At 40.9% G+C, this 57,671-nt stretch carries 49 protein-coding genes, 1 tRNA gene and 1 pseudogene (1 of these 51 running past the window's edge); 29 read left to right on the top strand and 22 right to left on the bottom strand.

The genetic code is table 11. The annotated features are described in order from the left end of the window. Window positions 1-1,411: the 5' portion of a proteobacterial dedicated sortase system histidine kinase gene (gene pdsS, locus H5158_RS08330; RefSeq protein WP_182717163.1), read on the bottom strand. 722 nt of this gene lie to the left of the window's left edge; only the first 1,411 of its 2,133 coding nucleotides appear in the window; it begins with the start codon at window positions 1,409-1,411; the stop codon falls past the left edge of the window. Beyond that, complete coding sequence (pdsR, locus tag H5158_RS08325) at window positions 1,411-2,100, bottom strand: proteobacterial dedicated sortase system response regulator (protein ID WP_145235419.1); 690 nt, start codon at window positions 2,098-2,100, stop codon at window positions 1,411-1,413. The genes pdsS and pdsR overlap by 1 nt, the downstream gene beginning before the upstream one ends. Window positions 2,101-2,324: 224 nt before the next feature. On the opposite strand from pdsR, the gene pdsO reads away from it, so the two are divergent. Genes pdsO through H5158_RS08310 form a run of 3 tightly spaced genes read left to right on the top strand, consistent with a single transcriptional unit; the run spans window position 2,325 to window position 5,716 of the window. Continuing rightward, window positions 2,325-3,062 (top strand): sortase-associated OmpA-like protein PdsO, encoded by a 738-nt coding sequence (pdsO, locus tag H5158_RS08320; protein WP_182739823.1) that lies wholly within the window; start codon window positions 2,325-2,327, stop codon window positions 3,060-3,062. Between the two features lie 39 nt (window positions 3,063-3,101). Beyond that, on the top strand, window positions 3,102-5,123 hold the full coding sequence (locus H5158_RS08315; RefSeq protein WP_182739822.1) for a marine proteobacterial sortase target protein: 2,022 nt from the start codon (window positions 3,102-3,104) through the stop codon (window positions 5,121-5,123). Next, entirely contained in the window at window positions 5,120-5,716 is a 597-nt protein-coding gene (locus H5158_RS08310) for a class GN sortase (RefSeq protein ID WP_145235426.1), read from the top strand. Before H5158_RS08315 ends, H5158_RS08310 begins: the two co-directional genes overlap by 4 nt. Here H5158_RS08310 and H5158_RS08305 read toward each other — a convergent pair. Next, entirely contained in the window at window positions 5,608-6,570 is a 963-nt protein-coding gene (locus tag H5158_RS08305; protein ID WP_182739821.1) for a DMT family transporter, read from the bottom strand. The two genes, H5158_RS08310 and H5158_RS08305, sit on opposite strands and share 109 nt — an antisense overlap. Before the next feature lie 129 nt (window positions 6,571-6,699). Here H5158_RS08305 and proB point away from each other — a divergent pair, with 129 nt between their 5' ends. The 3 genes from proB (at window position 6,700) to gltX (ending at window position 9,984) form a co-directional block, all read left to right on the top strand. Beyond that, window positions 6,700-7,803: a glutamate 5-kinase gene (proB, locus tag H5158_RS08300; protein ID WP_182731793.1), complete on the top strand. Its 1,104-nt coding sequence runs from the start codon at window positions 6,700-6,702 to the stop codon at window positions 7,801-7,803. Between the two features lie 261 nt (window positions 7,804-8,064). Next, the gene (locus H5158_RS08295; RefSeq protein ID WP_145235432.1) at window positions 8,065-8,424 is read left to right on the top strand and encodes a glutathione S-transferase N-terminal domain-containing protein; all 360 of its coding nucleotides are present in this window, start codon (window positions 8,065-8,067) and stop codon (window positions 8,422-8,424) included. A 75-nt stretch (window positions 8,425-8,499) separates the two neighbouring features. Further along, on the top strand, window positions 8,500-9,984 hold the full coding sequence (gene gltX / locus H5158_RS08290; protein WP_182717159.1) for a glutamate--tRNA ligase: 1,485 nt from the start codon (window positions 8,500-8,502) through the stop codon (window positions 9,982-9,984). Between the two features lie 257 nt (window positions 9,985-10,241). Here gltX and H5158_RS08285 read toward each other — a convergent pair whose 3' ends face one another. The 7 genes from H5158_RS08285 to lptD all read right to left on the bottom strand — a co-directional run bounded on the left by H5158_RS08285 (window position 10,242) and on the right by lptD (window position 19,163). Continuing rightward, window positions 10,242-12,257: a methyl-accepting chemotaxis protein gene (locus tag H5158_RS08285; protein ID WP_149982095.1), complete on the bottom strand. Its 2,016-nt coding sequence runs from the start codon at window positions 12,255-12,257 to the stop codon at window positions 10,242-10,244. Window positions 12,258-12,390: 133 nt separating this feature from the next. Further along, window positions 12,391-13,206: a symmetrical bis(5'-nucleosyl)-tetraphosphatase gene (locus H5158_RS08280; RefSeq protein WP_182739820.1), complete on the bottom strand. Its 816-nt coding sequence runs from the start codon at window positions 13,204-13,206 to the stop codon at window positions 12,391-12,393. 203 nt (window positions 13,207-13,409) lie between these two features. Beyond that, the gene (apaG, locus tag H5158_RS08275; RefSeq protein ID WP_145235442.1) at window positions 13,410-13,799 is read right to left on the bottom strand and encodes a Co2+/Mg2+ efflux protein ApaG; all 390 of its coding nucleotides are present in this window, start codon (window positions 13,797-13,799) and stop codon (window positions 13,410-13,412) included. Continuing rightward, on the bottom strand, window positions 13,783-14,592 hold the full coding sequence (gene rsmA / locus H5158_RS08270) for a 16S rRNA (adenine(1518)-N(6)/adenine(1519)-N(6))-dimethyltransferase RsmA (RefSeq protein WP_145235444.1): 810 nt from the start codon (window positions 14,590-14,592) through the stop codon (window positions 13,783-13,785). The genes apaG and rsmA overlap by 17 nt, the downstream gene beginning before the upstream one ends. Continuing rightward, window positions 14,589-15,581, bottom strand: coding sequence for a 4-hydroxythreonine-4-phosphate dehydrogenase PdxA (gene pdxA, locus H5158_RS08265; RefSeq protein WP_182717156.1), 993 nt, complete (start codon window positions 15,579-15,581; stop codon window positions 14,589-14,591). Before pdxA ends, rsmA begins: the two co-directional genes overlap by 4 nt. A gap of 3 nt (window positions 15,582-15,584) precedes the next feature. Next, window positions 15,585-16,880 carry a peptidylprolyl isomerase SurA gene (gene surA / locus H5158_RS08260; protein WP_149982092.1) on the bottom strand — a complete coding sequence of 432 codons (1,296 nt, stop codon included), beginning with the start codon at window positions 16,878-16,880 and terminating at the stop codon, window positions 15,585-15,587. 36 nt (window positions 16,881-16,916) lie between these two features. Then, entirely contained in the window at window positions 16,917-19,163 is a 2,247-nt protein-coding gene (gene lptD / locus H5158_RS08255) for an LPS assembly protein LptD (RefSeq protein ID WP_182717155.1), read from the bottom strand. Window positions 19,164-19,266: 103 nt separating this feature from the next. On the opposite strand from lptD, the gene H5158_RS08250 reads away from it, so the two are divergent. The 3 genes from H5158_RS08250 to djlA are packed head-to-tail and all read left to right on the top strand — an operon-like array spanning window position 19,267 to window position 21,838. Then, window positions 19,267-20,271, top strand: a complete 1,005-nt coding sequence (locus tag H5158_RS08250) for an aminoglycoside phosphotransferase family protein (protein WP_182717154.1) — start codon at window positions 19,267-19,269, stop codon at window positions 20,269-20,271. Beyond that, window positions 20,271-20,942: an N-acetylmuramate alpha-1-phosphate uridylyltransferase MurU gene (gene murU, locus H5158_RS08245; protein WP_182739819.1), complete on the top strand. Its 672-nt coding sequence runs from the start codon at window positions 20,271-20,273 to the stop codon at window positions 20,940-20,942. Before H5158_RS08250 ends, murU begins: the two co-directional genes overlap by 1 nt. Before the next feature lie 23 nt (window positions 20,943-20,965). Then, a complete protein-coding gene (gene djlA / locus H5158_RS08240; protein WP_149982088.1) occupies window positions 20,966-21,838 on the top strand; it encodes a co-chaperone DjlA in 873 nt (290 codons plus the stop codon). Here djlA and H5158_RS08235 read toward each other — a convergent pair. Then, a complete protein-coding gene (locus tag H5158_RS08235) occupies window positions 21,821-22,750 on the bottom strand; it encodes a DUF3530 family protein (RefSeq protein WP_182739818.1) in 930 nt (309 codons plus the stop codon). The two genes, djlA and H5158_RS08235, sit on opposite strands and share 18 nt — an antisense overlap. Before the next feature lie 76 nt (window positions 22,751-22,826). After that, complete coding sequence (rluA, locus tag H5158_RS08230; RefSeq protein ID WP_182739817.1) at window positions 22,827-23,480, bottom strand: bifunctional tRNA pseudouridine(32) synthase/23S rRNA pseudouridine(746) synthase RluA; 654 nt, start codon at window positions 23,478-23,480, stop codon at window positions 22,827-22,829. Between the two features lie 1,485 nt (window positions 23,481-24,965). Between rluA and H5158_RS08225 the strand changes: the two genes are divergently transcribed. Further along, window positions 24,966-25,865: a Dyp-type peroxidase gene (locus tag H5158_RS08225; RefSeq protein WP_149982085.1), complete on the top strand. Its 900-nt coding sequence runs from the start codon at window positions 24,966-24,968 to the stop codon at window positions 25,863-25,865. A gap of 19 nt (window positions 25,866-25,884) precedes the next feature. Here the strand turns inward: H5158_RS08225 and argR are convergent, their stop codons facing one another. Beyond that, a complete protein-coding gene (gene argR, locus H5158_RS08220; protein ID WP_145235470.1) occupies window positions 25,885-26,352 on the bottom strand; it encodes a transcriptional regulator ArgR in 468 nt (155 codons plus the stop codon). Between the two features lie 224 nt (window positions 26,353-26,576). On the opposite strand from argR, the gene mdh reads away from it, so the two are divergent. Beyond that, the gene (gene mdh / locus H5158_RS08215; RefSeq protein ID WP_145235472.1) at window positions 26,577-27,512 is read left to right on the top strand and encodes a malate dehydrogenase; all 936 of its coding nucleotides are present in this window, start codon (window positions 26,577-26,579) and stop codon (window positions 27,510-27,512) included. An 80-nt stretch (window positions 27,513-27,592) separates the two neighbouring features. Here the strand turns inward: mdh and ispB are convergent, their stop codons facing one another. Then, a complete protein-coding gene (gene ispB, locus H5158_RS08210) occupies window positions 27,593-28,564 on the bottom strand; it encodes an octaprenyl diphosphate synthase (protein WP_182739816.1) in 972 nt (323 codons plus the stop codon). Window positions 28,565-28,986: 422 nt separating this feature from the next. Here ispB and rplU point away from each other — a divergent pair, with 422 nt between their 5' ends. The 7 genes from rplU (at window position 28,987) to H5158_RS08175 (ending at window position 34,074) form a co-directional block, all read left to right on the top strand. Beyond that, entirely contained in the window at window positions 28,987-29,298 is a 312-nt protein-coding gene (gene rplU, locus H5158_RS08205) for a 50S ribosomal protein L21 (protein ID WP_006794538.1), read from the top strand. A 16-nt stretch (window positions 29,299-29,314) separates the two neighbouring features. Continuing rightward, window positions 29,315-29,572 (top strand): 50S ribosomal protein L27, encoded by a 258-nt coding sequence (gene rpmA, locus H5158_RS08200; protein ID WP_064665557.1) that lies wholly within the window; start codon window positions 29,315-29,317, stop codon window positions 29,570-29,572. A gap of 141 nt (window positions 29,573-29,713) precedes the next feature. Continuing rightward, window positions 29,714-30,868, top strand: coding sequence for an Obg family GTPase CgtA (gene cgtA / locus H5158_RS08195; RefSeq protein WP_149982083.1), 1,155 nt, complete (start codon window positions 29,714-29,716; stop codon window positions 30,866-30,868). An 85-nt stretch (window positions 30,869-30,953) separates the two neighbouring features. Further along, window positions 30,954-31,433, top strand: a complete 480-nt coding sequence (folA, locus tag H5158_RS08190) for a type 3 dihydrofolate reductase (protein WP_220491262.1) — start codon at window positions 30,954-30,956, stop codon at window positions 31,431-31,433. Between the two features lie 79 nt (window positions 31,434-31,512). Further along, window positions 31,513-31,890: a DUF3718 domain-containing protein gene (locus H5158_RS08185; protein ID WP_145235479.1), complete on the top strand. Its 378-nt coding sequence runs from the start codon at window positions 31,513-31,515 to the stop codon at window positions 31,888-31,890. Window positions 31,891-32,027: 137 nt separating this feature from the next. After that, window positions 32,028-32,729 carry a DUF3581 domain-containing protein gene (locus tag H5158_RS08180; protein ID WP_149982081.1) on the top strand — a complete coding sequence of 234 codons (702 nt, stop codon included), beginning with the start codon at window positions 32,028-32,030 and terminating at the stop codon, window positions 32,727-32,729. 97 nt (window positions 32,730-32,826) lie between these two features. Further along, a complete protein-coding gene (locus H5158_RS08175; RefSeq protein ID WP_182717146.1) occupies window positions 32,827-34,074 on the top strand; it encodes a DEAD/DEAH box helicase in 1,248 nt (415 codons plus the stop codon). 198 nt (window positions 34,075-34,272) lie between these two features. On the opposite strand, the gene H5158_RS08170 is transcribed toward H5158_RS08175, so the two are convergent. The 3 genes from H5158_RS08170 to H5158_RS08160 all read right to left on the bottom strand — a co-directional run bounded on the left by H5158_RS08170 (window position 34,273) and on the right by H5158_RS08160 (window position 36,632). Then, window positions 34,273-34,941 carry a hypothetical protein gene (locus H5158_RS08170; protein WP_182739815.1) on the bottom strand — a complete coding sequence of 223 codons (669 nt, stop codon included), beginning with the start codon at window positions 34,939-34,941 and terminating at the stop codon, window positions 34,273-34,275. After that, window positions 34,938-35,435, bottom strand: coding sequence for a hypothetical protein (locus H5158_RS08165; protein ID WP_064665912.1), 498 nt, complete (start codon window positions 35,433-35,435; stop codon window positions 34,938-34,940). The genes H5158_RS08170 and H5158_RS08165 overlap by 4 nt, the downstream gene beginning before the upstream one ends. A 240-nt stretch (window positions 35,436-35,675) precedes the next feature. Further along, window positions 35,676-36,632 (bottom strand): methylenetetrahydrofolate reductase, encoded by a 957-nt coding sequence (locus tag H5158_RS08160; RefSeq protein WP_145235486.1) that lies wholly within the window; start codon window positions 36,630-36,632, stop codon window positions 35,676-35,678. A gap of 247 nt (window positions 36,633-36,879) precedes the next feature. Between H5158_RS08160 and H5158_RS08155 the strand changes: the two genes are divergently transcribed. After that, window positions 36,880-39,765: a pitrilysin family protein gene (locus H5158_RS08155; protein WP_182739814.1), complete on the top strand. Its 2,886-nt coding sequence runs from the start codon at window positions 36,880-36,882 to the stop codon at window positions 39,763-39,765. A gap of 164 nt (window positions 39,766-39,929) precedes the next feature. On the opposite strand, the pseudogene H5158_RS23670 reads toward H5158_RS08155, so the two are convergent. Beyond that, window positions 39,930-40,249: pseudogene (locus H5158_RS23670) on the bottom strand (helix-turn-helix domain-containing protein). A gap of 2 nt (window positions 40,250-40,251) precedes the next feature. Next, window positions 40,252-40,644 (bottom strand): hypothetical protein, encoded by a 393-nt coding sequence (locus tag H5158_RS08145; RefSeq protein ID WP_182717228.1) that lies wholly within the window; start codon window positions 40,642-40,644, stop codon window positions 40,252-40,254. Window positions 40,645-40,982: 338 nt separating this feature from the next. Here H5158_RS08145 and cysE point away from each other — a divergent pair, with 338 nt between their 5' ends. Both cysE and H5158_RS08135 read left to right on the top strand, forming a co-directional pair. Beyond that, the gene (cysE, locus tag H5158_RS08140) at window positions 40,983-41,801 is read left to right on the top strand and encodes a serine O-acetyltransferase (protein WP_182739813.1); all 819 of its coding nucleotides are present in this window, start codon (window positions 40,983-40,985) and stop codon (window positions 41,799-41,801) included. 25 nt (window positions 41,802-41,826) lie between these two features. Next, window positions 41,827-42,498, top strand: coding sequence for a hypothetical protein (locus tag H5158_RS08135; RefSeq protein WP_182739812.1), 672 nt, complete (start codon window positions 41,827-41,829; stop codon window positions 42,496-42,498). Window positions 42,499-42,504: 6 nt separating this feature from the next. On the opposite strand, the gene xseA is transcribed toward H5158_RS08135, so the two are convergent. Beyond that, on the bottom strand, window positions 42,505-43,839 hold the full coding sequence (gene xseA, locus H5158_RS08130; protein ID WP_182717141.1) for an exodeoxyribonuclease VII large subunit: 1,335 nt from the start codon (window positions 43,837-43,839) through the stop codon (window positions 42,505-42,507). A gap of 135 nt (window positions 43,840-43,974) precedes the next feature. Between xseA and guaB the strand changes: the two genes are divergently transcribed. Both guaB and guaA read left to right on the top strand, forming a co-directional pair. Next, a complete protein-coding gene (gene guaB, locus H5158_RS08125; protein WP_149982073.1) occupies window positions 43,975-45,444 on the top strand; it encodes an IMP dehydrogenase in 1,470 nt (489 codons plus the stop codon). Window positions 45,445-45,547: 103 nt separating this feature from the next. Next, window positions 45,548-47,125: a glutamine-hydrolyzing GMP synthase gene (gene guaA, locus H5158_RS08120; RefSeq protein ID WP_182739811.1), complete on the top strand. Its 1,578-nt coding sequence runs from the start codon at window positions 45,548-45,550 to the stop codon at window positions 47,123-47,125. Between the two features lie 161 nt (window positions 47,126-47,286). On the opposite strand, the gene H5158_RS08115 is transcribed toward guaA, so the two are convergent. Then, on the bottom strand, window positions 47,287-48,171 hold the full coding sequence (locus tag H5158_RS08115) for a LysR family transcriptional regulator (RefSeq protein WP_182739810.1): 885 nt from the start codon (window positions 48,169-48,171) through the stop codon (window positions 47,287-47,289). A 131-nt stretch (window positions 48,172-48,302) separates the two neighbouring features. On the opposite strand from H5158_RS08115, the gene H5158_RS08110 reads away from it, so the two are divergent. The 4 genes from H5158_RS08110 to rimI all read left to right on the top strand — a co-directional run bounded on the left by H5158_RS08110 (window position 48,303) and on the right by rimI (window position 51,036). Continuing rightward, complete coding sequence (locus H5158_RS08110; protein ID WP_182739809.1) at window positions 48,303-49,658, top strand: MATE family efflux transporter; 1,356 nt, start codon at window positions 48,303-48,305, stop codon at window positions 49,656-49,658. A gap of 479 nt (window positions 49,659-50,137) precedes the next feature. Next, window positions 50,138-50,214, top strand: a tRNA-Trp gene (locus tag H5158_RS08105). A 65-nt stretch (window positions 50,215-50,279) separates the two neighbouring features. Beyond that, window positions 50,280-50,588 (top strand): hypothetical protein, encoded by a 309-nt coding sequence (locus H5158_RS08100; protein ID WP_182739808.1) that lies wholly within the window; start codon window positions 50,280-50,282, stop codon window positions 50,586-50,588. After that, complete coding sequence (rimI, locus tag H5158_RS08095) at window positions 50,575-51,036, top strand: ribosomal protein S18-alanine N-acetyltransferase (protein ID WP_182717138.1); 462 nt, start codon at window positions 50,575-50,577, stop codon at window positions 51,034-51,036. Before H5158_RS08100 ends, rimI begins: the two co-directional genes overlap by 14 nt. Here rimI and H5158_RS08090 read toward each other — a convergent pair. Further along, on the bottom strand, window positions 51,022-53,703 hold the full coding sequence (locus H5158_RS08090; protein WP_182739807.1) for a hybrid sensor histidine kinase/response regulator: 2,682 nt from the start codon (window positions 53,701-53,703) through the stop codon (window positions 51,022-51,024). The genes rimI and H5158_RS08090 overlap by 15 nt on opposite strands. 262 nt (window positions 53,704-53,965) lie before the next feature. On the opposite strand from H5158_RS08090, the gene prfC reads away from it, so the two are divergent. Together prfC and argS are read left to right on the top strand one after the other, a co-directional pair. Continuing rightward, window positions 53,966-55,549 (top strand): peptide chain release factor 3, encoded by a 1,584-nt coding sequence (gene prfC, locus H5158_RS08085; protein ID WP_145235504.1) that lies wholly within the window; start codon window positions 53,966-53,968, stop codon window positions 55,547-55,549. Between the two features lie 55 nt (window positions 55,550-55,604). After that, window positions 55,605-57,347 carry an arginine--tRNA ligase gene (gene argS / locus H5158_RS08080; RefSeq protein ID WP_182739806.1) on the top strand — a complete coding sequence of 581 codons (1,743 nt, stop codon included), beginning with the start codon at window positions 55,605-55,607 and terminating at the stop codon, window positions 57,345-57,347. The last annotated feature ends 324 nt before the right edge of the window (window positions 57,348-57,671 follow it).

The raw sequence follows: 57,671 nt of genomic DNA, 5'->3' as shown, positions 1-57,671 counted from the left end.
ATAAATCGCCAATTTCATCGTTTGAATCGCTGTAATTAATAGTGCCAGTTACTCGCCCTTGAGCATCAATGGCTTGCTCTGCGGTATCTCTTAAGCGACGAATACGACTGGAGATCCTTGATGCAAAAAAGAATAACGTTACTGTGCCTATTAGCATCACTGCTAAAATCACATTAAATAGTTTCTCTAACGATTTGTTGCGTAATGTGCGAACACCATTGGTAGTCTCTTCGGCCACTACAGCACCAATGACCTTATCTTGGATCCAAATAGGATATGCGGCTGATAAAATAACCGCTTTGTTATCTGGAGTGAGTCGCCAAGACGATGCTGGTGTGCCACTGAGTGCTTTACCTATATGTGTGCCTTGCATCGCTGCGACATCGTGCAAGGTATCTAAAAATTCATTTTCAGGGCGGGTAAGTACTTTATAGTAAAGTGGATGTAAGTAGTTTTTCTCAAATCGTTGCCACCAGGTTTTTGCTGGCTGGTCGTTAAGCCCATCAGCCCAAACGCCGTCGGCATGATGAATTGATCCTGACTGCGCTAACACGCGGTGATGATTATCAACCACCCAAATTCGGCTGCCGCTGTGACCCATACCTTTTAATATACGATTTATTTCAGGTGAGGGCACCAGCACTGAGCCAATATCATTGGGGTTTTGTAAGTTTGAAGTCGACATAGTCTGTGGCTCAGGCTTGCCTTGATCCCAATCTTCAATTGCAAAGCCGAGCTTATTGCCAAGCATCGTTAGCGGAAACCGCAACTCTATGTTATAGCCAGTCTCTGTACTGACAAAATAGCCTTGAATTTTTGTTATTGGGGTTTTGCTTTGTGCGTCAAATGCGTTGATCCAGCCATCTTGGCGAGCGGCAACAATATAGTGCTTAAATTCTCCTTGTGGGGTTTTTAACATGATCTGTAAGTGATCATTACGGGTTAAACTTAGGGTGTTTTTAGCGCGATAAACCACCGAGTCATCGGTAACTTTAAATACTGCATATAAAAAGTTTTCATATTTACCAACCATATGCTCAAACGATAAGTCCTCAAGCTGATGGTCTGGTTTATTAGTTTGTAAATAGCGCTCGTCGTAATGCCAAAAAAGACTTTGATAAGGCTGCCAGTCCGACAGTTTGCCATCAAGTTGAATGGGGTTACTAAGGTTATAGGCGTAGAGATCACGGCCTTTTATAACCTGATCTAAAAAATTGGTTTGCGAGTCAAATAATGCTGGGCGCTCATGCAGGGCCGTGGCGAGTGCTCGGGTAGTGCCGACTAAGGTTTTTTCTTGACCTTGGCGCAGAAATTTTTCCATTTCCCACACGTATTCATAGCCAAGCCAAGGCAGTAAAAATAAAAAACACGACAGCAATATAAATTTACTGCGCAAACCAAAGCGCAGCATTACACTTGCTCCCAGCGATAACCCATACCGTAAACGGTATCTATACAATCAAAGTCAGTATCTAAAGCGATAAATTTTTTGCGAATACGTTTAACATGAGAAGTGATAGTGCTGTCATCAACGTAAATCTTTGCATCACTCATTAGTTCGTTACGGCTTTTTACATGCCCAGGGCGCTGTGCCAGTGAATGCAGCATCCAAAATTCAGTTACGGTTAAATCGACTATTTGCTGCTGCCAAAATACTTGCATGCGTTTAGTATCAAGCGTGAGCGGGCCGCGATTGAGTAAAGCATTTTGATCAGCGGGTTGCTCGAGTGCTTCCATACGTCGAAACAGTGCACCGATACGAGCCGCCAAATGCGCCATGCTGATATCTTTAGTGAGATAGTCATCAGCGCCCATGCGTAGGCCACACACAGTATCTATTTCGCTGTCGCGGGCGGTTAAAAAAATAATCGGCAAGGTTTTAGAAAGCGAACGCAGAGTTTGGCATAGTAAGAAACCGCCATCAATTTCATGACCTAAACCAATATCGACAATCGCTAAGTCTGGTAGTGCGTCATTAAAAGCATGCTCTGCACTTTGACGGTTGCTATAGCCGCTGACCAGATAACCCTGCGCGCTGAGCATTTCCATGTAATTTTCGCGGATCGCGGGTTCGTCTTCAATAATTGCAATCTTCTTCATTTACAGCACCTTCTTATATTCTAGTTGCACTATACCTAATTTTTTTGCTTTCGCACTGGCGAAAAAGCAATTGCCATTTTTTTGCCACAATTGCTCAGCAGTTTGCCTTTTTTGCTCCCCTTTGTTGCCACTTGAGCTTGCTTTAATGGCGTTATACCAAATCGGGCAGCTACCAACCCATGAGTTGCCAACTATTAAGTAATTAAGCAAAAAAGGATTACACCATGAAAAAAATGATTATCGCTTGCACTGTCGCTACTATTTTTGCAGCACCTAACTTAGCCCACGCTGACACAGTTGCAGTTAAAGCAAAAGAAACTCATAAAGAAACGGTGATAGGTTTAAGTACGGGGGCAATTGTTGGCAGTATTGTTGGCGGCCCAATTGGTGCCTTTGTTGGTGCATTTGCCGGAGGCTTGATTGGCGAGCAAGAAGTGGCAGAAGATAAAATTGCCGAGCAACAACGAGCTTTAGTTGTGCTGCAAGATAAAACCGATGATTACCAGCATGTACTTGCTCAAAATGCGCAAATGAGTGAGCAGCTCGATAAGCTTGAGAGTAATAACGAACGCCTTGCATTAGCCAAAATGCACAACCTAATGGCAATGACCATTCAATTTAAAACCGGTTCAAGTGAGATTGCCCCGCACTTTGCCAGCCAACTTGATCAACTAGTGAATTTACTACAAAGCCAGCCAGACTTGCAGCTGGATTTAAATGGCTTTGCCGATCAACGTGGTGATGAGCTCGCTAACTTAGCGCTTTCAAAACAGCGAGTCGCAAATGTACAAAGCTACTTAATAAAGCAAGGTATTAGCCATACCCGCTTAACGACTACCGCATTTGGTGAGCAACAAACTGTGGCAGATAGCGATAATTATGAAGAAAACATGTTTGACCGCCGTGTAACGTTAACAACTCGTCCAAGCACGCAGCCGTATAACCAAACCGCGAGTAACTAATCGCCATTTTGCCAAGTAGCCGCCAAGGGAGTGATTTTTATGTTGAGTAAACCAAGCAAAGTGCTGACCCGTAGCCATTTATGGTTACGGGGAAGCCTTTTTACCTTCATCGCGTTTGTTAGCTGTGCGAGTAACGCCAGCACATCGCCAGAACTAACTATGTTCGACAGCAATGGTGCAAAGGCAGCGCCTGGCGTTATCTTAAAAAGTGATGCCACCATGACAGTCACCGGATTGATAAACCATGTCGTGGTAACTCAACATTATCGCAATGAAAACCCGTTTGCTGTTAATGCACGCTATGTCTTTCCGCTGCCCGATGAAAGTGCGGTTCATGCCATGACTATGCACATTGGTGAGCGAGTGATCAAAGGTGAAATTGATAAAAAAGCACAAGCCGAGCTGCGTTTTCAACAGGCGCAAAAAGCGGGTAAACAAGCCGCTTTAGTGCGCCAGCAGCGTGCAAACATGTTTGTCACTAATGTGGCAAACATCGGCCCCGGCGAAGAAGTACAAATAGAGCTGCAATATCAAGAAGTGATTGATTATCGCAGTGGTACATTTGCACTACGATTTCCAACCACGATAACGCCGCGTTACCATCCGATTAATGGGGTATTAAATGAAACAGCAGAGGATATGATTGACTCGCAGAGTAATGAGTTATCATCAGCGAGTATTGCTGCCACGGGGTGGATAGCACCGATTTACATGGCCACTAAAAATGCAGGCGCGGTTCAAGGCGAGTTTAAGCTAACGGTTAATATTGATGTTGGCCTAGAGCTGGTGGATATTCAGTCTAAATATCATCGTATTAATACCGAAAATCTGGCATTTGGTCAGTATCAAGTTACTTTAAATGAACAACGTGCCGTGAATCGTGATTTTTTACTGGAGTTTAAACCGCTGCAAAAAGAGCAAGCGCAAGCCGCATTTTTTACTGAGCAGCTCAGTAATGGTGAGCGTTATGGATTATTAATGTTGCTGCCGCCGGATGATCATTTTACGCAGACTCAGCGTCTAGCAAGAGAAATGATTTTTGTAGTCGACACTTCCGGCTCTATGCACGGACAGTCAATGGAGCAAGCCAAAAGTGCACTTCATTATGCGTTATCGTTACTTGATAGTAACGACAGCTTTAATATTGTCGGCTTTGACGATCAAATTATGCCTATGAGCGATAAACCTGTGCCGGCTAATGATTTTAATTTACGCCGTGCTGAGCGCTTTGTATATAATTTACAAGCTGATGGCGGCACTGATATTAAAGGGGCATTAGATGGTGTACTAGATGCTCGTGAGCATCTAGGGTATGTGCGTCAAGTGGTATTTTTAACCGATGGCAGTGTCAGTAATGAAGATGCATTGTTTAAACATATTAGTGCGCAACTAGGTGATAGTCGTTTGTTTACGATTGGTATCGGTAGTGCGCCTAATAGTTACTTTATGCGTCGAGCTGCAGATGTTGGGCGCGGAACGTTTACTTATATTGGCAGCAGTAGTGACGTGCAACCAAAAATGCAGCAACTATTTGATAAGTTAGCTCATCCTGCAATTACTCAACTTGCGCTTAGCAGTGATTTGGCAAATCAAGCTCTTGAATATTGGCCATCGCCGTTACCCGACCTGTATTTTTCAGAGCCGGTGATGGTTGCTATAAAGCTTGATAATAATGCCGGCGTTACTTTAGCGGGGCAAACGGCGCAAGGACCGTTGTCGATAAAGTTAAATACACAACAAGGGCGACCGGCTCATGGAATTGCAAGGTTGTGGGCACGGCAAAAAATTAAATCATTATTACTTTATAACGAGCAAGAGCAGGTTAAAGCACAGGTTGAGAGTCTAGCGCTTGAACATCAATTACTTAGTCCGTTTACCGCCTTTGTAGCGATTGAACAGACACCATCGAGCACTGTTGCTGAGCAGAATGTGCAAGTGGTTAATCAACGACCTCAGGGTCTAGCAATGAGTTTGCCACAAACTGATGGGCAAAGCAGACTACATATTTTACTCGGTTGCATGCTGTTGGCTGGATTTGCAGTGTTGAGACTGAAAAAATGAAAGCAGTGATTGGCGCTATATTGTTGATTGTTGGCTTGGCGTTGCTTGGTCATGGTAGTTATATGCAAGCTAAAGCGTGGCTGGCACAACACCTTATAGAGCAGGCTTGGCAAGTGGCACTGACAACGCCAGAGCAACAAGTTAAACCCTGGTTCTATGCTGATAGTTATGTAACTGCACAACTGAATTGGCCAAGCCAAAAGCAAACCTTAACAATATTAGCAGGAGCCAGTGGCCGTAACTTAGCGTTTGCTCCGAGTCACTTTTTAGCTAGTGCAGAGCTAGGCTCTGAGCAAGCAGGCGTGTTAATTGCTGGACATAATGACACTCACTTTGCTTTCTTACAAAAAGTGAATGTAGGTGAGCAATTTAGCTTACAAACGCAAAATGGCCAAATTGATCGCTATCGAGTGCGTGGGATTGCGGTTATTCATCAGTCCCAGTACGATTTTTTAGCGCATAAAGGCTTGTATTTATTAACCTGTTATCCGTTTGACTCTTTAGCCTCCGGGACTGAATTACGATTATTAGTCTCTGCCGATAAATTGCCATCACCTGCATCGGTATTATCTATGTCTACTACCAATTCTTGATGACGCTGACTTATCATTACACCTACAAATACCACGCCAATGCTGAGCCATTGGCTAAGAGAAAGCACTTCTCCCAAGATAATTGCTGATAATATTAGGGTGAAAATCGGTATTAAATTTGAATAGGCTGCGGCAGTGAGCACCGACACCTTACTAATTGCGTAATTATACAAACCATAGCCGCCTAAGGTGACGCAAGAGCCTAAATATAAAATACTTAATAATGCGCCAAGGTCGTGTTGATTTTCACTGGGTAAATCAATAAACAGTAAAAATGGCGCAAAGAACAGACTACCGCTAAAACCTTGCAGTGCAATTAAGGTTAATGGTGAGTAGCGAGCAACTAAATGTTTAACTGAAATAGTATAAAATGCAGCGCAGACCATTGCCATTAACTCCAAAAAGTTACCCAGCAATGGATTGGGAGCCTGCTCTGAGCTTGGCGACATTAAAGTTAATAAGATACTGCCGCCAATACAAAAAGTGAAACCAATAACAATGGCCTTACTAATGTACTCTTTGAGCATAAAAAACGCTAAAAGTGCTACGATAATCGGTAAGCACGATACAATAACTCCCGCTTGAGAAGCTGAAGTATATTCCATCGCATGGCCTTCAAATAAAAAATACAAACAGGGCTCAGCCAGCGACATCCCCACCAGATATTTCCAGTCACCTTGATGATATTTAAAGCGAATAACGTAACGCCATAAGCACAATGCCATGGCTAAGGTGGTTAACATGCGTAAAAAAATCACCAGTGCAGGGTCATAAATGGCGATCGCGTATTTTAGCGCGATAAAAGAACTGCCCCATAAAAAGGTGGCGATTATTAAACATAAACTGGCTGGCATGAAGGTCGCTTTAAAGTGAATTAAAACACGATCCTAGCACGTCAGCACCGTGATTGAATATTTTTAACTTGTTCAAAAATCGATAACTGGTATAAATAAATCCTTCAATATTTTTGTGTAGTAAAAAGCATGCAAAGGGCACAGGTAATAGTGGTTAAGCTGGGAACGAGTGTACTCACTGGTGGAACCGATAAACTCGACAAAGCACACATGGTTGAATTAGTTCGCCAATGTTGTGAATTAAAAAAGCAAGGTCATCAAGTTGTGCTGGTATCAAGTGGCGCGGTGGCTGCTGGCCGAGAGCAACTATTAAAACCCTGCGGTCGTTCTTTGATTGATAAACAGATGCTTGCCGCGATTGGTCAAGGTCAGCTTATCCACATTTGGCAAAGCTTATTTGCTTTATATGGCGTGAATGTAGGGCAAATGCTACTGACTCGCGCTGACGTTGATGACCGAGAACGCTACCTCAATGCCCGCGATACTTTAACTGCATTATTAAGTTATGACGTGGTGCCAATCATTAATGAAAATGATGCGGTCGCAACTGCTGAAATTAAAGTAGGTGATAACGACAACCTCTCAGCACTGGTCGCTATATTAGCTAATGCCGACAAATTATTATTACTAACCGACCAAGAAGGTTTATTTACCAGTGATCCACGTACTGATGTTAATGCGCAATTAATTGACGAAGTGGCACATATTGATGATGAGTTACGCCAGCTTGCTGGTGGCAGTGGAACTAGTCTAGGCACTGGTGGTATGGCAACGAAATTGCAAGCCGCTGATATCGCTCGTCGAGCCGGGGTGGAAGTGATCATAGCCAAAGGTGCTGGTAAAAATGTGATCCTTAATTGTATGAGCGAACAGTTACCAGGAACACGCTTTGTAAAGCTAACAGCGCCAAGAGATGGCCGTAAAAAATGGCTGTTAGCTGGACCTAAAAGTAGTGGCCAAATAGTGATTGATGATGGCGCAGTAAATGCTTTACAGCAACAAGGCGCTAGTTTATTAGCCAAAGGCGTACGCGGTGTGCGCGGGCAGTTTGAACGTGGCGATTTGATTGATTTAGTCACCAGCGATCAACAATTAGTGGCCCGTGGATTAGTACGTTTTAGTAAAGCAGAAACCGATACTATTAAAGGTTGTCATTCAAGTGAAATAGCTAAGTTACTAGCTTTTGATTGCGGTAGTGAAGTGATCCATCGAGATGATTTGGTGTTGTTTTAGATTATCAAGCTACTACATTGTAAAACATTAAAGTCATCCCTTGAGGATATAAATGAATAGTTTAATAATACAGCAAGACTCAAGCTTTTATTCTTTGATGCCGGCCTTTTCACTGCGGTATTGAGTTTTGCTTTATATTTTTAAAATAACGTGGATTGCTTTACCTTTTAGGAGATGGATTCGCGTTCTTTGATGCTATTTTAGCTTTATATTCTGTGCTAAAATCTGTGCCCTTAAATTGTTGTAAACAGGGCCCAGTTGATGAAATTAGTTCGTTGGTTATTAGGTAGTTTGATCTTATTTTTTGATTTTGTTTTTACACCACGTAGTAAAAAACGTCCTGCGGGAGAGCAAGCTCAGCTTGATCAACTCACTGCACAATTTAAACTATATCAATTCAAAGCTTGCCCATTCTGCGTAAAAGTGCGCCGTGCAATTAAACGCGAAGGGTTAAAAGTTGAAACGCGCGACGCGAAAAGTAATGAACAGTATCGTCAAGAATTGCTCGAACAAGGCGGAAAAATAAAAGTACCGTGTCTACGTATCGAAAAAGATAACCAAGTCACTTGGTTATATGAATCAAACGATATCATTGCTTACTTAAATAAAGCTGCAGCTTAATATTCATTTTTCAAGCGCATTTGCTGTGTTAGCATTTAGCGCATATTTTATTGTCCATTGAAAGAGAACATAACCATGACAATTCGTACACGTGTTGCGCCGTCACCAACCGGTGACCCGCATCTTGGTACCGCTTATATCGCCTTATTTAATTACTGTTTTGCTAAGCAGCAAGGTGGCGAATTTGTACTTCGTATTGAAGACACAGACCAAGTACGTAGCACTTCAGAATCAGAACAAGCGATTATGGATAGTCTTCGTTGGTTAGGGCTTGAATGGGATCATGGTCCTGATGTCGGTGGTGAGTTTGGTCCTTATCGTCAATCAGAGCGTAGCGATTTATATAAAAAATATGCGCATCAGTTAGTTGATGATGGCAAAGCATTTTATTGTTTTGCAACCAGCGAAGAGTTGGACCAAATGCGTGAAGAGCAAATGGCTGAAGGCCTGCGTCCTAAATACGATGGCCGTGGTTTAAACCTTACTGATGACGAAATTAAAGCCAACTTAGCTGCCGGTAAGCCTTACGTGATACGTATGAATATTCCAAGCGAAGGTACCTTTAAATTTAACGATTACTTACGTGGTGAAATTGAGATCCCGTGGGAAAACGTTGATATGCAAGTGTTACTTAAAGCCGATGGTTTCCCAACTTACTTTTTAGCTAACGTGGTTGATGACCACCATATGGAAATTAGCCATATTTTCCGTGGTGAGGAGTGGATCAACTCTGCGCCTAAGCTGCTAAAATTATATGAAGATTTTGGTTGGCAAGCGCCGGTGCTTGGTCACTTACCACTATTACGTAATCCAGATAAGTCAAAGCTATCTAAGCGTAAAAATCCAACTTCTATTAATTACTATAAAGAAATGGGTTACTTACCTGAAGCGGTACTTAACTACCTTGGACGCATGGGCTGGTCAATGCCGGATGAGCGTGAAAAGTTCACGCTTGCTGAAATGATTGAACATTTTGATATGAAGCGTGTATCACTCGGTGGCCCAGTATTTGACGTTGATAAACTAAGCTGGTTAAACGGCATGTGGATCCGCGAAAACTTCAGCAACGAAGAGCTAATTCAGCGCTTTGTAGATTGGAAGTTTAATGGGGCAATGCTTGCTAAAGTATTACCAGAGGCGAAAGCCCGCATTAATACCCTATCAGATATGGTTGATTTAGCCGGTCATTTTGTCGGTGGCATTCCAACTTACGACCCTGCGTTACTGACCGCTGGTAAAGCCGATGAAGATGTAATTCGCCAAGCTTTACAGTTCTTTATCTGGGAGCTTGAGGGCTTACGAAGCTGGGAAAAATCAGCAATATTTGCTATAGCTAAAGCGGTGTCTACTTTCCATGAGCTGAAGATTAAAGACTTCTTAGAGCCGATATTTGTCGCTATTACTGGCAAAACGTCATCAACATCAGTGCTTGATGCAATGGAAATATTAGGCTCAGATCTATCGCGCGCACGTTTACGTGTAGCACTTGCGCATTTAGGTATCTCTAAAAAGCAAGCGAAGAATATTGAGCGTGCGTATCGCGAGTATCCTGCTGCATAGGTAAAGTAATCTAGCTAAGCTTGATGATCATTAAAAGCCGAACTTTATTAACGTGGAGTTCGGCTTTTTTGTGGAAAAATAATGGAGTATTGCCAACAAGCAAAGCTAGTGTGTGGACGATGAAATTATAACAGTTGGCTGTTCCCACGCAATTTTTTAGCTCAGTAGTGAAAAGTGGGGTATCGGTGGTTTATTTTTTCGAAAAAAAAAGCCGTGTTTTAAATCAACACGGCTTTGTTGTTTTAATTTGCTTTGCCCTAGACTTTGAACTCATCTACAGACAGGCGTAACTCTTCGGCAAGTTTAGCGACCTCAGAGCTTGATATATTAGTCTGATTAGCTCCCTCAGCGGTTTGTTCTGCAATGGCTACGATAGACTCAAGGCGCTCGCTAATCTCTTGTGAGACTTGTTGTTGCTCTTGTGCTGCAGTCGATATTTCTTCACTCACATCATGTGCTAAAGCAACCGCTGAGGTGATTGAATCCAGTGCTGCGTTGGCTAGGTCTGATTGTTCTACACAAGAATCAGCTTGTTGCTTGCCTTTAGACATTGCAGTCACGGCTGCTTCCGCGCCTGTTTGCAATGATTCTATCATGGCTTGAATTTCTTGAGTCGAGGCTTGTGTTTTACTAGCCAATGAACGAACCTCATCAGCAACAACGGCAAAACCACGACCTTGTTCACCGGCACGTGCTGCTTCAATAGCTGCATTAAGTGCTAGTAAGTTAGTTTGATCCGCGATACCACGAATAACATCAAGAATACTACCAATCGAGGCGCTATCTTGATGAAGCTTATTAATGACTAGTGAGGCTGATTCAACTTCACGAGCTAGCTGCTCAATGGTCGATTTATTCTGGCTAGAAATACCCTTAACACGTTCAGCTTCTTTATCGGCATTTTTGATTTCTTTAAGTGCCTGTTGTGCGCTATTACTCACCGTTTGTGAGGTACTGCTCATTTCTGTTGTCGCTGTTGCCGCTTGTTCTACCTGTGCTTGTTGATTACGAATTGCTTGGCTTGATTCACCGGTAATAGCAGACGTTTCTTCTGAGGCCGCAGCAAGTTGTGTGGAACGAGATATAATGCCTTTGATCAAGCTGCGTAAGCTGGCTATAAGTGTATTACAACTACGCGATAGCTCACCAAATTCATCTTTAGCCGTATCATCAAGACGTTGTGTCATATCGCCACTAGCAACAATATCAAGAATGCGGTTAACTTCTGCAAGTGGTTTAGTAATGCGATTAACTGTTATATAAGCCACGATTATAGCTAGTAAGGTAGCACTTATCATACCAACCCAAGTCCATAAGTTGGCTGAGTCGACGTCGATCCTAACTTCTTTTTGTAATTCAAAAGCAACATTACTCGCTTGAGCGACTAACTCGTTGAGTTGTTTTAATGCAGTTGCCGTAGCTTGCTCGGCCTCAGTAAGTTCCGTTTCAGTCATTGCGATCACATCAATTAAACGCTTTTTATTAGCTGAAATACTATTGTTGCCGAGAATGTTATCGCGAATAGAGACAAAGTAGTTGTTTAGATCGTTGTATAAACCCGGCTCAGCGGCTTCAACAACCGGTTTGAGTAGCTTTAAACTACGCTCAATTTCTTCTAAATAATAAAGCTGCTCATTTTTGACGATATCTAAGGTATTTTGGGTTTTAACTGTCAGCATGTCAGTGCTGTTAGTCACCAAAGATAAAAAGTTATTTTCTAATTTATTAGCTGCTTGATAGGCTCTGCTATCACTGCTTTCTAAACCATCAATATCGATAATATCCAAAACCACAGAATTAGCATCTTCCGCAGCAAGCTCAATAGTTTCTAACTGTGCTCGTAATGATTTATTGAGTTCTAATTGAGTTTTTTTATCTTTTAATAAATCTTCTACTAATTTAATAAAACTTTTGTAAGTTCGTTCCACGCTTTGACTACTTTGATTTAGTTGAGCATTGTCACTGACAACTTGTCGTAATTGCGAGTAAGATTTATCAAAGCGTTGTTTTTGTTCGAACACTGATTTTTCAATTGGCGCAAGCTCTGCAGCTGAAGTGGTATAAAAGCTTGCTTGGGCAGCTTTACTCATTAAGATAAACTCAACCTGAAGTTCAGAACTTTGTTCCAGTGCAGGCAATGATAATTGATTTACTTGCTGCGCTGAATTATTAATATTTGCGATTCTGAACAGTGAATTACCCCCAATTAAAAGAAGTAATAAGGTGATACAAATAAAACCACCCCAAATACGCTGGCTGACAGTTAAGTTCATATAAAAATTCCATAAAGAGAGTAGCAATTAGACTTTATCGGCTTTATTGCGGATAAGTTAAGTAATTAAATTTAATTACTTTTAACATTTATAACTTTAAATCTAACAGAAGATGAGTTTTTTTTCAGGTTATTTAGATAGAATTAGCTGAATTAATGCTGAATAATTGTTTGTTTTTTAATTCTAGCAAGGTCATAGCTCCACCCCACACACAACCAGTGTCTAAAGCGTAGATATTTTCATGATCTGTTACACCTTCAAGAGCAGCCCAATGACCAAAAACAATATATTGTTTAAAAGTTGTAAATCTTGGGTGCTTGAACCAAGGGATCATTGCAGTAGCGTTAGCAATACCACCTTTATAGCTTAACTCTAATTGTTCATCAAGGGTTAAAAATCGCATTCGAGTAAAGTAATTTATAATATAACGAAACCGCTCAAAGTCATTGAGTTGTTCACTCCAAAGGCTAGGGTGCTGCTCATACATATGTTTGAAAAAATCGCGCGCATTCTCACCTTGATAGCAGGATTCAGCAAATTGTGCATGTTGTAGAGCCTGTTCAATTGACCATGCAGGGTTGAGACCGGCGTGGCTAATAAATACCTGTTCTTTTTCAAGCCATAAAGCAAGTGGTTGCTGCTGTAACATGGCTATATAAGCAGGTAGCTTTGTGGAATCAAGCAGGGCGGTGAGCTTGTCTTTAGGATTAGCGGGTTTATCTAACATGTAATTGGCAATCAGGTGTAAGTCGTGATTACCCAAGGTAACGGTGATGCTATCTTGATGTGTATATATATAATCTAGGCAGGCAAGTGAGTCGGGGCCGCGGGCGACAATATCGCCCACTAAATAAAGGTGATCTTTGCTTGGGTTGAAGTCAACTTGCAGCAACAAAGCTTGAAATTCTTTATAACAACCTTGTAGATCACCTATTGCATAATTTGCCATTATTTAACCTAAATTCGGGAGAATAAATCTATCTCCTGTGGCTATTTTCAACGATAACTGCGTTGAATCTACTTGCAATAGGCCAGCTATTGACGCGTAAATTCGCCTTGTTATCTCTGAAAATCTCCGACAGGACAGCTTAAAGGCTAGTTATATCATTAAATCAATGCGTTAATAAATATCTTAACCCGATTTCAGGTTATTTAATGTAAAATATTAGGCAGTGATAAACGAAAAACATTAATAGGTGCATCAAACTCTGTACCGAACTCATTCTTCAAGGTGTAATAACCTTGCATCGTTCCTACGGGAGTATCTAGCACTGCACCACTGGTATATTTATAGCTTTCACCAGGACCAATAGTTGGTTTTTCACCGACTACGCCTTCACCTTGTACTTCGATTTCTTTACCATTTGCATCAGTGATCAACCAATAGCGGCTAATTAACTTTGCGCTGCATAGACTGTGATTTTTAATGGTAACGGAATAAGCAAATACATATTTATCAAGTTCAGGTTGTGATTGACCCTCAACATAAAATGTTTCTACCGATACTTTGATGGGTGAGCCCAAATTACTGCTTGTTGTCATAAATCCAATTAGCTATATCAATAAATTGTTGTAACGAAAGGCTTTCAGCACGCAACGTGATATCTATACCAATGCTAGTTAATTCATCTGCGGTGAGTAAATTAGCTAAGCTGTTGCGCAGTGTTTTGCGGCGCTGATTAAAGGCCTCTAAACACACAGTGTTAAGAATTTTAGTACTTTTTGCTGTACGTTGCTCTGGCTTTTTCGGTATTAAACGAATAACGGCAGAATCAACTTTCGGTGCTGGTTTAAAACACTCTGGTGGTACTTCGATGACAGGCATTGCATTACAGTAATACTGTGTCATTACACTCAAGCGACCAAATGTTTTACTACCAGGTCCTGCTACCATGCGTTTTACCACTTCTTTTTGTAGCATAAAATGCATATGCTCAATGTTGTCGGCAAACTCGAATAAATGGAACAGTAACGGTGTTGAAATATTGTACGGTAAATTACCAAACACTTTTAGTTTGTTGCGGTCAGCTTTGATCAAACTTGAAAAATCAAATTTCATTGCATCACCTTGATGCACAGTAAGCTTAGGCCCTAAAAAAGGATGCTCAGTTAAGCGCTGGGCTAAATCTTTATCTAGCTCAACAACCGTTAAGTGGCCACTTAGCTCACTTACCGGTTCAGTGATAGCACCTAGACCAGGACCGATTTCAACTAAATTATCTTCAGGTTTAGGATCAATCGCGGTGACGATTTTATCGATGATCATCTCATCACATAAAAAGTTTTGCCCAAAACGTTTGCGGGCGCGGTGTCCTAAATGTACTTTATCTGTCATTGATTTTGTGCTTTTTCATGGGCGAGCTTAATTGCTTCGCGGATCGCTAATTCAAAACTACCAACATCAGCATCACCAGTACCGGCTAAATCGAGCGCCGTACCGTGATCAACTGAGGTGCGTATAAACGGCAAACCAAGGGTGATATTAACCGATTTGCCAAAACCTTTGTATTTTAGCACAGGTAAACCTTGATCGTGATACATTGCCAGCACAGCATCAGCTTGTGATAGATATTTGTCTTGGAACAAGGTATCAGCAGGCAATGGCCCGATTAAATTCATACCTTCACTATTTAGCTGTTCAATGGTTGGGGTGATGGTGTCAATTTCTTCACGCCCTAAATGGCCATCTTCACCCGCATGAGGGTTAAGCCCACAGACTAAAATACGTGGTTTTTCGATACCAAATTTAGTTTGTAAATCATGGTTTAAAATACCCGCAACTTTACTTAAACGCTCACTTGTAATAGCACGTGATACATAAGCTAGTGGGATGTGCGTGGTCACTAGTGCAACTCTTAAGCCTTCAGTAGCTAACAACATCACCACATCAGGGGTGTTTGATTGCTGGGCAAAGTATTCGGTATGGCCGCTAAATGAAATACCAGCTTTATTGATAATACCTTTATTAACAGGGCCAGTTACAACCGCAGCAAACGTACCATTCATATTTTTTTCGCACGCGATACGTAAAGTATCGAGTACGTATTGGCCGTTGGCATCATTTAATACACCCATTTCAACTTCGGCACCTAAATCAACTTGGTGCAGATAGACACTCCCTGCTGGAGCGATTGCTGCTGCTGCGTTTTCATCAAATGGAATTAAATTGATTGTTAAACCAAGCTGTTTGGCTCGCTGTTGTAATAACTGCTTATCAGCAATCACAACCAGCTGCGCAGGCCAATCATGCTGTGCAAGTTGCAACAGTAAATCTGGGCCGATCCCGGCAGGTTCGCCGGGAGTAATTGCAATACGTAGAATCATTGGTTATTCATCAATTGGGAAAATTTCAACATGGGCTTGCTCACGCATTTCTTGCTGCCAGTTAAAGCTTTCTTCTTTAAATTTACGATTAAAGAGCATGCCATGAGCACGGTTACGTTTAGCTAGTTCGGTTTTATCAGCAATGCGTTTGTCTAATAGCTGCACTATATGCCAACCAAATGTGGTTCTAAACGGGTCACTGATCTCATTTTTATCAAGTGATAGTAGGGCGTCTCTAAACTGTGGCACATAGGTTGTAGGATCTGTCCAATCGTACTCTCCACCTTTAAGTGCAGAGCCTGGATCTTCTGAATACTCTTTAGCAAGCTCACCAAAATCAGCTGTACCTGCGCGTAACTCTTTGGCAAAACCATTTAGCATATTGCGGGCTTTTTCTTCACTTAAGATAATTGACGGCTTGATTAGGATATGGCGAGAACGAACTTCAGTTGTTTCAACAACCTGGCGACCACGAATATCTTGCACTTTAATGATATGAAAACCAGCGCCAGAGCGTAGCGGGCCGATAATGGCATCTTTTTTAGTGCCTTTCACTGCTTCAGCAAATAATGACGGCATTTCATTGATACTCATATAACCTAGCTGACCACCTTCAAGAGCTTTTGAACCACTTGATGATGAAATAGCGATGCGTTTGAATTCTTTACCTTCTCGTAAAAATTCGATGACTTTATCGGCACGAGTTTTTGCGCTAGCAATTTCATCCGCAGTGGCATTATTTGGAATATCAATGAGGATATGACCAATGTCATACTCTTCCGTATTTTGACCTTGGCTTTCCATTATTTTTAAAAGGTTATCAACTTCTTGCGGGCTAATATAAATACGACGATCTACGTTTGCGCGCATCACTTGTTGAGTAGTAATTTCTTTACGAATTTCTTCACGATAAGACTGGAAACTCTCGCCTGACGCTTCAATCGTACGGCGCAAGTCTGCAATTGTTCCGCCCTGCTCTTTAGCCATACTAACCAAAGTTTGATCCAGTTGACTATCAGATATTTCTAACCCCATACGCTCGGCTAATTGCATCATCAGCGCTTGATTTACTAAGCGCTCCATTGCTTGAATGCGTAGCGTATCATCCGAAGGTAATTCTTGTCCTTGCTCTTTAGCTTGGGTTTTTACACGGTTAACTATGGTGTCAACTTCACTTTGTAAAATAACTCCTTGGTTTACAATACCAACCACCTTGTCTATTTCAACAGGGGCTGCGAAAGCGCTTTGGTATAAACCAAGCGTCAAAAATGCTGATGCTAATAATTTTTTTAAATTCATACTTTTTCTAATACTCTTGCTAATAGTACGGTAATACTAGTTATTAAGAAAATACGGTCTACGATAGCCAAAAATACCTTGTTGTAATAATTTTTGTGCATCATAACGGCTTTTACTACCTAACCCTTTTAAGACAATATTAAACCCAATGCTTGAATCAAAAGTGGCTTGTTCTTGGCCTATCGCTTGATTTAAATCAGTTGCGATTTGGCGACGACCGGTAATTTGAAAGGCCCAACAGCAGGATTCATATTGCAATCCGCTGAACACCTCGACACTACGACCGCTTTCTAAATCGCGATGATAGCTACTTACAAACTGCCATTGATCACTGAGCGGAATGCTAGTAAAAAAGCCAACTTGTTCGATTGTATTGCCTGAGACATCATTTGCATAGCGATGGTTCAATTGTACCAGCTGATTATCGTCACCTTTATAATCTAAAGTCACATTTGACTGGATAATCTGCTTTCCATCGGTGTCATACTGAATTCCGCCTGATAAATACCAGCGGCGGTGCCAATGTAACATGGTTTGTGCGGCAAACAAGGCATTATAGTTGGTATCTGAGTTTAACCCTTGTGATGTTGGCTTGGCAGAGTCACTTAAATAAAATATTTGACCAGCACTAAAATTAAACAATTCTTCGCTTTTATTATTAAATAAACGCGTGGTTGCACCTAATGTAAATTGATTCGCTGCGGCTATACGATCAACGCTTGAGAAGCGACTATCACGGAATAAACCAAAAAAATCATCTTGTAGTTTTGTCGTATCGTATAAACCTATATCGGATTGATCTTTATTTGGTGTATACAAATATTGCACTTGTGGCTCTAAGGTTTGAATCCCATCATCAGCGAAGATAGTGGTATCACGCTCAAAGTTTAATTGGCTGTATAAACGCACTTTAGGCAAAGTACGTGAAACTGATTTAGCATAATCGGTATTAGCTAAATCACCTTCTTGCTTATAGTTAGTGTGCAGTACGCTAAATTCAGATAAAAACGACCAAGCATGCTCTTGATAACCATAACTTACTTTGGGTTCGATGTGCACTCGAGTGGCTTTTTCTATGATTGCTGTATCATTAGTAAAGTGGCTCAGTTCACCGTCTAGGGTCAGTTCAATATCCTGAAAACTAAATGGTGCTGTTTGTGAAAAGCTAATTTGTGGCCATGCCGCATACGATTCAAGATGATCACCGAGCACTTCAAAGTTTTGTACTTTAATATCTGTACGCCAAGTATCACCTAAGTGTGATAACGAGCCAGTACGATACAGTTGGGTGTCAGTACGTGTTGCGTAATTAGAACCCAAATCAGTGAGATAGTTATCATCGCTGACGTTGGTTATATCAACATTTGCACGCCAGTTTTCGGCAAAATAACTTTGTTGTTGCCAGTGAAATAGAAAGCGCTCTTTGAGTTCTGGTTCGGAGTCGTCTTTGTCAAGGTATTCAAGTGCTACGAGACCTTCATTGATATCACTTAAATAACGAAACTCGGTTTGCAGCTGTAAGCCTTTTTTAGACATATAGCGAGGTGTAATCGTGGCATCAAAGTTTGGTGCAATATTCCAATAATATGGAGTAACAGTTTCTACGCCGTAGCGATCTGAACTGGAAATATTGGGTGTTAATAAGCCTGATTTTCTTCGATTATCAATTGGGAAAGTGAAATAGGGTAAATAAAGTACTGGCGTATCCATAATACGTAATACCATATCATGGGTTTCGCCCCAGCCTTCTTCACGGGATAATAAAATTTGTTCAGCTTGAATTGCCCACACGGGCGTATCGCTTGGACAGGTAGTAAAGCTTGCGTTCAGCAGATCTAAGCCAGACTTATTAATGGTGAGCTTTTCTGCACCGCCGTGTGCTTGTTGATCCGTCAGCTTATAATCGGCACCAAGTAGGCTGATTTCAGAACTATTTAAATCAGCATTAAGACCTGAGCTATTTACTTCACTGATAGTGTCACGGTAAGTAATAGGGCCAGTTGCATTAAGTAACCCACGCTGTTTGTCAATTAGCGCACTTTGTGCGGACAAACTCATAGTAAGGGTGTTAATATCAACATTACCGGTAAATTCTGCGCTTTGGGTGCCAAGCAGTTCAATATCATCTGAACGGATATCGATCATGCCTAAGTCAAGGCCAGCAAGCGGTTGCCAAGCTCTGGTTTGCATTGAATTGCCACAAAAGTTGTGTGTCAGTTCAGTTTCGGCGAACGATGGTGCGCTGATCACACTTAGCATCATCATGCCCCAGGTTTTGCTCATTTATTAACCTTAATATGCTGTCGTTGGATGTAAGAATGACATAATAAAGGAAAACAATGGCAAATACAGTAATTGACTTAGTGAAAAATAGATATCTTGTAAAATGAATCGTTATAAAAGTTTACAGCAGTTTTTAAATCCGCACTTCGAAGATGAAGTATACCAGCTAGCTGCGATCACCGGAGACGCCAGCTTTCGTCGTTATTTCCGCCTAAATCGCGGTCAAGATAGCTATATAGTTATGGACTCAGATCCAGCTAAGCTCGATAACACTCCTTATATAGAACTCAACAAAGTTTTTTCTGAGCATGGTTTCAAACTACCAAAAATATTACATGCTGATGAAAAGCAAGGGTTCTTCTTATTAAGCGATTTAGGCAACACACATCTTGCTGATATGCTGGATGATAAAGAACGTATCAATCACTATAAACACCTTATAAAACTTAGTGCACAATGGGCAAAAATGCCGCCTGTTGAGCACATGAAAGATTTTGATCGGGCATTTTTAGAATTAGAACTAAGTATTTTTTTAGAATGGTTGGTAGAGAGATTTTTAGAGCTAGAAGTTACTGCTGCAGAACGTAATTTATGGCAAACGAGCTGTGAGTTATTAATTGAAAATATACTCGCGCAACCTAGCGTCACCGTACACCGTGATTTTCATAGCCGTAATATTATGCACAGTGAACAGCAATGGGCAATTATTGACTATCAAGATGCCGTGCAAGGCCCGGTATGTTATGACCTGGTATCGTTACTGCGTGATTGTTATTTTAAACTTCCTCACGATGAACTTGAATACTTACTTGAGCATGCATTTGCTGAGTTTGAGCAACAGGGCTTGCTCAGTAACATCAGCTTTGCAACCTTTAAACAATGGTTTGATTTAACCGGTATTCAACGCCATTTAAAAGCGGCGGGTATTTTTTGCCGGTTAAATTTACGCGATGGTAAACTCGGTTATATGGATAATGTATTACCGACACTGCGCTACATTAGTGATGTGGCGCAAGATCATTCATCGTTGGTGGAGCTGGGTAAATGGATCAACAGTAAGATTATTCCTGCTACCTTAGTCGCACTTAATAAAGTGCCAACTAAATAATGAAAGCGATGATTTTAGCCGCGGGTCGCGGTCAGCGAATGATGCCACTTACCGCAGAATTACCTAAACCTATGTTAAAGGTGCAAGGAAAACCATTAATCGAGCATCATATTGAGCGACTAAAAACAGCAGGGATCACTGATTTTATTATAAACCTTGCTTGGCAAGGAGATAAGATCCGTGCTTACTTTGGCGATGGTAGCCAGCTTGGAGTACATATTGAGTATAGCCAAGAGCCTGAGCAGGGATTAGAAACTGCAGGTGGTATTATTCAAGCATTACCTTTGCTTGGTGAGCAATTTATTGTTATTAATGGCGATATATTTACCGACTATGATGTTAGTTCATTACTGCATATTCACTTAGATGCGGGCGAGGCACATATTGTGTTGGTTGAAAATCCAGCCCACAACCCAAATGGTGACTTTACGTTGCGTCATCTAAGCGCAGATAGCCCCAAGTATACATTTTCTGGTATTAGTCGCTTTCATCAGCAATTTTTTGCAGGAATTACAGCGGGTACTCATCGCTTAGGGCCATTATTAAAAAGTAAATTGGCTGAGCATGTTGTCTCTACGGAGCTTTACATAGGTAACTGGGACGATATCGGAACTCCAGAACGATTAGCTCAATTGAATGAGTTGTTGATAGAGCAACAACTCATTAAGTAATTCACATATAATAGGAGCGCCTCATGTGGGGTAAAATTTTAGGTGCCTGCTTTGGCTTTATGTTTGGGCGCATTATAGGCTTATTTATAGGCTTATACCTGGGCCATATGTTTGACAAGAGTTTAAAGCAGAACTTTGATAAAGCCGGCGGCTTTTCAAGCTTATTTAAAGGCGATGATGATATTAATCAGCGCCAAGCGTTATTTTTTACTAGCTGTTTTGGAGTAATGGGGCACATTGCTAAGTCAAATGGCCGCGTAAGCGAAACCCACATCCGTGCTGCCAGTTTATTTATGGATGAAATGGGACTCACTGGTGATGATCGCAAAGAGGCACAAGATGCGTTTAAAGCGGGAAAAGACGCTGATTTTTCATTAAAAGAAACTGTTTTCGATTTTAAAGAGCGTTTTGCTCGTCGCCATGATTTATTACAACTGTTTTTAGAAATTCAAATCCAAATGGCGTTTTCTGATGGGGTGTTAGCTGCGCAAGAAAAGGAGCTACTCCAAGAGGTAAGTAAGTTATTAGGGATCTCTAAAACTCACTTTGCATTTGTACTTAAACGTTACCAAGCTGAATTTTCATTTCGTCAGCAACAACAACGCTATCAACAGCAGCAACAACGTCAACAAGGGCAAAGCAGTAGTTATCGTGAAGGCTCAGGGCATCATGTACCGCCAAATAGTGGCATGAGCCGTACTCAAGCGCTGGCTTTGCTGGGGTTAAATAATGAGGCGAGTGAACGAGAAGTAAAAGTAGCGTACCGTAAATTAATGGCGCAGCACCATCCTGATAAATTAGTTTCTCAAGGTTTACCTAAACATATGATGGAACTGGCAGTCAAGAAAAGCCAAGATATTCAAGCCGCTTACGAATATTTAAAAAAGGCGGCGTAAAAACCCGTCTACTTCTTTGGTCAAGCGCTCATGTTGCTCAGGCTCAGAGCGCAAACCAAACAGCTCACGTTGGCGGTAATCATATTTACTGTGACGTTTAACCCAGCGTTTTCTATCCGCCACACTCAGCAGTAAGTCCGGGTTATCTATGTTGTAGTAAATATCCAATAACGGCGGGCTAATAGTCGATATAATCGCGTTAAGTTGTTGGTTACGTTTACTGTTTGGTAAATAACTGCTAAGGCTGACAAATGCATCTATGTTGGTATTTGGATATTCGCCATAGTGTTCGAGCAATACTCCCGCAGAGGCACCTTGTGCAATAACAACAATTTTCCCATCTTCATCCAATGCACTTTGATACAACGCATTAAAGCGTGCAATTAAGTTGAGTTTATAATTATCTATTATCGCATTGCTTATATGAGCGATAGCATCAACATGTACAACAGGAGTGGCTGTGTCAGCTGATGGTTCGCCATTGTCTGAACTTGTAGTTTGCTTAGCCGCTGCAGGTTCAGTTGTTTCACTTGCATCCGCAGGTGGCGCTGCTTGCCAATCAATATCGGGTACCGTCATAGCAATTGTGGCATAGCCTAAATCGTTAAGTTGCGTGCGTAAAAAGTTGAGCCCGTTGTTATTGGTAGGTAAGTGTTGCCAATCAGGGATAATCAATACCACACCGCGCTGCTGGGCACTCATGTGTTGGCGATATAAACTTAAAAACTCAGTATCACCAGCGAGTAGCGGTTTTAGTTCATCTTGCGGCATTAGGCGTGATAAATCATTACTGCTGATTGTTGACCATGGTGTGGGTGCAATAAAGTCGGCTGCTTGGGCTGGCATGGCCAAGAAAGTCGCGTAAACCAAACTAATTAATTGCCATACTTTAAACTGTTTGCCGATAGCCATATAAACCACCACGATGAATCAATAAGTTGTTATCGGCGTGTACAGCAAAAAGTTTAGTGTGATTTTAAGCTCGTAATTAAAACTCTGGCTCAGCTTCAAAAGTCATAATTTGTGCTGTTCCCGGGTGAGTGAGCCGTAGCATTTGTGCGTGCAATTGCAAGCGCGGGGCAGCAGCCAGTGCATCAGGGTGAGCATAGAGCCTATCGCCTAAAATAGGGTGTCCCAATGACAACATATGCACACGTAATTGATGTGAGCGTCCGGTAATAGGGGTAAGTTCCACACGAGTGGCGTGCAGCTCATGCTCCAGTACAGTGTAATGAGTTAAAGAGGGCTTCCCCTTGTCATGATCAACCATTTGCTTAGGGCGGTTTGGCCAATCACAGATCAGCGGCAAATTGACTGATCCCGTTAATGGCTCTAGTTTACCGTACACTCGTGCAACATAGCGCTTTGCAGTTTGGCGTTCTTGAAACTGCATACTTAAATGACGATGAGCCGCTTTATGCATTGCTAAACAAATAATTCCAGAGGTTGCCATATCTAAGCGGTGAACTATTTTTGCCGTAGGAAAAACACGGTTAACGCGAGCTATCAAACAATCGGCGTGTTTAGGATCTTTTCCCGGCACAGTCAAAAGTTCACTGGGCTTGTTGACGATCAGTAAATCATCATCTTGAAATAAAATGGTTAAATACGGATCTAATGGAGGATTGTAGTTAATTAACACGGCCGACCTCAATGATTTATGAGCGCGCTATTTTAGAGAAGTCATCGCTTATACACAATCAATAACTAATTAGATTAGACGCGAGAGTATTAATGAGCGAGTTAATTGGCAAGTAGTAGTTAAGCTGAGGGTATTTTTGGGCAAAAGAAAAGCGCGAACTATCTCTAGTCGCGCTTGCGGAATCTTCTAATTTTTTGCATCCTGCAATTGAACTTAATCAACTCCTAAACTTTACTTATCCATGTGATCACACTGTTACTTATTCGTTCTGCGTGATATAGGCTATCCGTGCCTCTGTCCTATGTGCTTCCTTTTGATCCTTTTTGGTAATCTCTATTACCAGTCCTTTACGCATCGTCCTGATGCTATCCCTTAGTTAACAGTTCCATTGCGATACCCTTTAGGGCCTGTCCATCTGTCCGCTTTTATAACATCCTGTTTAACAACTCTCTTGCGAGCCCTGTTGTTATTCCTTTTCGCATCATCTTGACGCTGTCCGTATATTTACTATCCTTAGTGCTACTCATCCTGAGCCTGTCCGTGAATCCATTTTTTCCTAACGTAACCTTTAATTCGAGGTTTATGAGTAATCATTCCTTGTCCGTTTACTCATTTAAGCGTCACTGCTTAACCGATGAAGTAAGTATAGAGAGTATCGGCAAACAAAATAGGCTAAAAATAGTAATGAAAATACAGTCATTATTTTGAAATTTAATAATAGTTATTATATTTCATGTGGTTAGTTTGTTTTTAGACTTTTTTTATGATGCTTTATACTCAATAGCTGTCATAACCGTGAGATATATCGCACAAGTGATTTCCATTATGGGCGTGGTTGCCTTTAATAGTGGATGTAATTGTAGTGTTGCTTAGACGATTTCTAATCGTATATGGTTTAAGTTTATTGCATATATCCCTTAAATGATTAAAAACCAATATCTATTAAGGCGCTTTGTAATTCTTTAAAATAAATGCGACTTGCCGATAAATTAGCGGCTATGAATTGTGGGGAAATTGCTCAACAAGACACGTTTGAGCCGCTATTTAGCGCTTCAAGCTCAAAGGTAGTTGCAGAATTTCTTGGTCAGGGCATATACTTGGGTGCAGATGTATTAACAGCAACTGAATATCGTACTGCTTACGGGGGCTGAGTCATTAGTTACTTATCGTCGAGTAAAGCAAGTTGGGTAACTTTGTGTTCGCCCATACCATCTTGAGTTAATACCTTTTCAATCACAAGGCTGTAGTGCAAATACGGTGACTATTTTAAACCGTCGTTTTGTTGCTCTGCATTTTGTGTATAAAGTTATGAACGATGGACAATAAATTGAAGTTGCTGTTTAGTTGGGCCAATCATTTTAGCAAATGAGTAGGTGACAATAAAAATAACACCACACACGGTTAACTTTTTCGCAGATTAAGTGTTTTAGTATTTTTAATTTCATTAAAAACGCCGTGTATGAGATTTTGAGTTAAGGAAATATCATGGCGCAAGCGCAATCTGGAATTTGTGCTGAAGCAAACTTGCACGGTTTACATTTGTTTTTTAATGTATTTGATGGCCACGATGAGTCATTACGCAAAAAATTAAAATACGTTAGCGCTATCCAAGATGAGTTTTCAGATCAGTTTTCTGAATCGATGCTCTCCAGCCTAGTTGCAGTAGGGGCGCAGTACTGGCCGCATATTCTGCCTGAATTTCTGCCTAGTGAATTACAGAGCTTTCCTAATATTACTCATAATGATCATATTATGGGGGCTCAGCCTTTTGATTTATTTGTCCAAATTCGTTCCGATAGGGAAGATGTAAACCATTTATTTGCTTTGCAAATTCTCAAGTTATTTGCCCCCGATGTTGAATTGGTTGAGCAAGTGAGAAACTTTCGATTTTTAGATGGTCGCGATTTTAATGGTTTTATACTCGGTGGTGACACTCCTCATGGTCGCCAAAAGCGCATCACAGCGTTAATCAATAAACCCAACCATTTTGAAGATCAAGGCAGTTACGTACATATACAGCGCTATAAGCATGATTTAAGTGTGTGGCAAAACCTACCACTGAGTGAGCAAGAACAAATAATGGGACGCACTCGCTTAGATAATACCTTGATTATGCCAGCGACTGAAAATAGTCATGCTGTACGCACTGAGTTAAAAGATGAGCAAGGGCAACCACTGCAATTAAATCAAAACATGCCTTATGGTGACGTTTACGAACAGGGTATATTAGCGATTAGTTATGCAGCACAGGGAAATGCATTTGAGCAAGTATTACGAAGTCGATTAGGTGATGGCGATTGCTACGATCATTGGCTTGATTTTACTCAAGCCGATATGGGGTCTGCGTTTTTTGCCCCATCAATTAACTTTTTAAAGCAGCTGTAAAAAGTTTGAATCGGTAGACTTATACCGTATCAAATAAAATACGCACGCGTTCAAGAGTTACATCAATTTCAGATACTTTAGCTGGAGCGATAAAAATAGTATCGTCACCAGCAATGGTGCCTAGTACGCCATCTGCTTTACCTAATGAATCTAATAGCCGAGCAATTAATTGTGCAGCTCCTGGGCTGGTTCGAATAATGATCATCATTTCGTTATGCATTATATCAATCACTAACTGACGTAATGGGCTTTTCGCTGTAGGTACGCCCATTTCAGCAGGCAAACAATAGACCATTTCTTGTTTGGCATTACGAGTGCGTACCGCGCCAAACTTGCTTAACATCCGCGACACCTTACTTTGACTAATATTATCAAAGCCTTGCTCTTTTAGGGCGTCAACAATCTCACCTTGTGAACCAAAGTTTTCTTCTTTTAAAAGTGCCTTAAAGGCCTTTACTAATGCTTCTTGTTTATCTTGTGGTTGCATATTATAGGTTCTTATTCATAAGTGATGCGCTAATTGTACACAATATTGCATACTTATGCAGTAGTTGTTTGCTTTTGCGATGGATTTTAGTGCTGTAAACCAGCAAGTTTACAACTATGGTCTAAATTATATGTGAAATAAGCAGGATAAATTTGTCTTTAGTCGTTAATTTCATTATCTTTAGAGCCACAAATATTTCCTACCTCAAATTACGGAGAATTCCAATGAAAGTTGCTGTATTAGGTGCTGCTGGCGGTATCGGCCAAGCGTTGTCTTTATTATTAAAAACAGGCTTACCAGCTGGTTCTGAATTATCACTTTATGATGTTGCTCCAGTTGTTCCTGGTGTTGCTGTTGATCTTTCTCATATCCCAACAGACGTTAAAGTTGCAGGCTTTGGTGTTGATGCACTAGATCAAGCGTTAACTGGTTGTGATATCGTTCTTATCCCTGCTGGTATGCCACGTAAGCCTGGTATGGACCGCGCTGATTTATTTAATGTTAATGCTGGTATTATTAAAACATTAGCAGAAGGTATTGTTGCTAACTGTCCAAAAGCATTAGTGGGTATTATCACTAACCCAGTAAATGGCACAGTGCCAATTGTTGCGGAAGTATTCAAAAAAGCAGGTACTTACGACGCGAAACGTGTTTTCGGTATTACCACTCTTGATGTGATCCGTTCAGAAGCATTTGTAGCTGAACTTAAAGGTGTTGACGTTGCAACTGTGAAAGTACCAGTAATTGGTGGTCACTCAGGCACAACAATCCTTCCGTTACTATCTCAAGTTGAAGGCGTTACTTTCACTGATGAAGAAGTTGCTGCGCTTACTCCACGTATCCAAAATGCAGGTACTGAAGTAGTAAATGCAAAAGCTGGCGGTGGTTCTGCAACATTATCAATGGGCGCTGCTGCTGCACGTTTTTGTATGTCTTTAGTTAAAGGCTTACAAGGTGAAGACGTTGTAGATTACGCTTACGTTGCTGTTGAAAATGGCGATGCTGCATACTTTGCACACCCAGTACGTTTAGGTAAAAACGGCGTAGAAGAAATTCTTTCTTACGGTGAACTAAGCGCATTTGAAGAGCAAGCTAAAAACGACATGCTTGATACGCTGAAAAAAGACATCCAAGAAGGTGTTGATTTCATCAACGCTTAATTGCTAAGACGATTGATACAAAAAAGCCTGCATTTGCAGGCTTTTTTATGCTCGAAGGATTTTTATACATTAGGTGTTTATTAGTGATTACGATCAACGGCAATACGAGCCAAGCTAACGAGTGCTTCTTTATACGGTGATTCATCTAATACAGATAAACACGCAATCGCTTTATCAGCTTCTTCGTTGGCTTTATTCATCGTAAACTCAAGTGCTTTGGTTTCATTGAGGGTACTTAGAATAGCTTCTAAGTGATCCATACCATTACTGTGCTCAATAGCATCACGGATCAACTGTACTTGCTCAGCATTACCGTGGCGCATAGCATAAAGTAGTGGCAGGGTAGGTTTGCCTTCGGCCAGATCATCACCGATGTTTTTACCTAACTGCTCAGCATCAGCATTGTAATCAAGTACATCATCCACCAATTGAAAAGCGGTTCCTAAATGCATACCGTAAAGATTAAGCGCTTGCAGTGTCGAGTCGTCTTTTTCGGTAATAATCGCAGCAAGGCCTGTTGCAGCTTCAAATAATTTAGCTGTTTTAGAGTAAATTACCTGCATGTAGCTATCTTCGGTGGTATCAGGGTCGTTACAGTTCATTAATTGCAGTACTTCACCTTCGGCAATCACGTTGGTTGCATCAGCGAGTATTTGCATAACTTGCATTTTACCAATACCAACCATTAGCTGAAATGAGCGGGTGTAGATAAAGTCACCAACAAGTACACTGGCTGCATTACCAAACTCAGCATTTGCCGTCGGTGTTCCTCTGCGTAAATTTGATTCATCAACGACATCATCATGTAGTAATGTAGCTGTGTGAATAAATTCAACAATAGTTGCTAAAGTAACATGATCTTTGCCTTCATAGCCAAGTGCTTTAGCCGCTAAAATAGCCAACATAGGGCGAACACGCTTGCCGCCGCTGTTTACTATATATAAGCCTAGTTGATTGACTAATGCTACATCAGAGCGCATTTGCGCGTAAATTAGTTGATTGACGTCATTCATATCGTTTTCGATTAACGCCTGGATAGCTTTTATATCCATTGATCTCCGAGCCAATTTTAATGGGTATACGGGGCTGATTGTACAACAAAAAACAGCTTTGCTCGACAGTTTGTGACGATTCGCTGAAAAAACACGGTTAAGTAGCTTAATTTAGCCTTAATTAGTAAAGATAACTTTTATATTTGAGAAAATTTACGGTAATTCAACATGGTTGTTTTTTATTCTTAGCGCGTGTTTGTTCGTGGTGTAATTTATTTGTCATGAAACGCTAAAAAGGCTTGGCATAATGCCAATTTAATATAAAATAGGTGAAAATATTGAATCGCCTTCAATGCAGCTATTTTTTATTCATTTAATTAATAAAACAGGCTTGCTAGTTTTTGCACATTAGCGTAAACTTCGCGCCCTATTGAATAATATTTTAGTTGCGTCGATTTGAGGGCGCACAGACGGAGTTAATTATGTACGCGGTTTTCCAAAGTGGTGGTAAACAGCACCGTGTGACTGAAGGTCAAACAATTCGTCTTGAGAAATTAGACGTTGAGACTGGTGCAGCAGTTGAATTTGATTCAGTACTTTTAGTTGCTGATGGTGAGAAAATCGAGATCGGTGTACCGTTCGTAAACGGTGGTAAAATAACAGCTGAGGTTGTTTCACATGGTCGCGGTGAGAAGATTAAGGTTGTTAAATTTAGACGCCGTAAGCATTCTCGTAAGCAAATGGGCCATCGTCAATGGTTCACAGAAGTTAAAATCACTGGCATTAGCGCTTAATTAGAGGTACTTAGAAATGGCACATAAAAAAGCAGCTGGTAGTACTCGTAACGGTCGCGATTCAGAAAGCAAACGCCTTGGTGTTAAGCGTTTTGGTGGCGAATCAGTTCTAGCGGGTAGCATCATTGTTCGTCAACGTGGAACTAAATTCCATGCTGGCACAAACGTAGGTATCGGTAAAGACCACACTATCTTCGCAAAAGCAGATGGTAAAGTTCAGTTTGAACAAAAAGGTCCTTTAAACCGTAAATACGTAAGCATCGTATCTGAGTAATCAGAATCGGTTCTTAAAAAACCCCGCCTTTGCGGGGTTTTTTGTTTTGAAAATAAATATATACCTAAGCCAAGCCTGCAATCAGCTTGGCTTAGGTATATAATAGTGAAATTAACAAGCCAATCCCTAAAGTGAGTAATCATGAAGTTTGTAGATGAAGTAGAAATTCGCGCAGAAGCTGGAGACGGTGGCAGCGGCATCGTATCTTTCCGTCGTGAAAAATATGTCCCAGATGGTGGACCAGACGGCGGTGACGGTGGAGATGGTGGTAGTGTTTATCTACAAGCTGATGAAAACTTAAATACCCTTATCGATTATCAGTTTGAGCGTTTTCATAGAGCTGAACGTGGTACTAATGGCCGCAGTCGTAACTGTACCGGTAAAAAGGCTGATGACTTATATGTGATGGTGCCTGTAGGTACTCGGATCATGGATGTTGATACCCAAGAAGGTCTTGGTGATTTAACTCAACATGGTCAAAGAATTTTGGTTGCAAAAGGCGGTTTCCACGGCTTGGGGAATGCGCGTTTTAAATCAAGTACTAACCGAGCGCCTCGTCAAAAAACATTGGGCACACCAGGTGAAGTACGTAACCTTAAACTAGAGCTATTATTATTAGCTGATGTTGGTTTATTAGGTTTGCCAAATGCAGGTAAGTCTACTTTTATTCGTAGTGTATCGGCAGCGAAACCAAAAGTAGCTGATTACCCATTTACTACGCTGATTCCAAATTTAGGTGTGGTACGTCCAGAAGCAAATAAATCATTTGTTATTGCAGATATCCCAGGGTTAATCGAAGGTGCCTCTGATGGCGCTGGCTTGGGTATTCGCTTCTTGAAACATTTAGAGCGTTGCCGTGTATTACTGCATATTATCGATGTAATGCCTGTCGATGGTTCAAACCCAGTAGACAATGCATTTGCAATCATCAATGAGTTGCACCAGTACAGTCCTAAGCTGGCTGAAAAACCACGTTGGTTAGTATTTAATAAAATAGACTTATTACCTGAAGATGAAGCACAGGCGCTATGTGAGCAAATTGCTGAAGAGTTAGGCGAGACTGAAAATATTTATCATATTTCTGCAATTAATAAGCTAAATACTCAACCATTAATTCATAACATCATGACGCTACTCGATAGCATGCCAAAAGAAAAATTTGTGCCAATTGAAGATGAAGAAGTTGAATTCAAATGGGATACTTATCATAAAGATGCCACTAAGAAGAATGATGACGACGACTGGGATAGTTGGGATGATGACGATTATGACGTTGAAGTTGTCTATGAGCGTTAGACTAAAGTAAATTATTTTAAAAGGAGCTGGTGCTCCTTTTTTCTTGTTTAATAAAAAAGTATTAGGTTTTAATGTGAAGATTTCAATGATTGCAGCTATGGCTAAAAATAGAGTGATTGGCCAAGATAATAATATGCCATGGCATTTACCTGCTGATTTACAGCATTTTAAAGCGGTTACTATGAATAAACCAGTAATTATGGGGCGCAAAACATTTGAGTCAATTGGTCGCCCTTTACCTGGTCGACGCAACATTGTTATTAGCCGAAACACTGACTACACTGCAGCTGGAATTGATGTTGTAGCATCCCCAGAGGCCGCTATTTCATTGGTGTGTGAGTCTGATGAAGTAATGGTGATTGGTGGCGGGAATATATATCAACAATTTTTAAAAAGTGCCGATACACTTTATTTAACGTTTATTGATCTTGATGTTGCAGGAGATACACAGTTTCCTGATTACGAACAATCAGCAAACTGGCAAGTTGTAGAAGAGCTGTATAATCAACCGGATGATAACAATATTTATGGTTATAAATTTGTCACATTGGATAAAGTTAAGTAACATTATTGCGGTTAGGCTTATAGGTTGATACAATATTAAACAACTAGGGTAGTTATAAAGTATTACACAAGGGTCTACAATGATAAAATTATCAACACTCGTTATTGCTGCAGCTGTTATTTCTGGTTCTGTTGCTTTTAGCGCGCCAGTAAAAGCGGATGATCAGTTAGCTGTTTCAATCTGTGAATACATAGCTGCGGACGATAAAAACCGTTTACGTGATAAGTTAAAAAGCTCACGTGTAAAAATTCGTAATATTTATGATGCAGTACAATGTAATGGTCTTAACTTGCTACGTCATGCAGTTGCCAGTAATGCCGTAGATACCGGTGAATATATTGTGAAAAACTTATCTAAAAGCTCTTTAGAAGATGGAGCAGATATAGCATGGGCCGAAGCAAATGGTCATGGCGGTTCTGCATTAATACCAGCAATTAAAGAACGTGCTGGTTTATAAGTTATAATAAATCATTAAAAAAGTCGCGATATCGCGGCTTTTTTGTATCTGAAACAAAAGTTTAACAGATTCGACCTCTATTGTAATTTTATCTGGTAGAATAGGCAGGTTATAAGCAGTTTAAGCAGTGAACAACTATGTTAAGTCCTTTTTATCAGCAACATGCTGATTATGTCTCTATTTCTCGTGAACAAGGGTGTCGTTTCGCAAAGTGCGTTGCTGATGATTACAATCCACTTCATGATAAAGATGCAAAACGTTTTTGTGTGCCTGGAGATTTATTATTTTCATTGGTATTAAGTCGTTATGGCATCAGTGAAAAAATGGAATTTACCTTTGCCGGCATGGTTGATGAGAATACCAAACTCAACTTCCCTGAGGGCGCAGATGAGTTTGATATTACCAGTGGCGATAAAGTCATGCTGAAGGTTAAGCGCGAAGGTAAAACTAGCCAGTGCCAAACACTCACCGATAGTCTAATAAAAAATTATGTTGAGTTTTCAGGTACAACTTTTCCGCATGTTATTATTCCACTTATGGGCAAACAAGATGTCATGATCAACCCAGCTCGCCCTATGATTATCTATGAGTCAATGTTGATTAATCTCGATACATTAGAGATCCATGCACCGACGTTAGAATACGCAGAGCCGAGTTTTGAATATACAGGCAAGCGTGGGAAAATCACTTTGCGCTTTAACTTGTTAGAAAATGGTGTAAAAGTCGGCTGTGGTGAAAAGCACATGTTGGTATCAGGTATTCAACAATATTGCCAAGATACGGTGGATGATCTAATTACCTTCTATAACCAACGAAAAGAAACCCTCAAACCAGCTTGAACATTTAGCAAGCTTAGAAAGGCGCTGCAAAGCGCCTTTTTTGTTATTCGCTTTGGGCGTACAATAGCGCCATTATTTGTTACACAAAGCTAAACTTATGTCTGCGACTACTTTCTCTGAGTTAAAACTCGATCCTGTACTGCTTAATGCACTTGAACAAAATCAATATCATACCCCTACGGCGATACAGCTAAAAACTATTCCGCTGATTTTAGCTGGTCATGATGTTATGGGGAGTGCACAAACAGGAACAGGTAAAACAGCTGCTTTTGTATTACCTCTGTTACATAAATTACTTAATACACCAAGTAAAGATGAGCCAGGTACTGCTCGAGTACTTATTTTGACACCAACTCGAGAGCTTGCTCAGCAAGTCTTTGCTAGCTTTGAAAAATACGCGCAAGGTACTGATATTAAAGGCGCGCTTGCTTATGGTGGTGCCAGTATTGGCCCGCAAATTAAAGCCATGAAAGATGCACAAGTTGTAGTGGCAACGCCAGGGCGATTGCTGGATCACATAATCAAAGGCAGCATTAAACTATCTAGTGTTGATTCACTGGTGTTTGATGAAGCAGACCGTATGCTTGATATGGGCTTTATTGACGAAATTAAACGTATATTGCGCCATGTTCCCAGTGATCGTCAGACCTTACTATTTTCAGCGACCTTTGACGATAGTGTATTTGAGCTCAGTAAAAAGTTATTAAAAGATCCAAAACTTGTTGAAGTCAATAAACGTAATTCTGCGGCTGTAGAAGTTGAGCAAATCATTTACGCGGTTGATGAAGACCGTAAACGTGAGCTTGTCTCGCACATGATTGGCATGAAAAACTGGCGCCAAGTACTGATCTTTACTCGCACAAAGCAAATGGCCGATCAACTCGCCAAAGAAATGTGTAAAGATGGCTTAAAAACACAGTCAATTCATGGTGATAAATCTCAAGGTGCACGTGATAGAGCACTGCAAGATTTTAAAGAAGGTACCACTCGTGTACTCGTGGCAACCGATGTTGCAGCTCGGGGTCTAGACATAGCGTCGTTAAAGTATGTGATTAACTTTGAACTACCTTATATAGCTGAGGATTATGTCCACCGTATTGGCCGCACTGGGCGCGCTGGCGAGCAAGGCTTAGCGATGTCATTAGTCAGCCTTGACGAGCAGTGGTTACTTGAAGAAATTGAAGTGTTGCTTGATACTCGTCTAACGCCGCAGTGGTTAGCGGGCTATGAACCGGATCTAAATAAAAAGCCCAAAGATAATCGCAAAAACTCTAATAAGTCGCGAAAAGACCGAGATAAAAAACGTATTACAGGGCAAAGAGCACCTAGTAGACGCCGTAAATAAAAGCTTTCAGTTTTTAGTTATCAGCTGTCAGTAAAGCTCTAGCACGGCGCTAAAACGAGCGCCGTAGCTTTATTGTTTTATATGCTAAATTCAGTAGTCAATAGTATTAATAATAAAGCGCGATATAACTTTACTAAGCTAGAGTGCCCTCTAAAAAGATAAATTTTTAAATTAAAATCGCAGCTAAAGGTTCTTACTTCAATTTAGTGTAGTTATTTCATATGGTTTATCTGCGGATTTTTTCGTAACCATAATAAGCTTAAACCCTTTACCAAATGCATCAATTACCTGCCAGTCAATACGAACTAATGCGTCTTGAACTTTATCAGCATTGAAATCGCCTGTGGCAACAACGTAGTAAAACATCTGATCTGTTTCTGTCTCAACCTTTATTGCTCCACTAATGTCCAATGATGTATTAAACTTTTTATGGTATTCACTTAGTGTTTTACCTCGCCTTTGGCTTTTATCATGTTTATTAACATAAGGGTAAGCTGTAGCAGGAAGATTGCTAATATCCTTTTTATCAAGAATTTCCTGTAAATAACTGACGTTTGAACTTTTAGCTTGGGAGTACTGTTTTAATGCGGCACAGTTCGCTTTCAACATCTGTAACAAATGAAATTCGCTCACTGTTATATCATCAGAAGCGGTTTCTTCTACTTGTTTACAGGTAGAAAAGTGTACATTCTTCTCTGAACGTAAAGTTAAATCATAATTTAATTTAATGCTCTGGTAATCCATCACAATTTCAGATTCTAAACCTGTAAAATAATTAGTAAATAATTTAGGTTTTATTTCATTAGCAGATAATTTTGAGCAGCTAACACAGATAAATATCGATAATACTAATGATAAGTTTTTCACGGTGTCGTTACCTTTATGCTGTTAGCCGCAGATAGCTTTGCTCTTACGTAGTTATTTCTTTCTGCGCTGAGTTGAGGACGATAGCTTTCTTTAGCTGCTTTAATCCAATCTCCAGTTTTGATTGCTTTATCAAACTCAGTAAACTTCGTGACAATTTTTACTGCACCTAAGTTAAAAATCATATCAAATAATGCGACTTGTATATTTTTGTCTAATTTATCAAAATCATCATAATAACCATTAGACTTTTTATATAGAGTAGAAAGCTCTCTGTAAAAAGAATCCATATGTTTGTCTAGTTGGCGTGTAATTTCTACATCTTTAATTATGAGTGTAGTAAATTGCTTATACCATTCAGCTTTATAATTTCTTTTTTGTTTAGCTATTGTTTCAAATTCTTTTTGCTTTTCTAGAGGAGTTGCAGGAGGACCCGGTTGATTGTTAACTACTTTATTCATTGGGAGCAGGGTTGCAGCTTGTTTGTTTTTTATCATATGACCTACGCCTGTGGTTACATAGCCCTGAGAGTCTAGATAAAAGTGATTAATTTTTTTCTCATATTTTATAATGTTTTTAATTACTTCTTATTTCACCTGTGGATTTAATGGCATTTAAAATTCCTTTTAATAGTATTACCTAATTAGCATACAAGAATACTTAAAATTACCTAAAAAAACAACAATCATGAACACTAGTTCACTTAAAAATAATGGGCAGGCTCAAGTTTAACTCTATTAAGCAATCTGTTTTTCAGCAAGATTTAATTCCATTGTCGCTTTTAATAAGCGGTAAAGATTAATTGATGCATCAATTTCTTCTTTACGGTTGGTTAAACTTTCAATATTTAACCCCAGTGGCACGTCTAAATGCGCGCAACTTCTTAGTATTAAATCTAAGTTTTCACGGCAAATACGTACAGATTCACTCAGTGGGTTTTGCGAATCAAGCATCCGCCATTTAGTTGCATCAGGTACGGAAATTCCTAACCATTGCATAAACTCTAAGGTTTTTTCACTGCCGCAGGGCGTAAAGGTTAGAATAATACGTTTAGGTTCGATACCTTGAGCTTTACAGCTGCGCGCATAACTGGTGATCAAATCCACGGTTGCTTGCGCGTTATACACAGCTTGTGAGATAAAAAATTTACAGCCTTGCGTGGTTTTTTCAAGTAAGCGTTCATGTTCATTACGTTTACTTGCGTGGCGCTCGGCAATGGTAACGCCTCCTAAAAAGAAGTCTTGAGGCTGTTCGCTTAAGACTTTATAAGCATCAGGCAGGCTTAATTTAATATCCCCGTCAGATGATGGACTACCGACTAATACTAGGTTTTTTAAATTAAACTGGTTTTTAGTTTCGCTTAACCACTGTTTAAATTCGGCCACACCGCGCTGTGCAACACTTTTATAAGTGATCACTTCTTGATGCGATAAATTACGTAGTAAGTTACTGTATTCTCGAGGATCTACCGTTTGCTTGAACGGAAAAGGGCGAGGCATCTCAGTGCGACTACTTTCATCTTGGATGTCATAAATAATCACGCCATCGTATTCAATTTCATGCAAACGAGCTAAGAGCTTTTGGGCGATAATTTCAAGCTGCGCTTTATCAGTACCAATACGTGGTGGGGTGGTACCAATTAAGTACACACCCTGATTGGTGTCTTCAATTTTCTCTTGTAGTGATAAAGCCATAATCCTCATTCCAGCTAAGTTAGTGTCTATGGCAAATAATATAGCAGCCATTTAGACGTCTAGATAGATTTTTTTAGTGAAACTTTTTCAACGAAGGTGAGTTTTATTCATGTTGCTCTGAATGAAGAGTTCTGTGTTACACAACTGTTTACATAATTTATTGCCTCAGGGGTCTTATATTGACTTGCTTTGTTGCATAATCGGATGACTAAAAACAAGAAATTTATTCAACTAACAAGGGATAGCAATGAAATTTAAATTATTAGCAACGAGCCTTGCGGTAACGCTTGCACTGGGCGGTTGTGCAAGTAACAGCGGCTCAAACATGGTCAAAGAGGTTGAGATTGAGCAGTCAACGGTTGCCAGTAGTAATGATCGGGTGTTCTCACAAGATTATTTATTAGAAGAGCTTGATAACGGCTTACGCGTTATGGTGGTGAAAACTGATTACCCTGATGTGGTATCACTACAAATTCCAGTGTCTGTCGGTTCTCGTAATGAAGTCGAAGCAGGTAAAACCGGTTTTGCACACTTTTTTGAACACATGATGTTTAAAGGCTCTGAAAAATATCCGCAAGATGTGTATTCTGATATTCTAAAAAATTCTGGGGTTGATAATCGCGCTTATACAACCAATGATTACACTAACTATCACTTAAACTTTTCAAAGCAACATCTTGATAAAGTACTTGAAATTGAAGCGGATATTTTTCAAAACCTGACTTATTCAGAAGAGCAATTTCGTACCGAAGCATTAACAGTTAAAGGCGAATACCTTAAAAATAATGCCAGCCCGGTTCGTAAGTTACTTTCTGCAGTACGTAATGAAGCATTCGAAAAACATACTTATAAACATACCACCATGGGCTTTTTTGAAGATATTGAAGCCATGCCGGATCAAATGGCATACGGTAAAGAGTTTTTTGCTAAGTTTTATAAACCTGAATATGTGTCATTAGTGATTGTAGGCGATGTTGATCCAGCTGAAACTATGGCTATGGTTAAAAAACACTGGGGCCAATGGCAAAAAGGCGATTTCGTTGCTGATATTCCAACCGAACCAAAACAGCAAGCGGCGAAATATATACATGAGCAAAACGAAGGCTTACCAGGGCATTGGTTATTAGTATCTTATAAAGGCACAGCCTGGCAGCCAAAACAAAAAGACAGAGCCGCGCTTGATTTACTGTCACAGCTTTATTTTTCAACCAACTCAGAGCTTTACCAAGAGTTAGTGGTTGATAAACAAATTGCTAGCCAAATGTTTAGCTATAACCCTGATACCAAAGATCCCGGCTTATTACATGTTTTTGTGAAAGTTGAAAATGAGGCTGATTTAGCGGTTGCTCGTGATGCAATTAATAGCACCTACGCAAAAGCTCGCACTGAGTTGGTTGATAGCCAAAAGCTAGCTGATTTAAAATCCAATCTTAAATACAGCTTTATTAACGGCCTAGACTCATCACAAGCTATAGGTTCAACCCTTGCCAGTTATATGCATTTTGAGCGCGACCCAGAAGTCGTCAATCAATTATATGCAACGGCTGACAGCATCAGCGCACAAGATATTCAAGATATTGCTAATAAATACTTTGTCGATAGTAGCCGTACTACCGTGACTATGTCAGCGCTTGACAAAGTGGCAGACTTTGAGCAAGAAGTGGATTTAAATAGCCTTGTTGCTAGCAAGCACACAGTGCAACAGCGTCATTTTAAAGTGCTAGATAAAACCAATAGTTCGCCATTGATTGATATTAACTGGTTATTCCATACCGGTGCTGCGGCTGATCCTAAAGGTCAAAAAGGCGTAGCTGCACTCACTGCGGCCATGCTTGCTCAAGGTGGTTCACAGGCGAAGAGCTACAACGACATTAAACAGGCACTTTATCCATTGGCAGGTAGCTTTGGTTATCAGATAGATAAAGAAATGATTTCGCTACAAGGGCGTGTCCATAAAGATAACGCTGCACAATGGTATGCACTGGTTAGTGAGCAGTTACTAAATCCTGGCTTTAGAGAAGATGACTTTAAACGCCTTAAGAAAGAGCTCATCGACGGCATAAAATCTGGCCTAAAAGCCTCAAATGACGAAGAGCTAGGTAAAGAAGTGCTTTATCATAAGCTGTATCAAGGTCACCCATATGAGAGCTATAACTACGGTGATCTATCTGATTTAGAAGCATTAACACTTGATGACGTGAAAGCGTTTTATGCGAAAGAATTTACTCAAGCTAAACTAACTGTCGGTTTAATTGGCGCAGTACCTGAATCACTTAAAGCAACCATGTTTAGCGATTTAAGTGCTTTGCCTAAAGGTCAGCAAAGTCGTTTATCGATTCCTGATGCACCAGCGCTAAAAGGTCATCACGCTACAATTGTAGAAAAATCAGCGCAATCGACTGCGGTATCGTTTGGCTTCCCAATTGATACCATTCGTAGCGGTGAAGACTGGACGGCACTGTGGTTAGTTCGCTCATACTTTGGCGAGCACCGCAGTTCAAACTCATATCTTTATGAGCGCATTCGTCAAACTCGCGGTATGAACTACGGCGATTACGCGTATATTGAGTATTTTCCACGAGGTATGTTCCAGACTAAGCCTGACGCAAACTTAGGCCGCTCTGAGCAAATATTTCAAGTATGGCTTCGCCCGCTGCGCTCGAACAATGACGCTCACTTTGCAACGCGTACCGCTTTATTTGAACTTGATAAGTTAATCAAAAATGGCATGACAGAAAAAGACTTTGACGCAACGCGTAACTTCTTAATTAACTTTGTGCCGCAAATGGTAGCAAGCCAAAACCGTCAATTAGGATATGCACTAGATAGTGAGTTTTACAACACCGATACTTTCGTAAAGTATGTAACGAACAAGCTTGAAAAACTGACAGTAGCTGATGTAAATCGTGTCATAAAAGAGAACTTACAAACGGATGATATTCAGTATGTGTTTATCACCGGCGACGGAAAAGATATGCAAAAGCGCCTAGCGTCAGAGCAAACATCCCCTATGGTATATAATGCAGAGAAACCAGCTGAATTAGTTGCTGAGGATAAAGTAATCGCTGATTACAAACTGGCAATACCAGCGAAAAATATTGAAGTACTTGCTGTAGATAAGGTGTTTGAATAACGAGCATTTAAATAACTAAGAAGCTTAATTTAGATGCCCCAAATTTGGGGCATTTTTATAACATTGCGCCAATTTTTACACCTAATCCAAAAAGTATAATTGCACTGACGATAAGCACTAAGGTGATGTGTCCTCGCGATTCCTTTGACATAGTTTAAATCTCCTTATTTCATAATTAAAAACACGGTGATCATGCCAAGCGCAAAGCTGGCAATGGACGACAGCGCTAAAATTGTTGTGATACTTTGCGTATTTAAAGTATGTGTCTGAGCAACTGAAACTGTATTTTCCTCAAGTTTTATTAACTCACCTTGACGTACTTCTAACACTGCACACAAGGCCATGGTGGTTTCTTTAGACGCTGCGCCTTCTTTTTTACCCGTTGAATAGTTCGTAAACTTACGTCACAGGCATCTGCAAGCTGTTGTTGAGTCCAATCAAGCTTTTGCCTTAATGCTTTTATAGTTTTGGGGTTTAATTGCATGATTATTTCCCCAAAGCTAATGTTGAAATAATATACCCAACAGTAAAACCAACAACAAAACACCCAGCAATAAAAAGAGCTGATTTTTTAGGGTTACTAAATAAAGTTGTTTGCTCTAAGCTTTTAACTAACTTTTTATTTTTAAACAGTGAGCACTCAAGCCTACCAGTTAAAATATTGTGCATTTCAAACTTAACATTAAAAGTATTACCTGATAGTTCAAATTGGTGTTTACTTGTGACATTAATACTTCGCTTTTCACTAACTAGCTCATCATTAATATAGACTTCTTCCTTACCGGTGAAGTAACTGCCAAAGCAGGCTATTTGATCGTCGCCATCTTGAAAGTAAAATTTATAGCCTAGTTTCTTTGTATTGAGTATGTCATTGTTCATCATCGTATTCCTTATTAAGTTGATGATGCTAATTTAGCGTTTATTATTATTTTTTACGCCGTCAGCTTTACGCCAGTTGTTATTTTGTCATATGACAGTATAACTGTCATTGATGTTTAGTTATTGAATTTTAAAGTTTTATATTTTTTATGGCTACACGTTAATTTTATCTACTGTCGTAACTCATTATGTAAAACTATAATGAGATTATTAAAGAATGATTTTGAAATTTAGTTATATCTAATAACTAGAACAAATAACCGCAGCGTTAACACATCTGACTTGAAATCCGTTAAACTGCATAAAAGCTTATCTTCGTATTAATCTAAGGCCGTCCTATGCGTCATGAAATTTGGCAACAGCTCCGCACCGAAGCAAATGAAGTCGTTACCCGTGAACCTCTGTTAGCAAGTCATGTGTATTCATGCATTTTAAATCATGAGTGCTTAGGGTCTGCGTTGAGCTTTATTGTTGCTAATAAGCTGGCAGACGCAGTGGTATCTGCATTTACTATCCGGGAGTTATTTGATCAGGCTTTTGTTGAATGTGATCGAATGCTTACTCATGTCGCCCATGATATAAAAGCCGTTAAAGATCGTGATCCCGCTGCCGATACATATTTAACTGTGATATTAAATTTAAAAGGTTTCCATGCAATTCAAGCACATCGACTCGCCCATTGCTTATGGTTACAAAACCGTAAAGAGCTCGCTCGCTTTATTCAAAGCCGTACCTCAGAAGTATTTGGCGTTGATATCCATCCTGCTTGTAAAGTCGGCCATGGTATTATGTTTGACCATGCAACTGGTATAGTGATTGGTGAAACAGCTGTTATTGAAGATAACGTCTCTATTTTACAATCAGTTACTCTAGGTGGTACTGGTAATGAAAAAGGTGATCGTCATCCGAAAATTCGCGCCGGTGTTTTAATTGGTGCTGGGGCTAAAGTGCTCGGCAATATTGAGGTCGGCGAGGGCGCCCGAATTGGCGCAGGCTCAGTGGTACTGAGCGCCGTACCACCACACACCACGGTTGTAGGCGTACCAGCTAAAATTGTTGGTAAACCAAATTGCCCCTGTCCAGCGAAAAGTATGAATCAGAATTTTTTAGAGGTTGATGAGCCGCAAAACGAATCACACACCAGTGCAATGCTCTAAGTAAAAAACTTAAAAGGAATTAAGTATGAGTAAAAATGATCCATTTTCGCTGTTGTTAGCATTTATCACAGGTGTTGTTCTAACGTGGAGTTATTTTGCGTTGAGCTCTGACGAAGCAGCTCCTGTGACTACAACACAAACACAGGTACTTGAACAAGAAGTCAAAATAATGCCTGCCAGTACCGTAGCTGCAGAGCTAGATACAGTATCCCAGTCTCAACAAGTGACTGATATTAACTCGTCTGCCCAAGATACATCAGCGCAAACAACGGATGAACAAACGCTTGAGCAACAAGTTCAACAGCTCAAGCGTGAGTTACTGCAACAGCAAAAATTAGTAAAAGCTTACGAACAACAATTACAAGCACCGTCCGATTTTGAACAAGCTTTGCTAGACAAGTTTACTGAGCAAAGTCGCAATGAAGAGTGGGCTTATCGTACCGAGACTGCCATGAAAGACTTTTTACAGATTGCTGATCTTGGCATCACCCCTGAATTGGTTAGTGCGCAGTGTAAAAGTTCGGTATGTAAATTTGAACTTGCAGCGCCAAAGGATGTAGATGATTTTGATCATACCCAATGGCGCGAACTCAACGATAAGTTGGTACAACAAGACTTTTGGCAGCAATTTAAAGTCAGTACTTCAAAATCAAGCGATCGCGATTTTTCATTATTATTAAGTACTGAGTCAGAATAACGAGCCTCAGCTGACACGAGCTTGAATTACGCCATCAGCAAGCTCGGTTACAATTAAATCACCTTGAGTTACTTGCTTAATAGACTTAATCACTTGCCCTTGCTCATTTTTAGTGATGCTATAACCACGAGCGAGTACATTGAGCGGACTTACAGATTCTAATCGGCTAGCCTGCATTGCGAGGGTATTTTGGGCACTGTGTAATTGTTGCTGCATGGTTTGTGTTAAACGCCCTTGCAGTTGCTGTAATTGATGACTTGCCTGAGTAATTTTGCGATCTGGTGAGCGCTGCATTAGTCGCGGCGTTAGATTATTTAAGCGGCGCTCATATTGATAGAGCCGATGTTGTATCGCCTGCTGTAATGCTACTGTCAATTCATCTAAACGTTGCGCTTGTTGATTTAACTGATTACGCGGGTGACATAATGTTAAACGGTGCTCAAGTGCTGTTGCAACGCTTTGCTTTGCAGATAACTGATGTTTAAACGCATTGGCTAAGCGATTTAATTGTTGTTGGATTTGATTATAAAGTTCGCTGCTATTGGGGCTAACAAGCTCTGCAGCCGCGCTTGGCGTTGCGGCGCGCACATCGGCAACATAATCGCTAATGGTGGTATCAATTTCATGACCGACAGCACTGATAATTGGTAGGTTACTGGCAAAAATAGCGCGTGCCAGTAGCTCATGGTTAAAGCACCATAAATCTTCTAGTGATCCACCACCGCGGCCTAAAATAATTACATCAACTTCATTGCGGGCATTAGCAATATTGATTTTATCAATTAATTGTAGGTGCGCGTCTTTACCTTGCACCATAGCAGGGTAGATCACGACTTCAAGTTGTGGCGCTCGACGCTTAAGTACCGTTAAAATATCTTTGATAGCCGCCCCTGTGGCTGATGTAATAACACCAACACGATGCACAACCCCAGGCAATGGTTGTTTATGGGCGGAGCTAAATAAACCTTCGGCGGCTAAGCGCATTTTTAATTCATCAAACTGTTGCTTTAGTTGCCCTTCGCCAGCAGCTTCCATGTGTTCAACAATCAGCTGATAGTCACCACGCGGTTCATACAGCGATACTCGGGCTCGAACTGTCACTTGTGCGCCATTTTCAGGGCGATAGCGTTGGCCTCGATTGTTGCCTCGCCACATCGCCGCTTTTACTTGAGCGCGATCATCTTTGAGCGTGAAATACCAATGACCAGAGGCTGGTGTAATGAAATTTGATATTTCGCCGGTTAAATTTAACGATGCGAATCCTTGTTCGAGTACGGTTCTTATTTCTCTATTTAACCTAGAAACGGTATAAATCGTTTGCTGCTGGGATGTTACGGCCATAAAGCGACTCTAAAAAGCGATGATGGGGGTATTTTATCATAAATAATTGTGAAATCTTATTTACTCGTGCCCGCAACGCTGATAAAATTTGGCCGCAATTCCTTAAACAAGATCCACATGTGAGAAGTTGCCAAAATGCTTAGAATTGCTAAAGAAGCTCTTACCTTTGATGACGTACTTTTAGTACCAGGTCATTCTACTGTTTTGCCACACACGGCAAACATTTCAACTCGCTTAACGCGTGGTATCAAACTTAACTTGCCGCTAGTTTCAGCATCTATGGATACTGTTACCGAAGCACGCTTAGCGATTGCGCTAGCGCAAGAGGGCGGTTTAGGTTTTATCCACAAAAACATGACAATTGAAGAACAAGCCAAAAACGTACGTAAAGTTAAAACGTATGAAGCGGGTATTGTTTCTTTCCCTGTTACTGTGACAGCGGATTTAACCATTGCAGATGCAATTGTACTTGCTGAAGAAAAAGGCTTTTCAGGTTTTCCGGTAACGGACGCTGAAAACGGCCTTGTTGGTATTGTTACCAGCCGCGATATGCGTTTCGAAACCAAGCTTGAGCAACCGGTTTCAACAGTGATGACTAAAAAAGAAAAGTTAGTCACTGTAAAAGAAGGTGCTGCGCGTGATGAAATCTTAGGATTAATGCACGAACACCGTATCGAAAAAATCCTTGTTGTTGATGATGCGTTTAAATTAAAAGGCATGATCACAGTAAAAGATTATCAAAAAGCACAAGACAAACCACATGCATGTAAAGATGAACAAGGTCGTTTACGTGTAGGTGCTGCTGTTGGTGTAGGCCCAGGTACTGATGAGCGTATTGCTGCATTAGTCGAAGCGGGCGTTGATGTATTACTAATTGATACCTCACATGGTCATTCTCAAGGTGTTATCGACCGTGTTGCACAAACTCGTCAAACTTACCCTGAACTACAAATTGTAGCAGGCAATGTGGCAACAGCTGAAGGTGCGATTGCGCTTGCCGACGCCGGTGTTGATGCAGTTAAAGTAGGAATTGGCCCAGGTTCAATCTGTACTACGCGTATTGTTACTGGTTGTGGTGTACCACAAATCACAGCTATCTCTGATGCTGTTGATGGCCTAAAAGGTCGTGACATTCCAGTGATTGCTGATGGTGGTATTCGTTTCTCAGGTGATATTGTAAAAGCACTTGTTGCTGGTGCATCATGTGTGATGGTTGGCTCAATGCTAGCGGGTACTGAAGAAGCGCCTGGTGAAGTCGAGCTTTACCAAGGCCGTTACTACAAGTCATACCGTGGTATGGGCTCGCTTGGTGCGATGAACCAAAAAGAAGGTTCATCAGATCGCTATTTCCAAAAATCAAATCAAGCAGACAAGCTTGTGCCAGAAGGTATTGAAGGTCGTGTGGCTTATAAAGGTCCAATCGCGACAATCATTCACCAACAAGTTGGCGGCCTGCGCAGCGCAATGGGTTTAACCGGTTGTGCAACGATTGAAGAATTAAACACTAAACCTCAGTTTGTACGTGTTACTTCAGCAGGTATGGGTGAGTCACATGTTCATGATGTGCAAATCACCAAAGAAGCACCTAACTACCGCTTAGGTTAATAGCTTCAAATCTATTAAAATTACTGGGCTAGCTTCGCTAGCCCTTATTTATTATAGTCATTCAGGTAACCTGAGTGCTAGTTCTTGACTAACGAGACCCTCAATGAGCAAAGACATTCACGATTCACGAATTCTTATTTTAGACTTTGGTTCGCAATACACGCAATTGATCGCCCGCCGTGTGCGAGAAATTGGTGTTTACTGTGAACTGTGGGCATGGGACGTAACGGAAGAGCAGATCCGTGAGTTCAATCCACAAGGTATCATTCTATCTGGTGGCCCTGAGTCAACAACCTTAGAAAACAGCCCGCGTGCCCCTGAGTATGTATTCAATGCAGGCGTACCTGTACTTGGTATTTGTTACGGCATGCAAACAATGGCTACTCAGCTTGGCGGCAGCGTTCATAGCTCTGATAAGAAAGAGTTTGGTTACGCGCAAGTTGAAAAAGTCGGTAACTGTGCATTATTTGACGCTATTGAAGATCATATTACTGATGGTGGCAATGGCATTTTAGACGTGTGGATGAGCCATGGTGATAAAGTAATGGAAATTCCAGATACTTTCAAAACCACTGCTAAAACATCTACTTGCCCACATGCGGCAATGTCTAACGAAGAAAAACGTTTTTACGGCGTACAATTCCACCCAGAAGTAACCCACACTCATCAAGGCCAACGTTTACTAGAACGCTTTGCGATTGATATTTGTGGTTGTGAAAAACTGTGGACTGCTGCAAAAATCATTGATGACGCCATAGAGCGCATTAAAGATACTGTGGGTGATGACGAAGTAATCTTAGGTTTATCTGGTGGTGTTGATTCATCAGTGGTGGCTATGCTTATTCACCGCGCGATTGGCGACCGTTTAACCTGTGTATTTGTTGATAACGGTTTACTGCGTTTAAACGAAGGTCAGCAAGTAATGGATATGTTTGGCAATAAGTTTGGCCTAAACATTATCAAAGTGGATGCCGAAGAATTATTCTTAGCGGATCTTGCTGGTAAATCAGACCCAGAAGACAAGCGTAAAGCGATTGGCCATACATTTATTAAGGTATTTGATAGCGAATCTAAAAAGCTTAAAAATGCAAAATGGTTAGGTCAAGGTACTATCTATCCAGATGTTATCGAGTCAGCAGCGTCTGCAACTGGTAAAGCGCATGTGATCAAGTCTCACCATAATGTGGGCGGCTTACCAGATGACATGGAAATGGGCTTAGTTGAGCCACTGCGTGAATTATTTAAAGATGAAGTACGTAAAATTGGTTTAGAGCTCGGTTTACCGTACGACATGCTTTATCGTCACCCGTTCCCTGGGCCTGGTCTAGGTGTGCGTGTACTTGGCGAAATCAAAAAAGAGTACTGTGACTTATTACGCCGTGCTGACGCTATCTTCATTGAAGAGCTACACAAAGCCGAGCTTTACCATAAAGTAAGCCAAGCATTCACGGTATTCTTACCTGTGAAGTCTGTAGGCGTTATGGGTGATGCACGTAAGTATGATTGGGTTGTAAGTCTTCGTTGTGTAGAAACTATCGACTTTATGACTGCACGTTGGTCACATTTACCGTATGAGTTCTTAGGTCTGGTTTCAAACCGCATCATTAATGAAATCGACGGTATCTCACGCGTTGTTTACGATATTTCAGGAAAACCACCTGCGACTATTGAGTGGGAATAACTTTTAGGCCTGAAACGTCTGGCACTAACAGGCATTAAATCTTAATTAAGTCCGCGTAATTGCGGACTTTTTTGTTCGGAACATCACTGAAAAAATGCTGTGACACTTTGTTCTATAAGTCAAAATATAAGAGCAGAGCCTTTCGATTGCGCAGGAAGATTTTATATAGCGTGATTGTTCATTAAGTGGCGCATTTGCTCAGTAATCCAATCTGTTAATTTATTGCTTGGGCTATCGAGTCGTTTTACTATGCCTATTTCAATTAATTGATCCGTTAAGAAGTCGGCTTGAGCTATTTTTATTTGTTCAAAAAACCAATGCGCCTTGGCGATATGCTCAGGCACGATGGCCCAGCCTTGATTCTGCGTTACCAATTCACAAATCAAATAATAACTGTCTAAATCCCAATGATCTGGGCTTAGGGCATTTTCGCGGTTTTCTCCTGAGCGGTTGCAGAGTACGAACTGACGATATTGTTGAAGTTGCGCAAGGGTCAATACATCTTCTTTAGCGAGAACGTGCTTGTTACCGACAATCAGGATTTTTCTAAAATACCCCAGAGACTGTAAGGTTAACTTGGGTGGCAAAGCACTGTTGCTAATCATAAAACCAATGTCGGCCTTTTGATTAGCAATGGCATTGGCAATGTCGTCTTGTGAGCCATTGGTAATAACCAAATGAGTGTTAGGAAACAAATCGCCTACTTGAGAAAAAATAGAATGAATGGTTTCCAGTGGTAAGGCTTCATCCAGGGCGATTCGTAACGAAATGGGCTCTTTGTTCGCAGCTGTAAGTGCTCTTGAATCTAATCGAAGGCATTGGTTAAGCACGGCTCGCGCTTCGGGAAGCATCTCTTTCCCCAGAGGCGTTAATACGGGGTATTTAGAGCTGCGATCAAATAACTCAAACCCTAAATCCAATTCTAAATTGGCTATGGCGCTACTAATTCGTGATTGTGCCTTTTGTAATTGCCTTGCTGCTGCAGAAAAAGAACCCTGCTCAGCGGCGGTAACAAAAGCCAGTAATTGATCCAATGTCCAATTCATTCCTATCTCCTAAACGGCCATTTAGCGGCTAGTTAAGCTTTTTAATCCATCCTTTAAGCGGATGGTAACTGACTTTCTTATATCTCAATTAAATATATTATGCCCGCATTATTACCTTCTGGATATTTAAGATGCAAGCTGCCCCACAAGTTCAACCGTCACAATCCGTCGCAGGCACGTTTTGGCGTTTTGCCATTCCTTCCATCGTCGCTATGTTAGTCAGTGGTTTATATCAGATCATTGATGGTTTCTTCGTTGGTCACTATGTTGGTGCAAACGGACTAGCAGGTATCAACATGGCAATTCCATTGCTTGGTTTAATCATGGGTTTTGGTTTGCTTGTTGGTATGGGAGGCGGCAGCGTATTATCTAAATATCGTGGCGAGAATAACCTCGTAGCCACTCAAGCAACACTCATCACAGCGCTTTTCTTGATTATTTTGATCGGCTTATTGGCCACAATTGTGTTTATCGTTTTTGGCCAGAGTCTGCTCAATATTCAAGGCGCGACCGGCGTCACCTTAGAGATGAGTTGGGGTTATGTGCAGATCATGTCGTTTGGGGCGCTTATTTCGGTTGGTGCCAGTGCCATGCCGATGTTAGTTCGAAATGACGATAGTCCAAACCTTGCGACGATCTTCATCATTGTTGGTGCCTTGACCAACATTGTCTTGGACTATGCTTTATTAGGCTATCTTGATATGGGGTTAAAAGGTGCAGCCATTGCTACCTTAATTGCTCAATTAGCCACGTGTATATTATGTTTACGTTACTTTATGTCGTCAAAAGCTAAAACCAAGCTATCGGTTAAACAACTTGATAAGACCATCGCCATTCATATCGTGCAATTAGGAGCGTCAAGCTTAGTGATGTTTATCTATTTCAGCTTCGTCATGGCGTTCCATAACATGCAATTTATGGCCTACGGAGACACCACGCAGTTAGCCGCATTTGCGATTGTTGGCTACTTAGCGAGCTGTTACTACTTCTTCGCTGAAGGCTTAGTCAGCGGATTGCAGCCACCAGTGAGTTACTACTTAGGCGCCAAGCAATACAAACGCATTAGCGAAACCGTAAAACTGGCTTTTTCTGTTACCGTTGGGTCCGGTATTGCTTTAGTAATATTGTTTAATATTTTTCCAGAAATCTTTATCAGCATTTTTACCACAGGCAATGATGCATTACTTGAAGCAAGCAAAAACGGTATTCGTTTACACTTAATGGCATTGTTTTTAGATGGCTTCTTATTCTTGGCGTCCATCTACTTCGTCGCCGTTGGTAAAAGCGGACAAGCCCTGTTTGTTTCCGTCGGCAATATGTTGATACAGTTTCCTTTCCTATTCATCTTGCCGAAATACCTAGGTATCGATGGTGTTTGGTTAGCCGTCCCTTTATCTAACATTGCCTTCGCATTGATCGTACTGCCGATGCTATTAAGCAACCTGAAAGGTTTTATGTACATGCATAAACAACAAAGTTTCGTTTAAAAAACAATAAGAAAAGAATAGTAAGGATATTTTTATATCGACGAGCGTTAAATAACTTTGGGGCAAAAGCGAGTTATGAATTTTAACAACAAGAGTCTGCATCACTTAGTATGACTTGATATGTAGCTGGTTGCTCATGTTTTGATACGCTTTAAAAGTGGACAACAAGTTGAGTATAAAAAGTGAATAGAATTGAATCTAACCGCGCTTACTACAGAAGAGCAACACGGGCTTTGTTATGATATGGCCGAATCATCAGTCTGGGCCAAAGCTGAACTAAAACGTCTGCGAGTAGCAAAAAGTAAAAAATGCTGAGCATGGATATATATGAAGGCTTATCCTAGTTTAGGTAAGTAATTATAAAAACGGCGAATTAGTTGACTAATTCGCCGTTTTGTTTATTTAAAAAGCAGTTAAACTAAAAGAGTGATTTTTTTCTTTACCTTTAGCGAAACTTCTCTATAATTCGTCGTCATTGCAGGGGCGTAGTTCCAATTGGTAGAACAGCGGTCTCCAAAACCGATGGTTGGGAGTTCGAGTCTCTCCGCCCCTGCCACTTCTTCTTTACATAGCCTTGATTACTTCTTATATTGTTCCAGTGTTTAAGTCTACTGAGTTTTTATGCATCCACGATACGCAGCTATATTTGGTATAGAAAACCTCGAACTAAATCAGCATTTCCGATTACAGTCAGTCGCTGAACAACGTTCTGATGCACCAAGTGCAGCGCCGCAGGTAAATATAGAGCTAAGTACTACGCTATTGGCTGATTTAAATCGCGCTATTGCGCCATTAAAAATTAGCCAAGTAGTGCAAAGCGATAAGCTTGCATGGCATGATGGTCAATTGAGCTTACCAACCCAGCAGCTTAATGCTGATAATAAACGCGCGCTATGGGCGCTGATGAGCACACACCTTGATAACCTTTGAATCTGTTACTGAATTATCCATTGATGCGCTGATGCGTGTTGAGAACGCGTGTCACACTCATCCGTGGACAGTAAACACTATGCAATCATGTCTCGCTGGACGTTACTTTAATTTAGCTGCGTTTAATGAGCAGCAAATTATTGGTTTTTATATCGGTGAAAAAGCAGGGCCTGATTTTACTTTAATGGATATCTGCGTGGCACCTGATTTTCAGGGGCAGGGGATTGCCAAACAATTGCTTGCAGCGTTTATTGAATACGGCGAAAAACACCACGCTGAAAACTTATTTTTAGAAGTACGTGAAACCAATACTCGTGCCATCGCCTTATATGAGCAGGCAGGCTTTAGTGAAATGTCGGTACGTAAAAATTACTACCCAAGTAGTGACCCATCAAAAAATGGCCATGAAGATGCTATCTTAATGGGAATGACATTACTTTTTGGTTAATGACTGTTCTTGTTGCAAGGTATATTTTATCGCTTCAATTAAGCTCAGTGCCAAATAATCACGGCGGTTGTGATCACGGCCACGTAAATTATCTTCAAGTGTGGCCGCCGCATGGTGAATATTACTAAAACCAAAACAACCAGCACTGCCTTTTAAACTATGGGCCAGTGCTCTGAGCTGCTCCCACTCACCATTATTGTATAGCTGCGTAACGTCGGTTAAATAACCTGGCAGTTTTAAGCGATAGTTGTCGTTGATCTGTTGAAATTTATCGCTGTTTAGCAAGCTATCCCATTTATTTTGGCTGTCTTTTTCAATATTTAAATAGCTAACAAGCACACTTTCTAAGGCATCTTTATCGATAGGCTTAGCCAGTGCTTCGTCGCAACCGGCTTGCAAATAGGTGTTTACGTCATCTTTCATTACATTCGCGGTAAGTGCAATGATCGGCCCATCGTAGGCTGCATGGCGGAGCATTTGTGTGGCTTCTAAGCCGCCCATTACCGGCATTTGCATGTCCATAATGATTAATTGATAGTCATTCACCAGCGCCATTTCAACAGCTTCTGCACCATTGTTGGCTATATCAGGCTCAAGCCCCCATGTTTGCAGTAATAACTTGATTAGTACTTGGTTGTCAGGGTTATCCTCGGCGACTAATATATTGGCATCAAAGCTATTTTCTGCGAATGAAAGCTGTAAGTCCTTAGCGGGAGTTAATTGGCTTAACTCAGTCAGCATTGGCACTGTTTGTTGTTTATCAGCAGGTAAGTTACAGGCAATTTGCACGCAGAAACAGCTTCCTTGGCCTGGCGTGCTTGTTACATAAACATCACCACCGAGCAATTGTGCTAAATTTTTAGAAATACATAAGCCTAAGCCAGTGCCGCCAAAGCGTCGTGTTGTTGTTGTATCAGCTTGTTCAAAAGGTTTGAATACCCGCTCAACTTCTCGCTCTGACATGCCAATACCGCTATCTTTAATGGCAAATTCTATGAGTTGTAAATCACTGTTATAGGTAATATCTAATTCAATTAAACCTTGCTCGGTAAACTTCACTGCATTGCTGGCAATATTAATGAGAATTTGCTTTAAACGAGTGCTATCACTATTAATTATGCGCGGTAATGGTAAGTGAAAATTGATATTGCAGTTAAGTTTTTTCTCTTGTGATAAAGGACGAATAATCGAATCAATATCATGAACTAACTGCACAATATCTAGCGGTTCTTTTTCAACAGCTAATTTTTCGGCTTCGATTTTCGACAAGTCTAAAATATTATTGATGAGTTCAAGTAAGTGTTTAGAGTTACGTAATATAGTATTTAGGTGCCAAGCGTCGCCGGTTGTATTTTGGCTGTGTAATAGCTGCTCAGTAAAGCCCATGATGGCGGTTAGTGGTGTACGTATTTCATGACTCATATTGGCTAAAAAGCGGCTTTTTAATTGGTTCGCTTGTTCCGCTTGGGCAATGGCCACCTCGAGTTGACTATTCATGGTTTCAAGTGCCTTGGTACGGCTTTCGACTTTATCTTCTAAGTGATGTTTATATTCTTCAAGTTCGTCTTGATAATGACGAATTTGGTTCACCATGTGATTAAAATCATTAAATAATACCCCCACCTCATCATTATTATGTGCAGGCAAATATACCGACAAATCGCCGTCACCTACTCGATGGCTGGCTGCCCCAAGTAACTCAATTGGGTTAAGTAGTAAATTACGTACCACAATAAAAATCAGCATCGGCAGGGTGATCACTGAAATAATCACAATCAAGGCGGTGATCAAACTGATCGCTTTGCCCGATTGATACAGTAAGGCTTTGGGGATGGTCGAGACATAATAATAACCGCCGCTCATTTGGATGGCGTAAATCATCCGTTCAACTTTATCAATACTCGATAACTCTATGGTTGAGAGCTTACCTAGATCGGCTAAGTCGTGAATTTGTTGCAGCTCATATTCGCTAATATATTGACCGCGCTTATTGTAGTCTGAGCTAAATAATATTTTGCCATTGCTGGTCAGTAATAAATTTAAGGTATTGTTATAGGGCGCTTCTAAAATGCTGGTATTTAAAATCGATGGCTCAACATGCAACACAATAAACCCTAATTGTTGCGGACGTTTAAGGTAGTAATCAGCACTGTAAATACGTTGAATAAAATACAAACTGGTAGTGCCATCTTGTTTTTGCACCATAAACTGTTGTTGGCGTAAGTTACTTTGTAAAACTTGTGAGAAAAATGGATAGCTGGTTGGTGCGGTATTTAAATTACTGGAGTAATAGGCGTCGCTTTGACCATCCGGAGAGACTAAATTTACGCTAACAATATCGGGGTAAGCTTCTGAATAGCTTGCAAATACATCCATTAGTGCGCCTAGACGACGGGTGTAATTGCCGTTATCGCGTAAGTCATCTGCTAAAAAGTCACTTAGTACAGGGGAGGCCGAGAGTAACTTTGTAGTAGAGTGAAATGAATCGATGTAATTGAACATTTTTTGTTGTTGCTGTTCAACAAAACGGCTAACAATGAGCTCGGCTTGTTTTTGTGTGGAGCTGGTAACGTTGGTGAGAGTAAAGCCACCTAAAAACAATAACGGTAAAATCACCAAAGGCGTGATATACCATAATAATCTTATACTTAACTTACTTGTTCTCATACCCAAACAAAATATCCTCCATGTAATCTATCAATAGTATGCGTTAGCGTAAAATTACACAAGTTTAGTGCGTTCGCTGCAGCAAACGGGTTGAGCTGATTTTAAACCAAGTTATCGGCTAATTACTTGCAATCGTTGCTTTTTTGGCTAAGACAAACAAGGTATAATGTGACTAATTCTATTTTATATTTACAGTGCGTAGCGAAGACCTGTGCTTAGGTTTGTTTTTGGTTGCGCCTTGTTATGACTTAAAGCGGCTTACATGTCTAATTTATTAAACGAAATCAATACGCGACGCACGTTCGCGATCATCTCGCATCCGGATGCTGGTAAAACTACCATCACCGAAAAAGTACTGTTGTTCGGACAAGCTATTCAAAAAGCGGGTACCGTTAAAGGCCGTGGCTCTAATCAACATGCCAAGTCTGACTGGATGGAAATGGAAAAAGAGCGTGGTATCTCGGTCACGACCTCTGTTATGCAATTCCCATACAATAAAGCGCTAGTAAACTTACTTGATACCCCAGGACATGAAGATTTCTCTGAAGATACTTATCGTACCTTAACTGCGGTCGATTCATGTTTGATGGTGATCGATGCGGCTAAAGGTGTTGAAGATCGTACTCGTAAATTAATGGAAGTAACGCGCTTACGTACCACGCCAATTGTCACATTTATGAATAAATGTGACCGCGATATTCGTGATCCGATGGAGTTGTTAGACGAAGTTGAAACAGAGCTAAATATAGCTTGTGCACCGATCACATGGCCAATTGGCTGTGGTAAAGAGTTTAAAGGTGTTTATCATATTCACCGCGGCGAAACCTTGTTATACAAAACTGGCCAAGGTCATACTATTCAAGAAGTACGCAGCATTAAAGGGCTTGATAACCCTGAGCTTGATGCAGCGATTGGCGATGAGCTTGCTGGGCAACTGCGTGAAGAGTTAGAACTTGTTATTGGTGCATCGCACGAATTTGATTTAGAGCTATTTTTAGCGGGTGAGTTATCACCAGTGTACTTTGGTACTGCGCTTGGTAACTTTGGTGTTGATCATGTGCTTGATGGCCTAACTGAGTGGGCACCAACGCCATTACCGCGTGAAACAGAAGACCGTACTGTTGTTGCAACAGAAGAGAACTTCACTGGCTTCGTATTTAAAATTCAAGCGAATATGGACCCTAAGCACCGTGACCGTATTGCGTTTATGCGTATTGTGTCGGGTAAATACAGCCAAGGCATGAAAATGAACCATGTGCGTATAGGTAAACAAGTCAGTATTTCTGATGCGGTAACCTTTATGGCGGGTGATCGTGAGCGTGCAGGTGATGCTTTTGCAGGTGATATTATTGGTTTACATAACCACGGTACGATCCAGATAGGTGATACCTTCACACAAGGTGAAAAGCTTAAATTTACTGGTATTCCAAACTTTGCGCCGGAATTATTCCGCCGCATTCGTCTGCGTGATCCACTTAAGCAAAAGCAATTATTAAAAGGCTTGGTGCAGCTATCTGAAGAAGGGGCAGTACAAGTATTTAGACCGCTTATTAATAACGACTTAATTGTAGGCGCGGTTGGTATATTGCAGTTTGATGTGGTTGTAGCGCGTTTGAAAGCAGAATATAACGTAGATGCTTTATACGAAAGCGTAAATGTAAATACCGCACGTTGGGTAAGTTCGACTGACGTTAAAAAGTTTGAAGATTTTAAACGTAAGTGCGAAAGCAACTTAGCGCTTGATGGCGGCGATAACTTAACTTACATAGCGCCGAGTCGTGTAAATCTTAACTTATCAATTGAGCGCTATCCAGAAGTGACATTTAACCACACGCGTGAAAATTAGACTCAAATTTTAATTTAAAGCCCGCTAACGCGGGCTGGTAAAGGTAATAAATTACATGAATATTCGTACCCTACTAATTGAAAGAGCCATCGCAGCCATGACTGGCGCTGGCTTACCAGCAGATACTAACCCTGCGGTAACACAGAGTACCCGCCCACAATTTGGTGACTACCAAATTAATGGTGCAATGGGCGCTGCTAAAAAAATGAAAAGCAACCCGCGAGAGCTTGCACAACAAATTATTGATCACTTAGATGTAAGTGATATCGCAGATAAAACAGAAATTGCCGGCCCTGGTTTTATCAATATTCACCTAAAACCTGAGTTTTTAGCGCAAAGCTTAAAAGCGGCAAACCAAGATGCAAAGCTGGCTGTTGCTGAGCATGCACAACCGCAAAAAGTAGTGGTTGATTACTCATCACCTAATCTTGCTAAAGAAATGCACGTTGGGCATTTACGTTCAACGATCATTGGCGATGCAGTAGTACGCGCACTGGAGTTTCGTGGCGACACGGTTATTCGTCAAAACCATATGGGCGATTGGGGCACGCAATTTGGTATGCTGATTGCGCATCTGGAAGATCAAATCAGCCAAGGTGTTGATTTAGATTCTGTGGCACTTGCTGATCTAGAAACCTTCTACCGCGACGCTAAAAAGCGTTTTGATGATGAAGACGGTTTTGCAGATAAAGCGCGTGATTACGTAGTAAAACTACAAGGTGGCGACGCGCATTGTGAAAAACTATGGAAGTTGTTTATCGCAACCTCGGTAAAGCATTCTGAAGAAGTATACAAACGCTTAAATGTAACGCTTACACCAGACGACATCATGGCTGAAAGTGCTTATAACAGTGAACTGAACAATATCATTAAGTTATTACAAGATAAGAATATTGCCGTTGAGTCACAAGGCGCACAGGTGGTGTTTTTAGATGAGCTGGCAAATAAAGATGGTGAGCCTTCAGTGTTTATCGTGCAAAAATCAGGTGGCGGTTTCTTATACGCAACCACCGATTTAGCCGCCTGTGATTACCGTTCAAACAAGTTAGGCGCAGCCCGCATTTTAATTTTTGTTGATGCGCGTCAAAGCCTACACTTCAATCAAGTAGAGCTTACTGCACGTAAAGCCGGTTTACTACGCGATGAAACTAGCTACGAATTTTGCCCATTTGGCACCATGATGGGTGAAGACGGCAAACCATTTAAAACGCGTACAGGTGGCACGGTAAAACTTGCTGATTTACTTGAAGAGTCAATCACTCGAGCTGCTGCTAAGCTTGCTGAACGTGAGTCTGACTTAACTGATGAAGAGCGCAGTGAAATTGCCCGTAAAGTAGGTATTGGCGCAGTTAAATATGCAGACCTTTCTAAGCACCGAACCAGTGATTACATTTTCAACTGGGACAGTATGCTTAGCTTTGAAGGGGCAACAGCACCTTACTTACAATATGCTTATACTCGTGTACGCAGTATTTTCCGTAAATCAGGCGTAGACGCAGCAAGCTTAAACGCAGATGTCGCTATTGTTGAACCGCAAGAAAAAACCCTTGCACTTAAACTACTGCAATTAGAAGAAGTACTTGATCAAATGACCAGTGAGGCAACACCGCACGTATTATGTAGTTACCTATACGAGCTTGCCAGCCTATACATGACCTTCTACGAAGCTTGCCCAGTACTTAAAGAAGGCGTAGAGCCAAGTGTACGCGATAGCCGTTTAGTGCTGTGTAATTTGGTAGCGGATACGCTGCGCACAGGCTTAGATCTACTAGGCATCGAAGTCATGGAGCAAATGTAATCTGCTGCGTGTAGTTCGCTTTAGCTGCGTTAATGAGTTTATTTAGCCTAAGTCACATACAAAATACGTATGCTCCTTGGCATAAATAAACTCACTGCCTTGCTAGCGCTCCTACACTTGCAGATGTGTAGTTTGGCACTTAGTTACTGACCCTAATCACATACAAGAGCGTATGCTCATAGGGATAAGTCGAGTGTCCGCCTTATCTTAGACTAAACTACTTAGGTGAACGTCTGCTGTGTGTAGTTCGCTTTAGCTGCGTTAATGAGTTTATTTAGCCTAAGTCACATACAAAAGTGACAAGGTACTAGGAAGAAATAGGCC

It is taken from the genome of Pseudoalteromonas sp. SR45-6 (genome assembly GCF_014163545.1).
Lineage (GTDB): Bacteria > Pseudomonadota > Gammaproteobacteria > Enterobacterales > Alteromonadaceae > Pseudoalteromonas > Pseudoalteromonas rhizosphaerae.
The sequence above is the reverse complement of the archived record's forward strand: the minus strand, read 5'-3'. Positions and strand labels throughout refer to the sequence as shown.

Coding starts and splice junctions, on each gene's coding strand:
- H5158_RS08225 (WP_149982085.1), top strand. CDS start 24,966: ATGGCGCAAGCGCAATCTGGAATTTGTGCTGAAGCAAACTTGCACGGT.
- H5158_RS08185 (WP_145235479.1), top strand. CDS start 31,513: ATGATAAAATTATCAACACTCGTTATTGCTGCAGCTGTTATTTCTGGT.
- H5158_RS08315 (WP_182739822.1), top strand. CDS start 3,102: ATGTTGAGTAAACCAAGCAAAGTGCTGACCCGTAGCCATTTATGGTTA.
- H5158_RS08110 (WP_182739809.1), top strand. CDS start 48,303: ATGCAAGCTGCCCCACAAGTTCAACCGTCACAATCCGTCGCAGGCACG.
- murU (WP_182739819.1), top strand. CDS start 20,271: ATGAAAGCGATGATTTTAGCCGCGGGTCGCGGTCAGCGAATGATGCCA.
- argS (WP_182739806.1), top strand. CDS start 55,605: ATGAATATTCGTACCCTACTAATTGAAAGAGCCATCGCAGCCATGACT.
- H5158_RS08160 (WP_145235486.1), bottom strand. CDS start 36,632: ATGGCTTTATCACTACAAGAGAAAATTGAAGACACCAATCAGGGTGTG.
- H5158_RS08135 (WP_182739812.1), top strand. CDS start 41,827: ATGAGTAAAAATGATCCATTTTCGCTGTTGTTAGCATTTATCACAGGT.
- H5158_RS08305 (WP_182739821.1), bottom strand. CDS start 6,570: ATGCCAGCCAGTTTATGTTTAATAATCGCCACCTTTTTATGGGGCAGT.
- rsmA (WP_145235444.1), bottom strand. CDS start 14,592: ATGACAGATAAAGTACATTTAGGACACCGCGCCCGCAAACGTTTTGGG.
- pdsO (WP_182739823.1), top strand. CDS start 2,325: ATGAAAAAAATGATTATCGCTTGCACTGTCGCTACTATTTTTGCAGCA.
- mdh (WP_145235472.1), top strand. CDS start 26,577: ATGAAAGTTGCTGTATTAGGTGCTGCTGGCGGTATCGGCCAAGCGTTG.
- proB (WP_182731793.1), top strand. CDS start 6,700: ATGCAAAGGGCACAGGTAATAGTGGTTAAGCTGGGAACGAGTGTACTC.
- H5158_RS08175 (WP_182717146.1), top strand. CDS start 32,827: ATGTCTGCGACTACTTTCTCTGAGTTAAAACTCGATCCTGTACTGCTT.
- H5158_RS08115 (WP_182739810.1), bottom strand. CDS start 48,171: ATGAATTGGACATTGGATCAATTACTGGCTTTTGTTACCGCCGCTGAG.
- H5158_RS08250 (WP_182717154.1), top strand. CDS start 19,267: ATGAATCGTTATAAAAGTTTACAGCAGTTTTTAAATCCGCACTTCGAA.
- lptD (WP_182717155.1), bottom strand. CDS start 19,163: ATGAGCAAAACCTGGGGCATGATGATGCTAAGTGTGATCAGCGCACCA.
- argR (WP_145235470.1), bottom strand. CDS start 26,352: ATGCAACCACAAGATAAACAAGAAGCATTAGTAAAGGCCTTTAAGGCA.
- H5158_RS08090 (WP_182739807.1), bottom strand. CDS start 53,703: ATGAGAACAAGTAAGTTAAGTATAAGATTATTATGGTATATCACGCCT.
- gltX (WP_182717159.1), top strand. CDS start 8,500: ATGACAATTCGTACACGTGTTGCGCCGTCACCAACCGGTGACCCGCAT.
- cgtA (WP_149982083.1), top strand. CDS start 29,714: ATGAAGTTTGTAGATGAAGTAGAAATTCGCGCAGAAGCTGGAGACGGT.
- H5158_RS08155 (WP_182739814.1), top strand. CDS start 36,880: ATGAAATTTAAATTATTAGCAACGAGCCTTGCGGTAACGCTTGCACTG.
- folA (WP_220491262.1), top strand. CDS start 30,954: ATGATTGCAGCTATGGCTAAAAATAGAGTGATTGGCCAAGATAATAAT.
- pdsR (WP_145235419.1), bottom strand. CDS start 2,100: ATGAAGAAGATTGCAATTATTGAAGACGAACCCGCGATCCGCGAAAAT.
- cysE (WP_182739813.1), top strand. CDS start 40,983: ATGCGTCATGAAATTTGGCAACAGCTCCGCACCGAAGCAAATGAAGTC.
- ispB (WP_182739816.1), bottom strand. CDS start 28,564: ATGGATATAAAAGCTATCCAGGCGTTAATCGAAAACGATATGAATGAC.
- H5158_RS08235 (WP_182739818.1), bottom strand. CDS start 22,750: ATGGCTATCGGCAAACAGTTTAAAGTATGGCAATTAATTAGTTTGGTT.
- rpmA (WP_064665557.1), top strand. CDS start 29,315: ATGGCACATAAAAAAGCAGCTGGTAGTACTCGTAACGGTCGCGATTCA.
- H5158_RS08100 (WP_182739808.1), top strand. CDS start 50,280: ATGCATCCACGATACGCAGCTATATTTGGTATAGAAAACCTCGAACTA.
- H5158_RS08285 (WP_149982095.1), bottom strand. CDS start 12,257: ATGAACTTAACTGTCAGCCAGCGTATTTGGGGTGGTTTTATTTGTATC.
- surA (WP_149982092.1), bottom strand. CDS start 16,880: ATGAATTTAAAAAAATTATTAGCATCAGCATTTTTGACGCTTGGTTTA.
- prfC (WP_145235504.1), top strand. CDS start 53,966: ATGTCTAATTTATTAAACGAAATCAATACGCGACGCACGTTCGCGATC.
- guaB (WP_149982073.1), top strand. CDS start 43,975: ATGCTTAGAATTGCTAAAGAAGCTCTTACCTTTGATGACGTACTTTTA.
- H5158_RS08280 (WP_182739820.1), bottom strand. CDS start 13,206: ATGGCAAATTATGCAATAGGTGATCTACAAGGTTGTTATAAAGAATTT.
- H5158_RS08165 (WP_064665912.1), bottom strand. CDS start 35,435: ATGATAAAAAACAAACAAGCTGCAACCCTGCTCCCAATGAATAAAGTA.
- djlA (WP_149982088.1), top strand. CDS start 20,966: ATGTGGGGTAAAATTTTAGGTGCCTGCTTTGGCTTTATGTTTGGGCGC.
- rplU (WP_006794538.1), top strand. CDS start 28,987: ATGTACGCGGTTTTCCAAAGTGGTGGTAAACAGCACCGTGTGACTGAA.
- H5158_RS08180 (WP_149982081.1), top strand. CDS start 32,028: ATGTTAAGTCCTTTTTATCAGCAACATGCTGATTATGTCTCTATTTCT.
- pdxA (WP_182717156.1), bottom strand. CDS start 15,581: ATGATTCTACGTATTGCAATTACTCCCGGCGAACCTGCCGGGATCGGC.
- xseA (WP_182717141.1), bottom strand. CDS start 43,839: ATGGCCGTAACATCCCAGCAGCAAACGATTTATACCGTTTCTAGGTTA.
- H5158_RS08145 (WP_182717228.1), bottom strand. CDS start 40,644: ATGAACAATGACATACTCAATACAAAGAAACTAGGCTATAAATTTTAC.
- H5158_RS08310 (WP_145235426.1), top strand. CDS start 5,120: ATGAAAGCAGTGATTGGCGCTATATTGTTGATTGTTGGCTTGGCGTTG.
- apaG (WP_145235442.1), bottom strand. CDS start 13,799: ATGACAACAAGCAGTAATTTGGGCTCACCCATCAAAGTATCGGTAGAA.
- guaA (WP_182739811.1), top strand. CDS start 45,548: ATGAGCAAAGACATTCACGATTCACGAATTCTTATTTTAGACTTTGGT.
- H5158_RS08295 (WP_145235432.1), top strand. CDS start 8,065: ATGAAATTAGTTCGTTGGTTATTAGGTAGTTTGATCTTATTTTTTGAT.